Annotated in this window: 59 protein-coding genes, 1 tRNA gene and 1 pseudogene (2 of these 61 only partly in view); 34 read left to right on the top strand and 27 right to left on the bottom strand. The window is 61.3% G+C overall.

The genetic code is table 11. The features are described from left to right. The 3 genes in view from accC to B9Z34_RS14710 are tightly spaced (at most 40 nt apart) and all read left to right on the top strand, a layout consistent with a single transcriptional unit that may run on beyond the window. A protein-coding gene (accC, locus tag B9Z34_RS05480) for an acetyl-CoA carboxylase biotin carboxylase subunit (protein WP_108427090.1) crosses the window boundary here: on the top strand, positions 1-785 show its 3' portion. It extends 565 nt beyond the left edge of the window; the window shows 785 of its 1,350 coding nt (coding positions 566-1,350); its start codon lies off the left edge, out of view; the stop codon is at positions 783-785. 6 nt (positions 786-791) lie between these two features. Beyond that, entirely contained in the window at positions 792-1,688 is an 897-nt protein-coding gene (gene prmA, locus B9Z34_RS05475) for a 50S ribosomal protein L11 methyltransferase (protein WP_108427089.1), read from the top strand. A gap of 40 nt (positions 1,689-1,728) precedes the next feature. Then, on the top strand, positions 1,729-2,565 hold the full coding sequence (locus B9Z34_RS14710; RefSeq protein ID WP_108427088.1) for a DUF3426 domain-containing protein: 837 nt from the start codon (positions 1,729-1,731) through the stop codon (positions 2,563-2,565). 110 nt (positions 2,566-2,675) lie between these two features. Here B9Z34_RS14710 and B9Z34_RS05465 read toward each other — a convergent pair whose 3' ends face one another. From B9Z34_RS05465 to B9Z34_RS05455, 3 genes are all read right to left on the bottom strand, one after another. Further along, positions 2,676-3,188: a histone H1-like repetitive region-containing protein gene (locus tag B9Z34_RS05465; RefSeq protein ID WP_108427170.1), complete on the bottom strand. Its 513-nt coding sequence runs from the start codon at positions 3,186-3,188 to the stop codon at positions 2,676-2,678. 192 nt (positions 3,189-3,380) lie between these two features. Next, positions 3,381-4,508, bottom strand: a complete 1,128-nt coding sequence (locus B9Z34_RS05460; protein WP_108427087.1) for a ribonucleotide-diphosphate reductase subunit beta — start codon at positions 4,506-4,508, stop codon at positions 3,381-3,383. 141 nt (positions 4,509-4,649) lie between these two features. Beyond that, on the bottom strand, positions 4,650-7,529 hold the full coding sequence (locus tag B9Z34_RS05455; RefSeq protein ID WP_233249436.1) for a ribonucleoside-diphosphate reductase subunit alpha: 2,880 nt from the start codon (positions 7,527-7,529) through the stop codon (positions 4,650-4,652). Positions 7,530-7,569: 40 nt separating this feature from the next. Between B9Z34_RS05455 and B9Z34_RS14455 the strand changes: the two genes are divergently transcribed. Further along, positions 7,570-7,875: a hypothetical protein gene (locus B9Z34_RS14455; RefSeq protein ID WP_146179622.1), complete on the top strand. Its 306-nt coding sequence runs from the start codon at positions 7,570-7,572 to the stop codon at positions 7,873-7,875. A 120-nt stretch (positions 7,876-7,995) separates the two neighbouring features. Here the strand turns inward: B9Z34_RS14455 and ampD are convergent, their stop codons facing one another. Genes ampD through B9Z34_RS05440 form a run of 3 tightly spaced genes read right to left on the bottom strand, consistent with a single transcriptional unit; the run spans position 7,996 to position 9,606 of the window. After that, positions 7,996-8,583, bottom strand: coding sequence for a 1,6-anhydro-N-acetylmuramyl-L-alanine amidase AmpD (ampD, locus tag B9Z34_RS05450; RefSeq protein WP_108427168.1), 588 nt, complete (start codon positions 8,581-8,583; stop codon positions 7,996-7,998). Positions 8,584-8,596: 13 nt separating this feature from the next. Beyond that, a complete protein-coding gene (locus B9Z34_RS05445; protein WP_108427086.1) occupies positions 8,597-8,833 on the bottom strand; it encodes a PP0621 family protein in 237 nt (78 codons plus the stop codon). Then, complete coding sequence (locus B9Z34_RS05440; RefSeq protein WP_369907580.1) at positions 8,830-9,606, bottom strand: inner membrane protein YpjD; 777 nt, start codon at positions 9,604-9,606, stop codon at positions 8,830-8,832. Before B9Z34_RS05440 ends, B9Z34_RS05445 begins: the two co-directional genes overlap by 4 nt. A gap of 104 nt (positions 9,607-9,710) precedes the next feature. Between B9Z34_RS05440 and ffh the strand changes: the two genes are divergently transcribed. Together ffh and B9Z34_RS05430 are read left to right on the top strand one after the other, a co-directional pair. After that, positions 9,711-11,096: a signal recognition particle protein gene (gene ffh / locus B9Z34_RS05435; RefSeq protein WP_108427084.1), complete on the top strand. Its 1,386-nt coding sequence runs from the start codon at positions 9,711-9,713 to the stop codon at positions 11,094-11,096. Positions 11,097-11,116: 20 nt separating this feature from the next. Continuing rightward, a complete protein-coding gene (locus B9Z34_RS05430; protein ID WP_108427167.1) occupies positions 11,117-11,521 on the top strand; it encodes a gamma-glutamylcyclotransferase in 405 nt (134 codons plus the stop codon). Between the two features lie 93 nt (positions 11,522-11,614). Here the strand turns inward: B9Z34_RS05430 and miaB are convergent, their stop codons facing one another. Together miaB and B9Z34_RS05420 are read right to left on the bottom strand one after the other, a co-directional pair. Continuing rightward, positions 11,615-12,952, bottom strand: a complete 1,338-nt coding sequence (gene miaB / locus B9Z34_RS05425; RefSeq protein ID WP_108427083.1) for a tRNA (N6-isopentenyl adenosine(37)-C2)-methylthiotransferase MiaB — start codon at positions 12,950-12,952, stop codon at positions 11,615-11,617. Between the two features lie 162 nt (positions 12,953-13,114). Then, positions 13,115-13,651 (bottom strand): DUF2889 domain-containing protein, encoded by a 537-nt coding sequence (locus B9Z34_RS05420; protein WP_108427082.1) that lies wholly within the window; start codon positions 13,649-13,651, stop codon positions 13,115-13,117. Positions 13,652-13,759: 108 nt separating this feature from the next. Between B9Z34_RS05420 and B9Z34_RS05415 the strand changes: the two genes are divergently transcribed. Both B9Z34_RS05415 and B9Z34_RS05410 read left to right on the top strand, forming a co-directional pair. Further along, entirely contained in the window at positions 13,760-15,319 is a 1,560-nt protein-coding gene (locus tag B9Z34_RS05415; RefSeq protein WP_199220069.1) for an acyl-CoA synthetase, read from the top strand. A 35-nt stretch (positions 15,320-15,354) separates the two neighbouring features. Beyond that, positions 15,355-15,885, top strand: a complete 531-nt coding sequence (locus B9Z34_RS05410; protein ID WP_108427081.1) for a GNAT family N-acetyltransferase — start codon at positions 15,355-15,357, stop codon at positions 15,883-15,885. Here the strand turns inward: B9Z34_RS05410 and B9Z34_RS05405 are convergent. Both B9Z34_RS05405 and B9Z34_RS05400 read right to left on the bottom strand, forming a co-directional pair. Beyond that, complete coding sequence (locus B9Z34_RS05405; protein ID WP_233249417.1) at positions 15,837-16,547, bottom strand: hypothetical protein; 711 nt, start codon at positions 16,545-16,547, stop codon at positions 15,837-15,839. The genes B9Z34_RS05410 and B9Z34_RS05405 overlap by 49 nt on opposite strands. Beyond that, the gene (locus B9Z34_RS05400; RefSeq protein ID WP_108427080.1) at positions 16,544-17,386 is read right to left on the bottom strand and encodes a 2-keto-4-pentenoate hydratase; all 843 of its coding nucleotides are present in this window, start codon (positions 17,384-17,386) and stop codon (positions 16,544-16,546) included. Before B9Z34_RS05400 ends, B9Z34_RS05405 begins: the two co-directional genes overlap by 4 nt. A 115-nt stretch (positions 17,387-17,501) precedes the next feature. Between B9Z34_RS05400 and B9Z34_RS05395 the strand changes: the two genes are divergently transcribed. Next, a tRNA-Met gene (locus tag B9Z34_RS05395) sits at positions 17,502-17,578 on the top strand. Between the two features lie 48 nt (positions 17,579-17,626). Here B9Z34_RS05395 and B9Z34_RS05390 read toward each other — a convergent pair. Both B9Z34_RS05390 and B9Z34_RS05385 read right to left on the bottom strand, forming a co-directional pair. Beyond that, entirely contained in the window at positions 17,627-17,854 is a 228-nt protein-coding gene (locus B9Z34_RS05390) for a hypothetical protein (RefSeq protein ID WP_146179621.1), read from the bottom strand. A 152-nt stretch (positions 17,855-18,006) separates the two neighbouring features. Further along, positions 18,007-18,786: an enoyl-CoA hydratase gene (locus B9Z34_RS05385; RefSeq protein ID WP_108427078.1), complete on the bottom strand. Its 780-nt coding sequence runs from the start codon at positions 18,784-18,786 to the stop codon at positions 18,007-18,009. Positions 18,787-18,933: 147 nt separating this feature from the next. Between B9Z34_RS05385 and B9Z34_RS05380 the strand changes: the two genes are divergently transcribed. The 3 genes from B9Z34_RS05380 to paaK all read left to right on the top strand — a co-directional run bounded on the left by B9Z34_RS05380 (position 18,934) and on the right by paaK (position 21,587). After that, positions 18,934-19,734 carry an enoyl-CoA hydratase-related protein gene (locus B9Z34_RS05380; RefSeq protein WP_108427077.1) on the top strand — a complete coding sequence of 267 codons (801 nt, stop codon included), beginning with the start codon at positions 18,934-18,936 and terminating at the stop codon, positions 19,732-19,734. Further along, a complete protein-coding gene (paaI, locus tag B9Z34_RS05375; RefSeq protein WP_369907579.1) occupies positions 19,734-20,171 on the top strand; it encodes a hydroxyphenylacetyl-CoA thioesterase PaaI in 438 nt (145 codons plus the stop codon). The genes B9Z34_RS05380 and paaI overlap by 1 nt, the downstream gene beginning before the upstream one ends. 111 nt (positions 20,172-20,282) lie before the next feature. Then, on the top strand, positions 20,283-21,587 hold the full coding sequence (gene paaK, locus B9Z34_RS05370) for a phenylacetate--CoA ligase PaaK (protein ID WP_108427075.1): 1,305 nt from the start codon (positions 20,283-20,285) through the stop codon (positions 21,585-21,587). On the opposite strand, the gene B9Z34_RS05365 is transcribed toward paaK, so the two are convergent. From B9Z34_RS05365 to B9Z34_RS05350, 4 genes are read right to left on the bottom strand one after another with little or no spacing between them, the layout of a single operon-like run. Beyond that, the gene (locus B9Z34_RS05365; RefSeq protein WP_108427074.1) at positions 21,588-23,345 is read right to left on the bottom strand and encodes a M61 family metallopeptidase; all 1,758 of its coding nucleotides are present in this window, start codon (positions 23,343-23,345) and stop codon (positions 21,588-21,590) included. A 12-nt stretch (positions 23,346-23,357) separates the two neighbouring features. Further along, positions 23,358-23,813: a DUF3429 domain-containing protein gene (locus B9Z34_RS05360; protein ID WP_108427073.1), complete on the bottom strand. Its 456-nt coding sequence runs from the start codon at positions 23,811-23,813 to the stop codon at positions 23,358-23,360. After that, positions 23,810-24,526: a DsbC family protein gene (locus B9Z34_RS05355; protein ID WP_108427072.1), complete on the bottom strand. Its 717-nt coding sequence runs from the start codon at positions 24,524-24,526 to the stop codon at positions 23,810-23,812. Before B9Z34_RS05355 ends, B9Z34_RS05360 begins: the two co-directional genes overlap by 4 nt. Positions 24,527-24,567: 41 nt before the next feature. Next, a complete protein-coding gene (locus tag B9Z34_RS05350; RefSeq protein ID WP_108427071.1) occupies positions 24,568-25,743 on the bottom strand; it encodes an FAD-dependent monooxygenase in 1,176 nt (391 codons plus the stop codon). A 196-nt stretch (positions 25,744-25,939) separates the two neighbouring features. On the opposite strand from B9Z34_RS05350, the gene ychF reads away from it, so the two are divergent. After that, on the top strand, positions 25,940-27,031 hold the full coding sequence (ychF, locus tag B9Z34_RS05345) for a redox-regulated ATPase YchF (protein ID WP_108427070.1): 1,092 nt from the start codon (positions 25,940-25,942) through the stop codon (positions 27,029-27,031). Positions 27,032-27,097: 66 nt separating this feature from the next. Here the strand turns inward: ychF and B9Z34_RS05340 are convergent, their stop codons facing one another. Both B9Z34_RS05340 and B9Z34_RS05335 read right to left on the bottom strand, forming a co-directional pair. Then, on the bottom strand, positions 27,098-28,045 hold the full coding sequence (locus tag B9Z34_RS05340) for an alpha/beta fold hydrolase (protein ID WP_108427164.1): 948 nt from the start codon (positions 28,043-28,045) through the stop codon (positions 27,098-27,100). Positions 28,046-28,047: 2 nt separating this feature from the next. Beyond that, positions 28,048-28,521 (bottom strand): YqaA family protein, encoded by a 474-nt coding sequence (locus B9Z34_RS05335; RefSeq protein ID WP_108427069.1) that lies wholly within the window; start codon positions 28,519-28,521, stop codon positions 28,048-28,050. Between the two features lie 169 nt (positions 28,522-28,690). Here B9Z34_RS05335 and dusB point away from each other — a divergent pair, with 169 nt between their 5' ends. The 4 genes from dusB (at position 28,691) to B9Z34_RS05315 (ending at position 33,018) form a co-directional block, all read left to right on the top strand. Further along, complete coding sequence (gene dusB / locus B9Z34_RS05330; RefSeq protein ID WP_108427068.1) at positions 28,691-29,737, top strand: tRNA dihydrouridine synthase DusB; 1,047 nt, start codon at positions 28,691-28,693, stop codon at positions 29,735-29,737. Then, the gene (locus B9Z34_RS05325; RefSeq protein ID WP_108427067.1) at positions 29,734-29,973 is read left to right on the top strand and encodes a Fis family transcriptional regulator; all 240 of its coding nucleotides are present in this window, start codon (positions 29,734-29,736) and stop codon (positions 29,971-29,973) included. The genes dusB and B9Z34_RS05325 overlap by 4 nt, the downstream gene beginning before the upstream one ends. A gap of 99 nt (positions 29,974-30,072) precedes the next feature. Next, complete coding sequence (gene purH / locus B9Z34_RS05320) at positions 30,073-31,659, top strand: bifunctional phosphoribosylaminoimidazolecarboxamide formyltransferase/IMP cyclohydrolase (RefSeq protein WP_108427066.1); 1,587 nt, start codon at positions 30,073-30,075, stop codon at positions 31,657-31,659. Between the two features lie 105 nt (positions 31,660-31,764). Beyond that, positions 31,765-33,018: a DEAD/DEAH box helicase gene (locus B9Z34_RS05315; RefSeq protein WP_108427065.1), complete on the top strand. Its 1,254-nt coding sequence runs from the start codon at positions 31,765-31,767 to the stop codon at positions 33,016-33,018. Positions 33,019-33,177: 159 nt separating this feature from the next. Here B9Z34_RS05315 and B9Z34_RS05310 read toward each other — a convergent pair whose 3' ends face one another. Further along, positions 33,178-33,513 (bottom strand): DUF6172 family protein, encoded by a 336-nt coding sequence (locus B9Z34_RS05310; protein ID WP_108427064.1) that lies wholly within the window; start codon positions 33,511-33,513, stop codon positions 33,178-33,180. Positions 33,514-33,651: 138 nt separating this feature from the next. On the opposite strand from B9Z34_RS05310, the gene B9Z34_RS05305 reads away from it, so the two are divergent. Further along, positions 33,652-33,936 (top strand): hypothetical protein, encoded by a 285-nt coding sequence (locus tag B9Z34_RS05305; protein WP_108427063.1) that lies wholly within the window; start codon positions 33,652-33,654, stop codon positions 33,934-33,936. Continuing rightward, positions 33,902-34,405 (top strand): TA system VapC family ribonuclease toxin, encoded by a 504-nt coding sequence (locus B9Z34_RS05300; protein ID WP_108427062.1) that lies wholly within the window; start codon positions 33,902-33,904, stop codon positions 34,403-34,405. Before B9Z34_RS05305 ends, B9Z34_RS05300 begins: the two co-directional genes overlap by 35 nt. 6 nt (positions 34,406-34,411) lie before the next feature. Here the strand turns inward: B9Z34_RS05300 and hemL are convergent, their stop codons facing one another. After that, positions 34,412-35,707 (bottom strand): glutamate-1-semialdehyde 2,1-aminomutase, encoded by a 1,296-nt coding sequence (gene hemL / locus B9Z34_RS05295; protein WP_108427061.1) that lies wholly within the window; start codon positions 35,705-35,707, stop codon positions 34,412-34,414. Positions 35,708-35,724: 17 nt separating this feature from the next. Continuing rightward, positions 35,725-36,669 carry a bifunctional hydroxymethylpyrimidine kinase/phosphomethylpyrimidine kinase gene (locus B9Z34_RS05290; RefSeq protein WP_108427060.1) on the bottom strand — a complete coding sequence of 315 codons (945 nt, stop codon included), beginning with the start codon at positions 36,667-36,669 and terminating at the stop codon, positions 35,725-35,727. 102 nt (positions 36,670-36,771) lie between these two features. Between B9Z34_RS05290 and B9Z34_RS05285 the strand changes: the two genes are divergently transcribed. After that, a complete protein-coding gene (locus B9Z34_RS05285; protein ID WP_090045047.1) occupies positions 36,772-36,942 on the top strand; it encodes a rubredoxin in 171 nt (56 codons plus the stop codon). Here B9Z34_RS05285 and B9Z34_RS05280 read toward each other — a convergent pair whose 3' ends face one another. Further along, complete coding sequence (locus B9Z34_RS05280) at positions 36,943-38,418, bottom strand: deoxyribodipyrimidine photo-lyase (RefSeq protein ID WP_108427059.1); 1,476 nt, start codon at positions 38,416-38,418, stop codon at positions 36,943-36,945. 74 nt (positions 38,419-38,492) lie between these two features. Here B9Z34_RS05280 and B9Z34_RS05275 point away from each other — a divergent pair, with 74 nt between their 5' ends. From B9Z34_RS05275 to B9Z34_RS05245, 7 genes are all read left to right on the top strand, one after another. Then, positions 38,493-39,095 carry a YqgE/AlgH family protein gene (locus B9Z34_RS05275; protein WP_108427058.1) on the top strand — a complete coding sequence of 201 codons (603 nt, stop codon included), beginning with the start codon at positions 38,493-38,495 and terminating at the stop codon, positions 39,093-39,095. Next, positions 39,092-39,508 carry a Holliday junction resolvase RuvX gene (gene ruvX / locus B9Z34_RS05270; RefSeq protein WP_108427057.1) on the top strand — a complete coding sequence of 139 codons (417 nt, stop codon included), beginning with the start codon at positions 39,092-39,094 and terminating at the stop codon, positions 39,506-39,508. The genes B9Z34_RS05275 and ruvX overlap by 4 nt, the downstream gene beginning before the upstream one ends. After that, positions 39,505-40,005 carry a bifunctional pyr operon transcriptional regulator/uracil phosphoribosyltransferase PyrR gene (gene pyrR / locus B9Z34_RS05265; RefSeq protein WP_108427056.1) on the top strand — a complete coding sequence of 167 codons (501 nt, stop codon included), beginning with the start codon at positions 39,505-39,507 and terminating at the stop codon, positions 40,003-40,005. The genes ruvX and pyrR overlap by 4 nt, the downstream gene beginning before the upstream one ends. A gap of 16 nt (positions 40,006-40,021) precedes the next feature. Next, entirely contained in the window at positions 40,022-40,987 is a 966-nt protein-coding gene (locus B9Z34_RS05260; RefSeq protein ID WP_108427055.1) for an aspartate carbamoyltransferase catalytic subunit, read from the top strand. Between the two features lie 11 nt (positions 40,988-40,998). After that, a complete protein-coding gene (locus tag B9Z34_RS05255; protein ID WP_108427054.1) occupies positions 40,999-42,291 on the top strand; it encodes a dihydroorotase in 1,293 nt (430 codons plus the stop codon). A 108-nt stretch (positions 42,292-42,399) separates the two neighbouring features. Continuing rightward, entirely contained in the window at positions 42,400-43,143 is a 744-nt protein-coding gene (locus B9Z34_RS05250) for a lysophospholipid acyltransferase family protein (protein WP_108427053.1), read from the top strand. 43 nt (positions 43,144-43,186) lie between these two features. Next, a complete protein-coding gene (locus tag B9Z34_RS05245; RefSeq protein WP_146179620.1) occupies positions 43,187-43,522 on the top strand; it encodes a hypothetical protein in 336 nt (111 codons plus the stop codon). Positions 43,523-43,586: 64 nt separating this feature from the next. On the opposite strand, the gene B9Z34_RS05240 is transcribed toward B9Z34_RS05245, so the two are convergent. After that, positions 43,587-43,988, bottom strand: a complete 402-nt coding sequence (locus tag B9Z34_RS05240; protein ID WP_108427051.1) for a surface-adhesin E family protein — start codon at positions 43,986-43,988, stop codon at positions 43,587-43,589. Between the two features lie 15 nt (positions 43,989-44,003). Then, complete coding sequence (locus B9Z34_RS05235) at positions 44,004-44,987, bottom strand: polyprenyl synthetase family protein (RefSeq protein WP_108427050.1); 984 nt, start codon at positions 44,985-44,987, stop codon at positions 44,004-44,006. A gap of 218 nt (positions 44,988-45,205) precedes the next feature. Here B9Z34_RS05235 and rplU point away from each other — a divergent pair, with 218 nt between their 5' ends. From rplU to proB, 4 genes are all read left to right on the top strand, one after another. After that, positions 45,206-45,517: a 50S ribosomal protein L21 gene (gene rplU, locus B9Z34_RS05230; protein WP_053171757.1), complete on the top strand. Its 312-nt coding sequence runs from the start codon at positions 45,206-45,208 to the stop codon at positions 45,515-45,517. A gap of 12 nt (positions 45,518-45,529) precedes the next feature. Continuing rightward, a complete protein-coding gene (gene rpmA / locus B9Z34_RS05225) occupies positions 45,530-45,790 on the top strand; it encodes a 50S ribosomal protein L27 (RefSeq protein WP_019430604.1) in 261 nt (86 codons plus the stop codon). Positions 45,791-45,893: 103 nt separating this feature from the next. Continuing rightward, positions 45,894-47,018: an Obg family GTPase CgtA gene (gene cgtA / locus B9Z34_RS05220; RefSeq protein WP_108427049.1), complete on the top strand. Its 1,125-nt coding sequence runs from the start codon at positions 45,894-45,896 to the stop codon at positions 47,016-47,018. A gap of 54 nt (positions 47,019-47,072) precedes the next feature. Beyond that, entirely contained in the window at positions 47,073-48,209 is a 1,137-nt protein-coding gene (gene proB, locus B9Z34_RS05215) for a glutamate 5-kinase (RefSeq protein ID WP_108427048.1), read from the top strand. A gap of 36 nt (positions 48,210-48,245) precedes the next feature. On the opposite strand, the gene B9Z34_RS05210 is transcribed toward proB, so the two are convergent. Further along, positions 48,246-48,863 (bottom strand): RNA pyrophosphohydrolase, encoded by a 618-nt coding sequence (locus B9Z34_RS05210; protein WP_108427047.1) that lies wholly within the window; start codon positions 48,861-48,863, stop codon positions 48,246-48,248. Between the two features lie 99 nt (positions 48,864-48,962). Between B9Z34_RS05210 and B9Z34_RS05205 the strand changes: the two genes are divergently transcribed. Together B9Z34_RS05205 and B9Z34_RS05200 are read left to right on the top strand one after the other, a co-directional pair. Then, entirely contained in the window at positions 48,963-50,708 is a 1,746-nt protein-coding gene (locus B9Z34_RS05205; RefSeq protein WP_108427046.1) for a proline--tRNA ligase, read from the top strand. Positions 50,709-50,720: 12 nt separating this feature from the next. Beyond that, a pseudogene (locus B9Z34_RS05200) lies at positions 50,721-51,387 on the top strand (transglycosylase SLT domain-containing protein). Here the strand turns inward: B9Z34_RS05200 and B9Z34_RS05195 are convergent. Continuing rightward, complete coding sequence (locus B9Z34_RS05195; protein WP_199220075.1) at positions 51,388-51,822, bottom strand: DUF1841 family protein; 435 nt, start codon at positions 51,820-51,822, stop codon at positions 51,388-51,390. Between the two features lie 311 nt (positions 51,823-52,133). Between B9Z34_RS05195 and pcaF the strand changes: the two genes are divergently transcribed. Then, positions 52,134-53,336: a 3-oxoadipyl-CoA thiolase gene (gene pcaF, locus B9Z34_RS05190; protein ID WP_108427044.1), complete on the top strand. Its 1,203-nt coding sequence runs from the start codon at positions 52,134-52,136 to the stop codon at positions 53,334-53,336. 15 nt (positions 53,337-53,351) lie between these two features. On the opposite strand, the gene B9Z34_RS05185 is transcribed toward pcaF, so the two are convergent. Continuing rightward, a protein-coding gene (locus B9Z34_RS05185; RefSeq protein WP_108427043.1) for a hypothetical protein crosses the window boundary here: on the bottom strand, positions 53,352-53,583 show its 3' portion. Its footprint extends 170 nt past the window's final position; 232 of the gene's 402 nt are visible here — the last part of the coding sequence; its start codon lies off the right edge, out of view — the gene reads right to left on this strand; it ends in the stop codon at positions 53,352-53,354.

The following is a 53,583-nucleotide window of genomic DNA, read 5'->3' as shown; positions in this document are numbered from 1 at the left end:
CCGGGGCTGCGTTCGGCAATCCGGCGGTCTACATGGAGAAGTTCCTGCAGAACCCGCGCCACATCGAAATCCAGATTCTGGCCGACAAGCACAAGAACGCGGTTTATTTGGGTGAGCGCGACTGCTCCATGCAGCGCCGTCACCAGAAGGTGATCGAAGAAGCGCCAGCGCCAGGCATTCCGCGCAAGCTGATCGAGAAGATCGGCGAGCGTTGTGTGGCGGCCTGCAAGAAGATCAACTACCGCGGTGCGGGCACCTTCGAGTTTCTGTACGAAAACGGCGAGTTCTATTTCATCGAGATGAACACCCGCGTGCAGGTCGAGCACCCGGTGACCGAGTGGATCACGGGTGTGGACATCGTCAAAACCCAAATCATGGTCGCTGCGGGCGAAAAGCTGCCGTTTACCCAACGTCAGATCGAGATTCGGGGCCATGCCATCGAGTGCCGCATCAACGCTGAAGACCCGTTCAAGTTCACGCCCTCGCCGGGTCGCGTGACGTCCTGGCACATGCCTGGTGGGCCGGGCGTGAGGGTGGACTCGCACGTCTACAACAACTACTTTGTGCCCCCGAACTACGACTCGATGATCGGCAAATTGATCGTTCACGGCGACACGCGCGAGCAGGCTTTGGCCCGCATGCAGACCGCCTTGAATGAGACGGTGATCGAAGGCATCAGCACCAACATCCCGTTGCACCGCGAGCTGATGGTGGACGCCAAGTTCATGCAAGGCGGCACCAACATCCATTACCTCGAACACTGGCTGAGCCAGCACAAGCGCTGAAACCGTATGTTTGAACTGAGCCTCTTGTGCCCGGAAGACCGGGTCGATGTCCTGAGCGATGCACTCGATGCGCTCGATGCCTTGAGTGTGTCGGTAGAGGACGCCGATGCCCAGACGCCTGCAGAACAGGCCCTGTTCGGTGAACCCGGCATGCCACCACCCAAAGACGGCTGGCAGCGTTCGCGTATGGTGGCTTTGTTTGCGCAAGAGGCCCAAGCGCAAGAGGCGGTTCATCTGCTGTCTGCGCAAGACTTTTTTGAAGGCTGCCGCATTCTGGGCGTGCAGGCGGTGGCCGATCAGGACTGGGTCCGATTGACCCAATCGCAGTTTGCACCGGTGGAAGTCACCCCCGATTTCTGGATCGTGCCGACGTGGCACGAGCCGCCTGCACAGGCCAGGCAGATTATTCGGCTCGACCCCGGTTTGGCTTTCGGCACAGGCACCCACCCGACCACCCGCATGTGTTTGCGCTGGATCGCGCAGCACGGCGTGCAGGGTCAGCGTGTGCTCGATTACGGCTGCGGCTCCGGTATTTTGGCGATCGGTGCGGCCAAATACGGTGCATCCGAGATCGATGCGGTGGACATTGACGAAGCAGCCGTGACGTCCACGGTCCTGAACGCCGAAGCCAACGGCGTGAGCCTGGCGGCCGGTTTGCCTGACAAGGCCCAGGGCCGGTACCAGACGGTTTTGGCCAATATCCTGGCCACGCCGCTCAAGGTTTTGGCGCCGCTGTTGTGCTCTTATGTGGCGCCATCGGGTGCTTTGGTGCTGGCGGGCATTCTGGAGCGTCAGGCCGACGAGTTGAAGGCCGCTTACGCACCCTGGATTCAGCTGGAGGTGGCCGACAGTGAAGATGGCTGGATCCTCATGACGGCGACATCGCCAGCCATGGCGTCTTGATCTGGGCCGTGCCGATGCGGGCCATGATGACGGGCATAGCATGAGCTGGATCACCCGTTGCCCGGCCTGCAGCACGACCTACAAGGTGGTGCCCGATCAACTCAAAATCGCCCAAGGTTGGCTGCGCTGTGGCCAATGTCAGCAGGCGTTTGACAGCACAGGCTTGGTCGTCAACTGGCCTGATGCCCATCCTGATGCGCTGGATCAGGCTTTGCAACCGGCCGGGCAGCGGTTGCGCATTGACGACTTCCTCAAACAGGAAGACCGATCGCCTTCGGCGCCGGTCGTGACCGCGGTGGCCGCTTTTGAAGAGGCGCTCTCGACCTTCAAGCCGCAAGCGCTCTCGCCTCTGCAAGATAAGGCCCGGCCTGACGCTGAGCAGGCGATTGTTCAGCCCGATGCGCAAGCTGGCAAGCGCCCACCGCGATCCTGGCTGACGGCTGTGGCGGCTTTTCTTTTGTTGCTCGCGCTGGGACTGCAGTGGCTCTGGATTGAGCGGCATGTGCTGGCCAGCATGGACCCCGTGCTTGGACAGGGGCTGACTGCGGTGTGTCGCAGGGTGGGGTGCGAAATTTTGCCCTTGCAAATTCGCGATGGGGTGCTCATCGAGAGTTCCAGCCTGACACCACATGACGGTGGTTTTCAGCTCCGTTGGTCGGTGCGCAACGTCACGGCGCAGGCCTTGCAGATGCCCGCACTCGAGCTGACCTTGCTGGATGCGCAGGACAAAGCCCTGGTGCGACGGGTGTTGCAGGTCACTCAACAGGGGGCGCCCAGTTTTCTGGTGCCTGGCCAAACCTGGGAGGGGCAGTTGCATCTGGTGCCCGAAGCCGACCTCGTGCCAGCGGGGTACAGGTTGTTCAGTTTTTACCCCTGAGTCCGGCAGTCTGAGCGCGTTGGCTTGAATGGCTGCTGCGGATCGGCCGTAAAAAAGCCCAACACTGTTGCCAGTATTGGGCTTTGCGCTACGAGCGTCTAACGTTCGAATCAGGGCTTGGCGGCCGAAGGAAACGGCCATGCAGCTTGAGGATTCAGCGTTGTCTGTGCAGCGGGGGCAGCGGGTGCTTTAGATGCCTTCTTTGCAGCAGGCTTTTTAGCAGCTTTCTTCACAGCAGGCTTTTTGGCCGCTGGCTTTTTGGCAGCAGTTTTCTTGGCGGCTGCTTTTTTAGCTGAAGCGGCTTTTTTGGCTGCTGGCTTTTTGGCGGCTGCTTTCTTAGGAGCGGCTTTTTTAGCTGGAGCGGCTTTTTTGGCTGCTGGCTTTTTGGCGGCTACTTTCTTAGGCGCTGCTTTTTTAGCTGGAGCGGCTTTTTTGGCTGCTGGCTTTTTAGCGGCTACTTTTTTAGCAGCTGGCTTTTTGGCTGCAACAGCTTTTTTTGCTGGAGCGGCTTTTTTAGCTGCTGGCTTTTTAGCGGCTACTTTTTTAGCTGCTGGTTTCTTGGCCGCGACGGCCTTCTTTGCGGGAGCAGCTTTTTTTGCTGCTGCTTTTTTTGCAGTTGCCATGATTTTCTCCTTGATCAAGTTGAGAACTCAACGGAAAGGGAACGCTTGGTGCTTGTTGGATTGCACAAAGCGATCCATGGCGCTGAGGAAACCCCCAACACCATGAACGCGGGAAAGCCACAGCACCCAACACCCGAAGGCGTTGCGAACTGTGGCTTGAAGAGGGGGGACATGGAGGGGGTGTTCAGAAGATCAGTCCCAGGACAAGGCCCCGCCGGATTGGTATTCAATGACCCGGGTTTCAAAGAAGTTGCGTTCTTTTTTCAGGTCGATCATCTCGCTCATCCAGGGGAAGGGGTTCTCTTCGTTGGGGAAGAGGGCCTCCAGACCGATCTGGGTGGCGCGGCGGTTGGCGATGTAACGCAAATAGCCTTTGAACATGGACGCGTTCATGCCCAGCACGCCGCGTGGCATGGTGTCTTCGGCGTAACGGTATTCCAGCTCGACCGCTTTGAGGAAGAGTTCCTTGATCTCGGCCTTGAATTCGGCCGTCCACAGCTGTGGGTTTTCAAGTTTGACGGTGTTGATCAGGTCAATGCCGAAGTTGCAGTGCATCGACTCGTCGCGCAGGATGTACTGGTACTGCTCGGCAGCACCGGTCATCTTGTTTTGACGACCCAAGGCCAGGATTTGCGTGAAGCCCACGTAGAAGAACAGGCCTTCCATCAGGCAGGCGAACACGATCAAGGACTTGAGCAGGGTCTGGTCGGTTTCCAGTGTGCCGGTCTTGAAGTGAGGGTCCATGATCACGTTGATGAACGGGATCAGGAACTCATCCTTGTCGCGGATGGATTTGACTTCGTTGTAGGCGTTGAAGATTTCCGACTCGTCCAGGCCCAATGACTCCACGATGTACTGGTAAGCGTGGGTGTGGATGGCCTCTTCAAAAGCCTGACGCAGCAGGAACTGGCGGCATTCGGGGGCTGTGATGTGGCGGTAAGTGCCCAGCGTGATGTTGTTGGCGGCCAGCGAATCGGCGGTCACGAAGAAGCCGAGGTTGCGCTTGACGATGCGGCGCTCGTCTTCGGTCAGACCGTTGGGGTCCTTCCACAAGGCGATGTCGCGGTTCATGTTCACTTCCTGCGGCATCCAGTGGTTGGCGCAGGTGGCCAGGTATTTTTCCCAAGCCCATTTGTATTTGAAAGGCACCAGCTGGTTGACGTCGGTCTGGCCGTTGATGATGCGTTTGTCGGCCGCAGTCATGCGGCGAAGGCTGGGGGCTGGGGATGCAGCGGCAGACGCTGTGCCTGCATCAGCGCCGGAAAAAGAGGGCATCGCAGTTGGCGATGCAGGTTTGACTTGTTCGTCCCAGGACAACATAAAAAATTCCAGTTCTCAAATTATGAAAGCAAGCGCACGAAATTCAAAGAAGCGATTCACTTTTTCGATGTGCGTCACCGTGAAGTGTTGTTCAATTGCATCGCACTTGGCTTGTCACAGCAAAGTGCAATGCTTTTCAAATCACTGGCAAGCTTCGCAACCGGGATCGTCGATGGCGCAAAATTTGACATCGGTGGCAGGTGATGTGTTCATTTGCACTTGCGCGGCAGCTGCAGCGGCATCCACGACGCTCATCCCCGAGCTGGGCGCACCTGAAGACACGGCGTTGTGCGAACCGGCTTTCACGGTGGATTTCTCGACCTGTGTGGCGCTCGATGTGCGCAGGTAGTAAGTGGTTTTCAGGCCACGCAACCAAGCCAGTTTGTAGGTGTCGTCCAGCTTCTTGCCCGATGCGCCCGCCATGTAGATGTTGAGCGATTGGGCTTGGTCGATCCATTTCTGGCGGCGTGCAGCAGCCTCGACCAGCCAGGTGGTTTCGACTTCAAAGGCGGTGGCGTACAGCGCCTTGATGTCTTGTGGCACGCGGTCGATCGGACGCAGTGAACCGTCGAAGTGCTTCAGGTCCATGACCATCACGTCATCCCACAGGCCCAGGCGCTTGAGGTCACGCACCAGATAGCCGTTGATCACGGTGAATTCGCCCGAGAGGTTGGACTTGACCGACAGATTGCCAAAGCAAGGCTCGATCGAGGCATCCACGCCAATGATGTTGGAGATCGTGGCGGTGGGGGCGATGGCGACGCAGTTGGAGTTGCGCATGCCGTCTTGTGCAATCTTTTGGCGCAGCGAGTCCCAATCCAGTGTGGACGAGCGGTCCACTTCGACATAACCACCACGCTCGCGCTCCAGCAGTTTCAGGGTGTCCAGAGGCAAGATGCCCTGATCCCACAACGAGCCCTTGTAAGTGGCGTACTGGCCACGCTCTTTGGCCAGCTCGGTCGAGGCCCAGTAAGCGTAATAGCAGATGGCCTCCATGGACTGGTCAGCGAACTCGACAGCGGCTTGCGATGCGTAGGGAATGCGCATTTCATACAGCGAGTCCTGGAAACCCATCAGGCCCATGCCGACAGGGCGGTGGCGCATGTTGGAATCACGGGCTTTCTTGACGGCGTAGTAGTTGATGTCGATCACGTTGTCCAGCATGCGCATGGCGATCGTGATGGTTTTCTTCAGTTTCTCGTGGTCAATGACTTTGCCGTTGGCGCTGTCCTTGAGGTGGCGCGACAGATTGACCGAGCCCAGGTTGCACACAGCGGTTTCGGTGTCGCTGGTGTTGAGGGTGATCTCTGTGCACAGGTTGGACGAATGCACCACGCCAACGTGTTGCTGGGGCGAGCGCACGTTGCAGGGGTCCTTGAAAGTGATCCAGGGGTGGCCGGTTTCGAACAGCATGGACAGCATCTTGCGCCACAAGTCGGTCGCGGGGACGGTCTTGCTGGGCTTGATTTCGCCACGAGCGGCTTTTTGTTCGTAGGCCACGTAGGCTTTTTCGAAGGCCAGACCGAAGAGGTCGTGCAGATCAGGCACATCGGAAGGCGAGAACAGGGTCCAGTTGCCTTTTTCCATCACGCGGCGCATGAACAGGTCGGGGATCCAGTTGGCCGTGTTCATGTCGTGCGTGCGGCGGCGGTCGTCGCCGGTGTTCTTGCGCAGTTCCAGGAACTCTTCAATGTCCAGGTGCCAGGTTTCCAGGTAGGTGCAGACCGCGCCCTTGCGCTTGCCGCCTTGGTTCACGGCCACGGCGGTGTCGTTGACCACTTTCAGGAAAGGCACCACGCCTTGCGATTCGCCGTTGGTGCCCTTGATGTGCGAGCCCATGGCCCGCACGCGGGTCCAGTCGTTGCCCAGACCGCCCGCAAACTTGGACAGCAAAGCGTTCTCTTTGATCGATTCGTAAATGCCGTCCAGGTCGTCGGGCACGGTGGTCAGATAGCAGCTCGACAGCTGCGAGCGCAAAGTACCGCTGTTGAACAGGGTGGGCGTGGACGACATGAAGTCGAACGACGACAGGATTTCGTAGAACTCGATGGCGCGTGCTTCGCGGTTGATTTCATTGAGCGACAGGCCCATCGCCACGCGCATGAAGAACGCTTGGGGCATTTCAATGCGGGTCTTGCGCACGTGCAGGAAGTAGCGGTCGTACAGGGTTTGCAAGCCCAGGTAATCGAACTGCAGGTCGCGCTCGGGTTTGAGGGCGGCGGCCAGTTGCTTCAGGTCGAACTGCAGCAGTTTTTCATCCAACAGGTCGTTGTCCACGCCTTTTTTGATGAATTGGGGGAAGTAGTTGATGTACTCCTCGGCCATTTGGTCCTGGGTCACTTCCTTGCCCAGGATTTCCTTGGCGATGGTGTGCATGAGCAAGCGGGCTGTGACGTAGGTGTAGTCAGGGTCTTTCTCAATCAGGGTGCGCGACGCGAGGATGGACGCCTTGTAAACCTCTTCCATGGGCACGCCGTCGTACAGGTTGCGCATGGTTTCGGCCACGATGGGGTCTGGGCTCACGTCCTTGCCCAAACCGGCGCAGGCGTTGACCATCAGGGATTTGAGGTAATCCAGATCCAGGGCGACGCGTTGGCCGCCATCGATCACGTGCAGACGGGGTTCGGCAGGCGTGGGGGCCACTTGCTGGTGCTGTTGTGCACGCTCTTGAGTGCGACGCTCACGGTACAACACGTAAGCGCGTGCCACTTCGTGGTTGCTGCTGCGCATCAGGCCCAACTCCACCTGGTCTTGCACATCTTCAATGTGGAAGGTGCCGCCGCCGGGGCGTGAGCGGACCAAAGCGCGAACCACGTTTTGGGTCAATTCTTCGACCACTTCGCGCACGCTGGCAGACGCTGCGCCCTGGGTGCCGTGAACGGCCAAAAACGCTTTCATCAGCGCCACAGCGATCTTGTTTGGCTCGAAGGGCACCACAGCGCCATTGCGGCGAATGATCTGGTAATGGGCCAGTGCCTGCAAGCTCGGGACGCTGCTTTGCCCAGCTTCGGGCTGGCGCATCAGGGTGGGCGATGGGGAGGCGATGTTCAGGTCTGTTTGCATGGTCATTTCTTTGAATTTTGTGGGTCTTGGGGTACTGGGCAAGGCGTTTGAACAGGCGTCTTGTTTAATTGTGAGAATTTGTAAGGGACACTATATCTGGTGTCTGGCATCTGCACAAGCCACTACAGGTAGTGTACCGGTCTGTTTTGCTGGTCTGCTCGACAGGGGGCAAATAAATCCAGGTTTCAGCCTTGGAATCGTGACCTTTCACTTGCTGAAAAAAGACCCTGGAAGGCTTGGTTTTTGGGGTTTTCGGATGGCCGATTCAGGCCCGATGCGGCCTGCCGAGCATTTTTTGTTTTGAAAGCCTTGATTGGTGAGGCACGCACGATCGCGCTGGCCCTGCGATCTCGAACCATCGGTCACCTTGCTGCGCAAGCAAGGGCTGTGAAAATATTTTTGGCCCCTCAGGGATGGGGCCAGATCAGGGAAAAACCTGAGGCGGAAAATCCAACAGTTGTTTCAACCGTGGCCATTCAAAACCCGGTCCCGGGTCCAGTTTCCGGCCTGGTGCGATGTGTTCATGACCAGCCACATGCGCGATGGGGTAGTGATGCCGGATCTCCCGGCACAGATCGGCCAGTTGCTGATACTGCGCGTCTTCGAAGGTGTCGCCTTCCAGGCCTTCCAACTCAATGCCGATGGAGTCGTCGTTGCAGTTGGGCCGACCCCTGTATTGGGACTGTCCGGCATGCCATGCGCGCTCATCGCAGCTCACAAACTGCCACAGTGAGCCATCACGGCGTATGTAAAAGTGCGATGAGACTTCCAGCCCTCGGATGCTTTGAAAGTAGGGGTGTGCGTCCCAATCGAGTTGGTTGGTGAACAAGCGCTGCACGGCATCGCCACCATATTGTCCGGGGGGCAGGCTGATGGAGTGGAGCACGATCAGGTCAATGCAGGCCCCTGCAGGGCGTGGTCCGAAGTTGGGCGAGACCAGCCGTTGCGCTTGTGGGTGCCAGCCTTGTTGCCAATGGGCAGGCGAGGTGTGGTCTGAAGCAGGCACCCGCATCAACGCCGTGACTTCAGCTGGGGTTGCGGTCTTGCGCTGCAGTCCGGTGCTCGGTGCTGCAGTAAAGCCCTTTTTGGCCGGAGACTGCTTCTTCCTGGGGCAAGTGGATGCCGCAATGGGCGCAGCTGACCATTTCAGAGGGGCTTTTCGCTTCAGACGCAGGGGGTGCTTGGGTTCGGCCTGCCGCCTTGGTGCGCTTGATCGCCCAGATGACCAACAAAACCACCAGCAACAAAAAGAGGTATTTCATCCCATGCGCCCCAGCAGGACTTCCATGACAAACCGTGAGCCTGCATACGACAGGAGCAACAAACCCGCGCCGATGTAAAGCACCCGCACAGCCCGGCGGCCTCGCCAGCCCCATTGGCTGCGGCCTGTCAGCAAGACGGCAAAGGTCAGCCAGGACAGCAAGGCGAAAATGGTTTTGTGGTCCCAGCGCCAGTGGCCTTGTCCTTGGCCATAAAGCGCATCACCAAACAACACGCCAGCGACCAAGGTGGCGGTCAACAAAACGAAGCCGGCCAGCACAAATCGGAAGGTGAGGCGTTCGAGCGTCAGCAGTGGCACACCACTGCTGGCGTCGTGGGCTTGCCGAATGTCGCGTTCGGCGCGGGTCATCATCCAGGCGTGCACTACGGCGGCGCCAAACATGCCGTAAGCAGACAAACCCAAAGCCCAATGCAAGGGCAGCCAGGCCGAAGCTTGCGCTGACAGCGGAGTGCCCGGGAAAAACCAGGCCAGCACGACGGCGATGGTCCCCAGAATGCCCATGGCCCAGCGGGCCTTGAATTTGGGGAAAAACTGGCTCTCTAATATATAAGCGCTCACCACGAGCCAGGCGGTCACCGAAATCGCTGGCGCAAAGCCGAAGTGGACAGGGCCGACCAGCAAGCTCAACAGCGCCACGGCATGCGCGGCCCAGGCGAGCCAAAGCAAGCGACGCGCATGCGTGGGAGACAGGCGCTCACCCGCCAAGGCTGGCAGGCCATAGGCCAGCGCCGCCAGCACGGTGGCAGGCAGCATCCAAAATGGGGGACTCGCTAAAATCATGACACCGAGTTTAGCCTTTCAGGCGCTGCCACTGGGGTGGAGCCAACAGGCTGGACCGGAAATTTCTGGATATCCCCATGGCCTCCGCCCTGACCGACAAACTCTCACGCCTCGTCAAGACCCTCAGCGGGCAGGCCCGCATCACCGAATCGAACGTGGCCGACATGCTGCGCGAGGTGCGCATGGCCCTGCTCGAAGCCGATGTGGCCTTGCCGGTGGTGCGCGACTTCATCGCCCGTGTGAAGGAAAAAGCCCTGGGCCAGGAGGTCATGGGCTCACTCAAGCCTGGCCAGGCCTTGGTGGGTGTGGTCAACCGCGAGCTGGCCGCCACCATGGGCGAGGGCGTGTCGGACATCAACCTGGCGGCGCAGCCCCCAGCGGTGATTTTGATGGCCGGTTTGCAAGGTGCCGGTAAAACCACCACCACCGCCAAGCTGGCCAAACACCTGATTGAAAAGCGCAAAAAGAAAGTGCTGACCGTCTCGGGCGACGTGTACCGGCCTGCGGCCATCGAACAGCTCAAGACCGTGACGGCGCAGGCCGGGGCCGAGTGGTTCCCCAGCACGCCCGACCAAAAGCCGATCGACATCGCCCGCGCCGCCATCGACTACGCCCGCAAGCACTTCTTTGACGTGCTGCTGGTCGACACTGCCGGTCGCCTGGCGATTGACGAAGCCCTGATGGCCGAGATCAAGGCGCTGCACGCTGAACTCAAGCCTGTGGAAACTCTGTTCGTGGTCGACGCCATGCAGGGTCAGGATGCGGCCAACACCGCCAAAGCGTTCAGTGACGCCCTGCCGCTCACGGGCATTGTGCTCACCAAACTGGATGGTGATTCACGCGGCGGTGCTGCTTTGTCGGTGCGCCAGATCACGGGTGTGCCGATCAAGTTTGCCGGTACGAGCGAGAAAATCGATGGCCTGGAAGTGTTTGACGCTGAGCGCCATGCAGGCCGGGTGCTGGGCATGGGCGACATTGTGGCGCTGGTCGAGCAGGTCACTGCCGGTGTGGACATGGAAGCCGCGCAAAAGCTGGCCGCCAAGGTCAAGAGCGGCGGTGGTTTTGACCTGAACGACTTTTTGGCCCAGATCCAGCAGATGAAACAAATGGGTGGTTTGTCGAGCCTGATGGACAAGTTGCCCAGCCAATTGACGGCCAAGGCCGGGTCCATGGACATGGAAAAGGTCGAGAAAGACATTGGCCGCAAGCAGGGCATCATCCACAGCATGACGCCGCTGGAGCGGAAAAAGCCCGAGCTGATCAAGGCGACCCGCAAGCGCCGCATTGCAGCCGGTGCCGGTGTTCAGGTGCAGGACGTCAACCGCATGCTCAAGGAGTTTGAGCAGATGCAGGACATGATGAAAAAAATGTCCGGCGGCGGCATGATGAAGATGATGAAACGCATGGGCGCCATGAAAGGCATGATGGGCGGCGGCGGGGGCTTTCCCGGCATGCCGCGTTGACCCGCGTGAATGGCCAACCGATGCACCGACTTTTCATTTACGGCACGCTCATGCCCGGTCTTCGGCTTGAAGCTGAAATGCACGGGGCCCGTTTTGTGGGCCCTGCCCAAGTGCCTGGCCGCTTGGTCGATGTGGGGCGTTTTCCTGGCTTGCTGCTGGACTTGTCTACGGGTGATGGCCAGGTCACAGGTGAAATCTATGAAGTGGATGACGCGCACCTGGCCCGGCTGGATGTGGTGGAGGGCATGGTCCGCGGTGACCGCAGTGCATCTCAATACTGGCGCGAAACTGTGACCGTGCTCAGCGGCCCGCTGCAAGGCCAGCCTGTGCAGACCTATGTGTACAACCGCCCGGTGGATGCTTGCGCCCCCATCCCGCACGGTGACTACCGACGCTACATCCGCGAGGTCGGCCGCGAGTCTTGAGTCTCAGGGATTTTTGTAGGAGTGAGCCCCTGCTCGCGAATGTCTGCAGAGGCTCAACACACATTCGGCCGCAGGGGCAGCCTCCCACCAACTTCAGTCCTTGATCACCAACTCGCCCCGCAGCGAGTGCGACAGGCCTTGGGTGATGCGCACATCCGCCATCTGACCGATCAGGCGGTCCATGTTCGGGCCGCCGGGGAAGTTGACCACCCGGTTGCACTCGGTGCGGCCGGCCAGCTCGGTGGCGTCCTTGCGTGAAGGGCGCTCCACCAGAATGCGCTGCACCGTGCCCACACGGCTCTCGCCAATGCGCTGCACGTTTTCTTCGATGGTCGCTTGCAGGTGGTGCAGGCGGCGCAGCTTGACGTCGTGCGGCGTGTCGTCGTGCAGGTTGGCCGCAGGCGTGCCAGGGCGGGGGCTGAAGATGAAGCTGAAGCTGGTGTCAAAACCCACATCGGTGATCAGCTTCATCATCTTGTTGAAGTCGTCCTCGGTCTCGCCGGGGAAACCCACGATGAAATCGCTGCTGAGCGACATGTCGGGGCGGATCGCCCGCAGCTTGCGGATCGTGCTCTTGTATTCCATGGCGGTGTAGCCGCGTTTCATCGCCATCAAAATCTTGTCTGATCCGTGCTGCACCGGCAAGTGCAGGTGGCTCACCAGTTTGGGGATCTTCTCGTACGCGTCGATCAGGCGCTGCGTGAACTCATTCGGGTGGCTGGTCACATAGCGGATGCGCTCAATGCCGGGCATGTCGGCCACGTATTCCAGCAACAGCGCAAAGTCGGCAATGTCTGAGGTGCCGCCCATCTTGCCCCGGTAAGCGTTCACGTTTTGGCCCAGCAGGGTGATCTCTTTCACGCCCTGCGCGGCCAGGCCCGCCACCTCCACCAGTACATCGTCAAACGGGCGAGAGACCTCTTCGCCCCGGGTGTAGGGCACCACGCAATAGCTGCAGTATTTGCTGCAGCCTTCCATGATCGACACAAAGGCGGTGGCGCCTTCCACCTTGGCGGGTGGCAGGTGGTCGAACTTTTCAATCTCGGGGAAGCTGATGTCGACTTGCGGGCGCTGCTTGCGCTCGCGCTCGGCCAGCATCTCGGGCAAGCGGTGCAGGGTTTGCGGGCCAAACACCACGTCCACATAAGGCGCACGCTTGATGATCTCAGCGCCTTCCTGGCTGGCAACGCAGCCGCCCACGCCAATCAGTACGCCCTTGGCTTTGAGGTGTTGCACCCGGCCCAGATCGCTGAACACCTTTTCTTGCGCCTTCTCGCGCACCGAGCAGGTGTTGAACAAAATCAGATCGGCCTCGTCCACGTCCTGCGTGGGTTCATAGCCCTGGGCCGCGCCCAGCACATCGGCCATCTTGTCCGAGTCGTACTCGTTCATCTGGCAGCCAAACGTTTTGATGAAGACTTTCTTGCTCATGCGGCCTCCACGGCGTTCAGGGAGGTGATGAAGTCAAGGCAAAGCAAAGCACGCCCGCGAAGGGCCAAAGTGCAGCGGTTCATGGTGTAGATCCAGAGGCTGTGAAAAAGAAAAGCGCAGATGCGCTTTGGAGGTGGCAGATTATCGCAGGCGAGCTCCTGCTCAGTTGCCGTTGTTTTCGACAGCCTTCGGCTTGAAAAACATCGGATAAGCCCTTTGCACCGTCGGGCTGTCATAGGCCCAGCTGTGGCATTGGCCGAGGTGGTAGGGTGGTTGGGTGATTTCGGGGTGGGGCTGGCCAGCTTGTTCGCGGCGGTGCCATTGGCCGGATGGCAGGGTTTGGTAGGCGGCCGTTGCCATGTTGAACAAAAGTTCCCGCAGGTGGGTGCAGCCTTCGGTGCCACCGATGTGCGCGTTGATGACCTTGCGCCAGCCGGGGCCCATGGTCTGGCCGATCAGTTTGTGCATGCCGTGCGGTGCGCCAGCGCATTCGGGGTGGGGGATGTCATCCATCGCCGTGACGATGTCCTGGATGACCATTTTGTTGTTGAGCGTGACGCGAATTTTGAGGCCGTGGATCGGCTCGTTGGCTGGGAAGGGGCGTTCGTTGGGGACCTGAAAGCCGTAAGTCTTGATATCGGTCAGCTCGGCTTCGATGTCCCACAAGCCGTCTTCACGGTCAAAGCCTTGGTACACCACGGTTCGCGTATGTGACAGTTTTCGGGGGGAGGGTGGTGGAAGTGCCAATGGAAATCTCGCGGGTCTGATGTTGAATCACTTAATCATAGCTACGCAGGAGTTCTCAGCATGTCCACCACCATCCACCCCGCCGTTCGCCGTCAGACCATTGCCGATGCTCTGCGTCGCACGGCCATCCGCCTGCCCACCAAAACTGGCATCGTGTGCGGCACTACCACCTGGACCTATGCCGAGTTCGACGCGCTGGTGACGCGACTGGCCGCAGGCTTGGCCAGCATTGGCGTGGCAGAGGGCGACAAGGTGGCGGTGCTGGCGCGCAATTCGCACGGTTTTGCGGCGCTGCGCTTTGCGTTGGCCCGCCGTGGCGCGGTCATGGTGCCGATCAACTTCATGCTCAAGGCCGAAGAGGTGGCTTACATCTTGCGTCACGCAGGTGCCAAGACGCTGGCGACCGACAGTGGCCTGGCCGAGCTCGCGCAGGCCGCTTCCAAGCTCGACACACAGGTGGAGCAGTTCATCTGGCTGCCGTCCGAAGACCCGAGCCAGCCCGTGGCGGGCATGCACAGCTTTGATGCGCTGGCCGCTTGCACCGACCCCTTGCCTGATTTGCGCCTGGGCAGCTACGACGTGGCGCAGATCGTCTATACCAGCGGCACCGAGTCGTCGCCCAAAGGTGCGCAGCTCACGCACGACGCGGTCATGTGGCAATACGTCAGCTGCGTGATCGACGCCGAAATCGCCGAGGTCGACGTGGCCCTGCATGCGCTGCCGCTGTACCACTGCGCCCAGCTCGATGTGTTCTTTGGCCCGGCCATTTACATGGGCAGCACCAACGTCATCACCTCCAAACCCACGCCCGACAACCTGCTGCCGATGCTCGAAAAGTTTGGCATCACCAGCTTCTTTGCGCCGCCCACGGTGTGGATCGCGCTGCTGCGCTCGCCGCTGATGGATGCGGGCAAGCTCGTTAAATTGGCCAAGGGCTACTACGGCGCGTCGATCATGCCGGTCGAGGTGCTGAAAGAGCTGGCCTCGCGCCTGCCCAATGTCCGGCTGTGGAACCTGTACGGCCAGACCGAAATCGCGCCCCTGGCGACCATGCTCGGCCCAGACGACCAGCTGCGCAAACCGGGTTCGTGTGGCAAAGCCGTGCGCAACGTCGAAACGCGTGTAGTCAACGACGACATGCAGGACGTGGCCGTGGGCGAAGTGGGCGAGATCGTGCACCGCTCACCGCATTTGATGCTCGGCTATTTTCACGACGACGAGCGCACCCAAGCTTCGTTCGAGGGCGACTGGTTCCACAGTGGGGATCTGGGCATCATCGACGAGGAGGGTTACATCACGGTGGTGGATCGCAAGAAGGACATGATCAAGTCCGGCGGCGAAAACGTGGCCAGCCGCGAGGTGGAGGAGATGATTTACCGCCTGCCGCAAGTGAGCGAAGTGGCGGTGGTGGGTTTGCCCGACGCCAAGTGGGTCGAGGCCGTGACGGCGGTGATCGTGGTCAAGGATGGGCAGGCGCTGGACGAAGCCGCAGTGATCGCGCACTGTGCCCAGCACATGGCCGGTTTCAAGTGTCCCAAGCGCGTGCTCTTCACGGACGCGCTGCCCAAGAACCCGAGCGGCAAACTGCTCAAGCGCGACTTGCGGGTGCGTTACGCGTGACGCAGCGCCTACAGCATCTTTGCCACGAAACCAATATGAGTGCTCCCATTGTCTTGCGCAATTTACAAGTCGGTGACATTGGCTGGCTGGCGCATCGGCAGGGCATTTTGTATGCGCAGGAATACGGCTGGGATGGCACGTTCGAGGCCTTGGTGGCCGAGATTGGGGCGCAGTTCGTCAAGAACTTTGACTCCGCATGGGAGAACGCCTGGATCGCCGAATGCGAAGGCCGCGTGGTGGGTTCGGTGTTTTTGGTCAAGGTGTCCGAGCGGGAAGCCAAGCTGCGTTTGCTCTACGTGGAGCCGGTGGCACGCGGCGCAGGGCTGGGGCGGCGCTTGACCCATGAGTGCATCGCGTTTGCCAAAGCCAAGGGGTACTCCAAGCTGACCTTGTGGACCAACGATATCCTGCATGCGGCGTGCCGCATATACCAGGAGGCGGGCTTTGTGTTGGTGTCTGAAGAGCGCCACCACTCTTTTGGTGCCGATCTGGTGGGGCAGTACTGGTCTCTTGACCTTCAGGGTGGAGTTGCCGGGCACCAGCCCATTTCAAGCCAATGTGCATAGCCTGGCTTGAATGGCCATGCGGTGTACTGCACCGGTGTGCCTTGCGGTAATACTTGCTCGGTCAGGTGGTCCAGCCAAGGACTGATGGCACCGATTTGCTGTAACCAAGCTTGTCCTTCTGGCGCCTCCATGGCCAAGCCGGCCGTACTCTGGTGTGCCACGGGCAAAGCGATGCCCTGCACAGCTGGCCCGGACATGCGGTCGTGCACGCTGCCCCAAGCCACGGGTTTCAGGGTGTGCCGCAGTTTGCGTAAGCGGCGATCCACGGCATCCAGCGTTTCGTGGGTGAAGCGCAATTGCCCCAGCACGTTGTCAAACCAGAAAAATGCTTCGGGCATGGCGTGAACGGCATCATGCAGCTGAGCCAAGCCATCGCCGGTGTGCAGGTGCAAGGCCGTGCCTTGGCGCTTCAGTTCTCGTTCATGCCGCCAGCGGAACAAAGGTGCGGCCAAAGGATCAATGTCCCAAGCGTATATCGCGTCAAATTGCGCCAACCAGGACGTCGGCAACATCCAGCCTGCACTGGCACCGATCAGCACCAACTGTTTGCGCGGCATGGTTTGCGCCATGAGCCACGCTTCGATTTGTGCTGATGTGGGTGCCCAGCGCTTTTGTGATCGCCATGCGCGCCAATGCCAGTGCCATCCGCCTGTCAGGTTCATGTTGGCACTTCAGTTGGTGCTTCCGAGGCGAATGTCATCTGCACATGGCCGAGCAGGCCGTAATCAGCGCTCACCCTGTCGCCCGGCTCCAAGGCCAGGGGCACCATGCAGGTTCCGGTGGTGACCACCTGGCCCTTTTGCAAGGTGAGGCTCAAAGCCGACAGTTGGTTGACCAGCCAGGTCAAGGCGATCCGAGGATCGCCCAGCACATTGGCCCCGGTGCCTTCACGTGTGTAACGAAGGCGTTCGCCATGGTCAACGCGCGCTTGCACGGTGTGATGGCTCAAATCGAGTTCGCGCCAAGCATCGGGGGCTGCCGGGCCCAATACAAAATGCCGTGCGCAGGCGTTGTCGGCCAACAATTGGGCTTCGCCCGCTTCGGTGAACGGGGCCAATCGGGAGTCGGGTATTTCAATGGCCGGGTGCAGCGAGGCCACGGCGGCCATGACTTGCTTCATGCCGTAGGGGGTGTTTTGCGGTGGCAAGTCTTGCGCCATTGAAAATGCAAATTCAGGTTCCGCCACCCGCATCCGGTTGCCCGCGGAGGGCACCGTGGCACCGTTGTCAAACACTTGGCCTGAGAGCAAGCGCCCGGCCAGCGGACCGCTCACATGGATATGGCTTTGTCCGTTGGCGCTGGTGGCCGCGATCTTCCATCCCACGACGGTGCGGCCGGATACGGAGGGCAATTCTGCCTGCACCGCATAGCCTTGCGCCATGGTCAAGGGCCTGCATTCTTCGGGCAGGGCTTTCAGAACCTGACCCGACTGCCAGTGCGACCAAACTGTTTGCGCGGCTTGGGTGATGGCTGGGGCGTTCAAGTTTTTGGGGATGATCATGTGTCGATTGTTACGCCGACTTGTGCGGGCTGGATGAATTTTTGTGTATAATTTTTGGCTTGGTGGCGTCAGTCATCTGCTTTCAAGCAGTTTGTTTAAAAGCAACCCGTTACCCGGAGATATAGCTCAGTTGGTTAGAGCGCAGCATTCATAATGCTGATGTCGGTGGTTCAAGTCCACCTATCTCCACCAAATTCAAAGCCCACAGTCTTGCGACTGTGGGCTTTTTGGTTTGGGCGTTCAAGCGAAAACGTCCACCGCTTCTCCCAGACCATCCCAGCGCATTGTTTTGCGTTGGCGGCCTACACGGCTGTTTTTGCCGGCTTTCTCGCCGTTGTCTGACGAAGACACCCGGCTGCGTCCAGTCACGGCTTCAGGCGCTGCGCGTTTTTCCACGCGGTCGATCGGGTTGATGACAGGGGCCATGGGGCGCAGGGTCTGACCGATAGAGATAGGGCTGATTCGCATGGGGAACTTTCAGGAATGCTTAAGGGATACATCGGCACGAAAACCTGAAAGTGAAGTGCAAGTTGGCAAGACCCAGAGGCCGCTGGTGTCGTGCCAATGAAAAGGCCCGCCTTGCAAGCATGGCGGGCCAAGTTGTTGAAAGCCAGAGGGTTTCAGCCGTTTACAAAGTGGGGTGCCCGTTTGTTCAAAAAGGCGTCCATGCCTTCTTTTTGGTCAGCGGTGGCAAACAGGCCATGGAACAGGCGGCGCTCGAACATCACGCCGTCGCTCAGACCGCTTTCAAAGGCGCGGTTGACACTTTCCTTGGCGGCCATGGTGGCCAGCTGGCCGTACCCGCAGATCATCAAGGCTGCGCCCAGTGTTTCGTCCATCAATTTGTCCAGCGGCACCACGCGGCTGACCAGGCCACCTCGCTCGGCCTCGGCGGCGTCCATCATGCGGCCTGTGAGCACCAGGTCCATGGCCTTGGATTTGCCCATGGCGCGGGGCAGGCGCTGCGTTCCGCCTGCACCAGGAATGATGCCGATCTTGATTTCGGGCTGACCAAACTTGGCGTTGTCGGCGGCGATGATGAAGTCGCACATCATGGCCAGTTCGCACCCGCCACCGAGTGCAAAACCGGCCACGGCCGCGATCACGGGTTTGCGGATGCTGCGGATGGTTTCCCAGTTGCGCGTGATGAAGTCGTTTTTGTAAACCTCGTGGAAGTTGTATTTGGCCATCGCAGAGATGTCGGCGCCTGCGGCAAAGGCTTTTTCGCTGCCGGTGATGACCATGCAGCCAATGGCTTCATCGGCGTCAAAAGCCTTGAGGGCCGCGCCCAGCTCGTCCATGAGCGGGCCGTTCAGGGCGTTCAGCGCCTTGGGGCGGTTGAGGGTGATGATGCCGACTTTGCCGCCTTCGGTGCGGACTTCGATATTTTCGTAGCTCAAGAACTTCTCCAAAAAATGTGGATTGACCGGTTCACTATACCCAAGGGGGCTGAGCGCTGGCTGTCAACTCTGGCACTGGTATCCGGGAAAACATTAACCAACCGATCGGTCGGTTAATGGTACATTCACGGGTTCAGGAGACATCATATGACCGAATCCACCCCATCGGTGTTGTACGAAGTGCGAGGCGCCGTGGCGCTGGTCACCCTCAACCGCCCGCAAGCCCTCAACAGTTTCACCCGCGAAATGCACCAGGCCCTGTGGGCTGCCCTGGACCAGGCCGAGGCCAATCCGGCCGTGCGTTCCCTGGTGCTAACGGGTGCCGGTCGTGGCTTTTGTGCCGGTCTGGACCTGTCTGAACTCGATTTCACCCCCGGGCCAGGTCTGCTGGAGCGCGCCGATCCGGGTCCGGTCATCCAGGATGCCTTCAACCCCACCACGCGCCGCCTGCAGTCGCTGCGCATGCCGGTCATCTGCGCTGTGAACGGCGTGGCTGCGGGAGCCGGGGCCTCGGTGGCCATGGCCTGCGACATCGCGATTGCGGCACCCTCGGCCAGTTTCGTCCAGGCTTTCAGCAAGATTGGCCTGATCCCGGACGCGGGTGGCAGCTGGCTCTTGGTCGAGCGCCTGGGCCTGCCCCGCGCCATGGCGCTGGCGATGACCGGCGACAAGCTGATGGCCGACAAGGCCAAGGAGTGGGGCCTGATCTGGGACGTGGCCGACGACTGCGTGGCTGCCGCACTGGCGCTGGCCGACAAGCTGGCCGTGATGCCGACCAAGGCTTTGGTGGCCACCCGTCACCTGCTGCGCGATGCGGGTACCCGCTCGCTGGACGCCCACCTGAACGTCGAGCGCGACACGCAATCGGCGCTGGGCAAGACGCACGACTACATGGAAGGCGTGAACGCCTTTTTGCAAAAACGCGCACCGCAATTCAAAGGCGAATGATGAGCACTGCCGATCCCAAAGCCCTCGCCCGTTTGGTGGGCGAGACCATGTTCGCGGTGGACGTGGCGTCCAAAGACACGATGGGCATGGAGCTGCTGGCCTGCGAGCCCGGCCGCGCCGTGATGCGCATGGTGGTGAAACCACTGCACCTGAACGGCCACCAGATCTGCCACGGCGGCTTCATCTTCACCTTGGCCGATTCGACCTTTGCCTTCGCCTGTAACAGCTACAACAAGAACGCGGTCGCCGCGGGTTGCAGCATTGAATTTCTGAAGCCCGGCAAGCTGGGCGACGTGCTGACTTGCGAAGGTATCGAACAGACCCTGAGCGGTCGTCATGGCATCTATGACATGCAAGTCACCAACCAGCATGGCGAAGTGATCGCCATGTTCCGTGGCAAAAGCGCCCAGATTCCGGGCACTGTGGTGCCAGAGTGAGTCCTTGTCACTCCCGCGTGTTGGTTTGTCATTCCCGCGCACGCGGGAATCCATGCCTGCCAGCGCCTCGAACATGCAGACCATCCCTTGTTTTTGAATCCGGAGTCACACATGACTGAAAAAGCCTTCCCCCTGGAGCCGATTGAAAAGGCCAGCATCGACGAGCTGCGCAGCCTGCAGCTCAAGCGCCTGCAGCAGACCCTGCAGCACGCCTATGCCAACTCGCCCGTGTACCGCGCCAAGTTCGATGCCGCAGGTGTGCATCCGGACGACTGCAAGACGCTGGCCGACATCGCCAAGTTCCCCTTCACCACCAAGGCCGACCTGCGCGACAGCTACCCGTTTGGCATGTTCGCCGTGCCCCGTGAAAACTGCGCCCGCATCCACGCATCCAGCGGCACCACCGGCAAACCCACGGTGGTGGGTTACACCCTCAAAGACATCGACACCTGGTCTACCGTGGTGGCCCGCAGCATCCGCGCGGGTGGCGCCAAGCCTGGCGACATGGTGCACGTGAGCTACGGCTACGGTTTGTTCACCGGTGGCATGGGCGCGCATTACGGTGCCGAAAAACTCGGCCTCACGGTCGTGCCCTTTGGCGGCGGCCAGACCGAGCGCCAGGTGCAGCTGATTCAGGATTTCAAGTCCAGCATCATCATGGTCACGCCCAGCTACATGCTGGCGATTGCCGACGAATTCGAGCGCCAAGGCATCGACCCCAAGACCAGCTCGCTGCGCATCGGCATCTTTGGCGCTGAGCCTTGGACCAACGACATGCGTGCCGCGATCGAAAAGCGCATGGCCATCGATGCAGTGGACATTTATGGCTTGTCCGAAGTGATGGGCCCGGGTGTGGCCAGCGAGTGCATCGAGACCAAGGACGGCCCGACCATCTGGGAAGACCATTTCTACCCCGAGATCATCCACCCCGAAACCGGTGAGCCTGTGGCCGACGGCGAGATGGGCGAGCTGGTCTTCACCAGCCTGACCAAGGAAGCGCTGCCCATCATCCGCTACCGCACGCGTGACCTCACGCGTCTGTTGCCCGGTACGGCGCGCCCGAGCATGCGCCGCATGGAAAAAATCACCGGCCGCAGCGACGACATGATGATCATCCGGGGCGTGAACGTGTTCCCGAGTCAGATCGAAGAGCTGATCTTGAAGCGCGCCGAACTGGCCCCGCACTACCAGTGCGTGTTGACCCGTGAAGGTCCGATGGACGATTTGAAGGTCGTCATCGAGACCAAACCCGGCGTGTCACCCGACAGCATCGAAGCCCGCGCTGCCGCCAAAATGCTGCAGCACGAGATCAAGGTGTTCATCGGCTCCAGTGTGGCGATCGAGCTCAAGGCCGAAGGCGGCGTCGAGCGCAGCCAGGGCAAGGCCAAGCGCGTGGTGGATTTGCGCAAAAAGTGATCAGACCGAGGGCCAGCCTGGGGTGCGGTCGGTTGGCACCGACAGTTTCCAGCCGCTGGCTTGTGCTGGCACCTTCAGGGGCAGGCGCAGCAGGCGTTTGTCGCGTGAGACCAGCGCCACCAGTTTCTGTTCGCGCCCCAGCAGGGCGGGCAGGTCGTCGAGTTTGTGCAGGCGCCAGCTGCCGCCTTGCCCTTTGGCCCCCACCTCCAGCCCCAGCCATTCGTCGCCAGCGGCCAGCCCCGCCGTCTCGGCGGCACTGCCGCGCAGCACGCCCTTGATCTGGACGCTGCCACCGGCTTCGCTCACACGCAGACCAAGGCGTTGGGCCATGGTCGATGTTTCGGCATCCAGGACGACGCCTTGTGCGGTCAGCAGCTCGGGCAGGGGCAAGTCGGTGGTGCTGTGCACCCAGGCCTGGATTTCTGCCTGCCAGCTGCGGCCCGTGTGGGCCTGCAGTTCGTCCAGCAGGTCTTGTTCACGCATGGGCCCGGCCTTACAGCGCTTCCAGAGGCCCCGCATCACGGCATCCAGCGTCTGGCCTTCTTTGCGCAGCGCCAGGTCCAGGCACAGCGCCACCAGTGCGCCCTTGGTGTAGTAGCTCACGGTGGCGTTGGGCGTATTCTCGTCCTGGCGGTAGTACTTGACCCAGGCGTCAAAGCTGGCCTGCGCCACCGTCTGCACATGCCGGCCCGGGGTTTGTTGCACCTGGGCGATGGTTTTGCCCAGCAGCTTGAGGTAGGTGGCGTCGTCGATGAGGCCCGCGCGGCGCAGCAGGATGTCGTCGTAATAGCTGGTGAAGCCCTCGAAAAACCAGAGCAACTGGGTGTAGTTTTCCTGGCTGTAGTCGTAGCGGGCCAAAGCATCGGGGCGCAGCTGTTTCACGTTCCAGGTGTGGAAGTACTCGTGGCTGATCAGGCCCAGCAGCGTGGTGTAGCCCTCGTTGGTGCGGGGTGGGGTCTGGCGCGGGAGGTCGCTGCGGTTGCAGATCAGCGCGGTGCTGTTACGGTGCTCCAGCCCGCCATAACCATCGTGTACTGCGTTGAGAATGAACAGGTAGTTTTTGTGCGGCGCTTTTTGGCCTGCGGCCTTGCCCGCACCATGCCAGAACCGGATGGCGGCTTCGCAGATTTTTTGCGTGTCGGCCAGCAGGCGGTCACCGTCAAAGGAGGGCAGGGCACTGGCCACCACAAAGCGGTGGGGGATGCCACAGGCTGTGAAGCTGCCGCTCCAGAACGTGCCCAGCTCCACAGGGCAGTCCACCAGCTCGTCGTAGTGGGCGGCCTGGTAAAGGCCAAAGCCTTTTTTGTCGGTTTTGACAGGCGCCAGGCCCGTAGCGGCCTGCCAGTCGGGCTGGGTTTTGACGGCTTGTAACTGCAACTGGTGCGGCGCATGTTCTTGTCCATGCACCCGCAGGCACAAGCTGGTGCCATTGAAAAAACCGCGCTGGCTGTCCAGCCAGGCGGTGCGCACCGAGTGGTCAAAGGCATAGACCTCGTAGCTCAGCACCAGGGGCTGACCGCTCTTGCAGGTCATGGCCCAGCTGCACTTGTCTTGCTGGGTGATGGGCACGCTGCGGCGGCCTTGTTTGGCGCTCAGGTTTTGCAGGTTTTTGGAAAACTCGCGCACCAGATAGCTGCCCGGAATCCAGACCGGCAGCGACACGGTTTGCTGCGTCGCAGGTTCAGGCACCGTCAAGGTCACCCGAAACAGGTGGGCATGCAGGTCGGCGGCTTCAACGGTGTAGTGGATGGCGGTCATGCGTGTGAATGGTCAGGTTGCGCCCGCCGCCAAAAAGCAGCTCAGGCTGGCCACGGTGGTCAGCTGCAGGCGCATGGGCAGCCAGGGGGCCAGGCCCGCGGCAGGCCAGGTGCGGCGGTCCATCAGGTAGCAGCCGATCAGCACAAAGCCCAGCAGGGGCAAACCGGCAAAGGCGGGCATCATCACGCCCACCCAGGCGAGCAGCGAAGGCACGACCCCCCAGGTGAAGTGGATGCGCGGCGCGTTGGGTGTGATCAGGGCATTGCGAAAGCCCACACCCCAATGGATGCCCCCCAAAAACGACACGATCACCGCGCCATAGCCTTGCATGGACAGCGCCACATACGGGTGCAGATCGGGGCCGACCAGCCACAGGCACAGGGCCAGGAACACAAAGGGGATCAGTCCGGCATAGCCCAGGCGACGGATCAGCCGCCAGGTCGGGTCTTCGGTCAGTGGTGGGGTCATTTGAGGTCAGCCAGCATTTTTTCGACTTGGGCCATGGGCACCGCGCCGGGCACGCGGGTGCCATCGGCGAACAGCAGCATGGGCGTGCCCGTGATCCGGTTCTTTTTGCCAAATTCGACAACGGTGTCCACAGCAGATGCATCGCAGTTGGCTGTGGGAGGCGTGGTGCCGTTGATCATCCAGTCGTTCCAGACTTTGGCCTTGTCTTTGGCGCACCAGATGTTGCGCGACTTGGTCTTCGAGTCTTCGCCCAGGATGGGGTAGAGGAAGTGGTGAATGGTCACGTTGTCCAGTTTTTGCAGGTCTTTTTCAAAGCGCTTGCAGTAGCCGCAGTTGGGGTCGGCAAACACGGCGAGCTTGCGCTTGCCGTTGCCGCGCACCTGGGTGAAGGCACTTTTCATCGGCAATTGGTCAAAGGCAATCGCCGACAGTTTCTCCATGCGTTCTTCGGTCAGGTTGCGCTTTTGCTTGACGTCAATCAGGGCACCCTGGATCAGGAAGCTGCCGTCGGCATCGCTGTACATCACCTCGTTGCCCATGCGGATTTCGAACAGGCCATTCATCGGGGTTTTGCTCACCTCGTCGATCTTGGGCAGATTGGGCAGGCGTTCGCTCAGGTTTTTGCGAATGGCCGCTTCCTGGGCCACCGCGCTGCCCAGCGACAGGACGGTGGTGGCCACGATCAGGGCCCACTTGGAAAAAACAAACTTCATCGCAGAGGCTTTCGGGTTCGGGAAAAGTGAAGGGTTTGGGGTCAACTGGCGAGGTGGGCTTTGTCCGCACTTTGGCCCATGGCGCGTTGCGTCATCCAGTGTTTCAGCGGACCGCTGCGGTCAAAGCCGCGCATGCCCCAGTTGCGCAGGTTTTGCCAGACCGGACCAGGCTGGGCAAACAGGCGCTGCAGGCCATCGGTGACCCAGCCCATGGCCTGCACATCGGCCTGGCGGGCGCGTTCATAGCGGCGCAGCAGTTTCAGGTCGTACAAGGGACGCCAGAATTCCTTGGCACGGATGACCTGCACCAGCTCGGCCACATCGGCCAGGCCCACGTTCAGGCCCTGGCCTGCCAGGGGGTGCATCGCGTGGGCCGCATCGCCGGCCAAGGCGAACGATTGCTTGGCAGCGCCCGGCATCGGGCCGATCCAGCGCTCGGCACGGGCCAGTTGCAGCGGCCACACCGCGCGCTCGGCCGACAGCTGCATGCCGCCCAGTGCGTGGCCGCAGGCTTCGGTCAGCGCGGCGCCAAAGTCTTTGGCGCTCAGGGCCATGAGCTCTTGTGCCCGCAGCGGGTGCACCGACCAGACCAGCGCGACTTCGCGTGCACCTTCACCGCCCAAAGGCAACAAAGCCAGCACTTCGGCCTGCGGCTGTGACAGGCCGGGGGCGTGGCTCCAGCCAAACCATTGCCGGGCGATGCCTTCGTGCGGGCGTTCGCACTGCAGGCGTGTGGCCACGGCATGTTGTTCGTAGTGCGTGGTGTCAAAGCCCACACCCAGCTCGGCGCGTGTCTGGCTCGCGCGGCCTTCGCACACCACGGTGAGGGGGGCGCCCACCGGGGCATTCACCACTTGAATCTGGGGCTGAAACTGCACGGCCTGGGCCAGTCGCTCTTGCAGCACGGGCACATCGACCATCCAGTTGAGCTCAGCCACGCCCTGTTCGTGGGCGCCAAAGTTCAGGTGGCCGCCGTGGTCGCCCCAGACCTGCATCTGGTGCACCGGTGTCACGGCAGGATGCTCGGGCCAGCAGCGCAGGTCTTGCAGCAAGGCCATGGCCGCGCCGTTGAGCGAGTAGGCACGCACGTCGGGCATGGCGGTGGCCATGGGCGACTCGACCAAGGCCACGTTCAGCCGTTCGCGGGCCATCAGCAAGGCCAAAGTGCGGCCCACAATGCCAGCGCCACGGATGCAAATATCGGGAGGGTTTGCCATGGTTTGTATTGTAGGTGGGGGCCCTTGTTTGGGCCTTTGCCTCCTCAGACATAGGCTTTTGCCGCCCCCGACGCGATCGGGGGCATGCCTGCTGCCTTCGGCCACCATGGATACCCGATGGCATCCAGCCAAAGTCAGCAGTGCCGGGGCACTCGTTAAAATCATCCGTTACTTCCCGAATCACCGAAAGCCTTTCATGAGCCTCAAATGCGGCATCGTGGGTTTGCCCAACGTGGGCAAATCCACCCTTTTCAACGCCCTGACCAAAGCCGGCATCGCGGCTGAGAATTACCCTTTTTGCACCATCGAGCCCAACACCGGCGTGGTGGAGGTGCCCGATCCGCGCCTGCAGCAGTTGGCCGACATCATCTCGCCCGAGCGCATCGTGCCGGCCATCGTCGAGTTTGTGGACATCGCGGGCCTGGTGGCCGGGGCCAGCACGGGCGAAGGCTTGGGTAACAAGTTTTTGGCCCACATCCGCGAGACCGACGCCATCGTCAACGTGGTGCGCTGCTTTGAAGACCCCAACGTGATCCACGTCGCCAACAAGGTGGACCCGATCGCCGACATCGAGGTCATCCAGACCGAGCTGTGCCTGGCCGACCTGGCGGCTGTGGAAAAAGCCATCCACCGCGTGAGCAAAATTGCCCGCTCTGGCGACAAAGACGCCGTCAAACAAATGGCGATTCTGGAAAAGTGCCAGGCCGCCCTGAACGACACCCAGCCGGTGCGCACCATCGACTTCAGCAAGGAAGAACGCGCCGAACTCAAGCAGTTCTTTTTCATCACGGCCAAGCCCGCCATGTTCGTGGCCAACGTGTCGGAAGACGGCTTCGAGAACAACCCCTTCCTGGATCGCCTCAAGGCCTTTGCCGCCAAGCAAAACGCGCCCGTGGTCGCCATTTGCGCCAAGATCGAAGCCGAGTTGTCCGAGATGGACGACGCCGACCGCCTGGAATTCCTGAAGGAGCTGGGTCAGGACGAGCCCGGCCTGAACCGCCTGATCCGCTCGGCCTATGACTTGTTGGGCCTGCAAACCTATTTCACCGCTGGCGTGAAGGAAGTGCGTGCCTGGACCATCCACAAAGGCGACACCGGCCCGCAGGCCGCTGGCGTGATCCACACCGACTTTGAAAAAGGCTACATCCGCGCCCAGACCATCGCGTTCGACGACTTCATCACCTTCAAGGGTGAGCAAGGCGCCAAGGACGCGGGCAAGATGCGCGCCGAAGGCAAGGAGTACGTCGTCAAGGATGGCGATGTGATGAACTTCCTGTTCAGCTCCTGACCCTGTCACAGCTGCAACAAAAAAACCGCGCCATGGCGCGGTTTTTTGTTTGGACATGTTGCTGGGTCAGGGCTTGAGCGCCAGAAACTTCAGCACCGGCGCCACGCTGTGCTGCGGGTCTTCTTCCTGGGGCACATGCCCCAGGCCTTCGAACACCACATATTGGCTGCCTGCGATGTCCTGGTGAAAGCGTTGGCCAGATGGCTCAGGGATGAGCCTGTCTTGTGCACCCCACAGAATCAGGGTGGGTTGCCGGATGCCGGGGATCAGCCCGGCAGACAAGGCATCGGTCTCGCGCAGCTTCATGCGCTGGGTCAGGCTCTCACGGTTGCCCGCACGCAGCGTCAATTCGTAATAGCGGTCCACCAGTTCGGGCGTGACCTGGTCCGGGTTGGCATACACATTGCGCACGCTGGCCTCGATCATGCGGCGGGGCAGGAGTTGGCGCATGACCGGTTTGAGCCCCTCAATCTGCGCGAGCCGAAAGCCCAGCGGCACCGAGGTGGATTGCAAGGGGTAGCCCGTGGCATCCACCAGCACCAGGCGGCTGACACGGTCGGGGTGTTGCACGGCGGTGCGCCAAGCAATGCCGCCCCCCAGCGAGTTGCCAGCCAAGACGGCTTTGCGAACGCCCAGTTGGTCCATCAGGGCCACGATGAAGTCTGCATACCGTTCCATCCGGTAGTCGCCATCAGGGGCGGGTCCGGTCAGGCCGAATCCGGGCAGGTCCATGCGGATAACGCGTCGCTGGTTTTTGAGCGCGGCGGTCCAGCCATCCCAGGTGTGCAGACTGGCCGAGGTGCCGTGGATCAGCACGATGGGCTCGGGGTCATCCCGAGGGCCTTCGTCGCGCAGGTGCACCTGCATCCCTTGCAGTTCAATGAACCGTGAGGGCGCAGCGGCCCAACGTGTTTTCAAGGTGTCCACCGACCGATCGGGTGCCCAAGTCAGGCCGATCCCGACCGCCACGGTCATGAGCAACAGCAAGAGGCCCGTCAAAAGGATTTTGGTCATGTTCATGAGGATGGAAACAGCCAGAGCAAAGCGCCTGTCATGAACAGGTAGCGGAAAAACTTGCCAATCGCCATGTAGAGCGTGCAGGGCCACAGTGGCATCTTGAGCCAGCCGGCCACCGCGCACAAAGGATCGCCCACGCCGGGCAACCAGCTGAGCAAGCAGGCCTTGGGCCCCAGTTTTTCCAGCCAGGCCAGGGCGCGGATGTGTGTGCTGGAGTCGCGCCACTTGTTGACCGCGTTGTGTGCTCCCCAGCCCATCCACCAGCTGACCATACCACCCAAGGTGTTGCCCGCGGTGGCCACCACAATCGCCTGCCAAAACAATTCAGGGTTGAGTTTCACCAAGCCAAATACGGCTGGCTCCGAGCCCATGGGCAGCAAAGTGGCAGACATGAAGGCCACCACAAACACCGTGCTCAGGCCATGTTCCGGTAAGGCCAGCCACTGCAGCAATTGATTGAGCCAAAGTTCCATGCGGGCAGTTTAGCGGCAGGTGGGTGGTGAGTTGGCTGCACCTGTCCGTGCCAAGCGCAGAAATGCCCATCCCTTTCGCTAGCACATTTCGATGTCAGCTGCTGAAATATTGAGCAACTACAATCGTGCATCCTATTCAGGTTCCCCCAAATTTCAGTACCCACCAGTCATGCAGATTGGCCCTTACCCATTGCCGAACAACTTGTTCGTGGCCCCCATGGCGGGGGTGACGGACCGGCCGTTTCGCCAGCTGTGCAGGCAGTTCGGCGCGGGTTATGCCGTGAGCGAAATGGTCACCTCGCGGCCTGACTTGTGGGCTTCGCTCAAAACCTCGCGCCGCGCCAACCACGACGGTGAGCCCGGCCCGATCGCAGTGCAGATCGCGGGCACCGAGGCGCAGATGATGGCCGACGCCGCACGCTACAACATCGACCGGGGCGCGCAAATCATCGACATCAACATGGGTTGCCCGGCCAAAAAAGTCTGCAATAAATGGGCCGGCTCCGCCCTGATGCAGGACGAGCCGCTGGCGCTGGAAATCATCAGCGCGGTGGTTGAAGCGGCTTTGCCCCACGGCGTGCCCGTGACCCTGAAGATGCGCACCGGCTGGTGCGATGCCGAGAAAAACGCTTTGAGCCTGGCCCGTGCCGCTGAAAGCGCTGGGGTGCAAATGGTCACCGTGCATGGCCGCACCCGCGAGCAAGGCTACAAGGGCCTGGCCGAATACGACACCGTGGCCGCCGTCAAAGCCGCGCTCAAGATTCCGGTGGTCGCCAACGGCGACATCGATTCGCCCGAAAAAGCCCGCGATGTGCTCCGGTTCACTGGGGCTGACGCCGTGATGATTGGCCGCGCCGCGCAGGGCAGCCCCTGGATTTTTCGCGAGATCGGTCACTTTCTGGCCACGGGCGAACACCAGGCCCCGCCTTTGGTCGCCGAGGTGCGCCGCGCCTTGCTGGAGCACCTGCAAGACCACTATGGTCTTTATGGCGAATACACCGGTGTGCGCTCGGCGCGCAAACACATCGGCTGGTATGTGCGTGCCTTGCCCGGTGGCGAGGCCTTCCGTGAACACATGAACACCCTGGAGACTGCAGCCGGGCAACTGACCGCCGTGGCCGCCTATCTGGACGGCCTGGCCGATCAGATGGAGCGTTTGCCTGCGCGCCAGCCCTCACGCCCTGAGGCCTGCACCGATTTAGAGACCACGCCATGAGCGAACCCCAATCGATTGAAAACTGCATCCGCGACAACCTGGAAACCTATTTCCGCGATCTGGACGGTACCGACCCGACCGGTCTGTACGACATGCTGGTCAAGCTGGTCGAGAAGCCGCTGCTGGACGTGGTGATGACCCAGTCTGGCCAGAACCAGTCGCGCGCGGCCGAGTGGCTGGGCCTGAACCGCAACACCCTGCGCAAGAAATTGCTCGAGCACGATTTGTTGAAATGAGCCTATGGAGGCTTGGCGTTGCCAAGCCCCGCTGAATACCTGCCGGAACCCTTTACCCGGCCTCGCTGTGAACACCTTTGAATTTTGAAGAAAGCCCCCATGAGAGCCCTCATCTCTGTCTCTGACAAAACCGGCATCGTCGATCTGGCGAAAGAACTGCACGCTTTGGGCGTGGGCCTGATCTCCACTGGCGGCACCGCCAAACTCCTGGCCGACAAGGGCCTGCCCGTGACCGAAGTGGCCGAAGTGACCGGCTTCCCCGAAATGCTCGATGGCCGTGTGAAAACCCTGCACCCCAAAGTGCACGGCGGTTTGCTGGCGCGCCGCGACACACCCGAGCACATGGCCGCTTTGCAGGCGCATGGCATCGACACCATCGACCTGCTGATCGTGAACTTGTACCCGTTTGAAGCCACCGTGGCCAAGCCCGGTTGCACGCTGGCCGACGCGATTGAAAACATCGACATCGGCGGCCCCGCCATGGTGCGCTCTGCTGCCAAGAACTGGAAAGACGTGGGCATCGTCACCGACGCCAGCCAATACGCGGATGTGATTGCCGAACTTAAAGCGAACGGCAAACTGAGCGACAAACTGCGTTTTGCCTTGTCGGTGGCCGCGTTCAACCACATCAGCCAATACGACGGTGCGATCAGCAACTATTTGTCCAGCGTGAACTTTGAAGCCGAGAAGCTGAGCGAAACCTACATGCCCGAGCGCGCCCAGTTCTCAGGCCAGTTCAACGAGCAATACGTCAAGGTGCAAGACCTGCGCTACGGCGAAAATAGCCACCAACAAGCCGCCTGGTACCGAGACTTGGCCCCTGCCGCAGGCTCGCTGGCCACAGGTGTGCAGCTGCAAGGCAAAGAGCTGAGCTACAACAACATCGCTGACGCCGATGCGGCGTGGGAATGCGTCAAGAGTTTTGAGACCACCGCGTGTGTGATCGTCAAACACGCCAACCCCTGCGGCGTGGCCGTGGGTGCCAACCCCTTCGAAGCCTACAGCAAGGCCTTCCAGACCGACCCCACCAGCGCGTTTGGCGGGATCATCGCCTTCAACCGTCCCGTGGACAAAGCTGCAGCCGAAGCGGTGAGCAAGCAATTCGTTGAAGTGCTCATGGCCCCCGACTTCAGCGTTGAAGCGCTGGAAGTGTTCAAGAGCAAGGTCAATGTGCGCTTGATGAAAATCGCTTTGCCCGCTGATTACGGCAACGTGCGCAACGCTTTGGAAACCAAGCGCGTGGGCTCGGGCCTCTTGCTGCAAAGCGCCGACAACCACGAGTTGGCTTTGGCTGATCTCAAGATCGTCACCGTCAAGCAACCCACCCCTGAAGAGCTGACCGACTTGTTGTTCGCCTGGAAAGTGGCCAAGTTCGTCAAGTCCAACGCCATCGTGTTCTGCAAAAACGGCATGACCATGGGTGTGGGCGCAGGCCAGATGAGCCGCTTGGACTCAGCCCGCATCGCCAGCATCAAGGCAGAAGCCGCGAAGCTGAGCCTGCAAAACACCGTGGTCGCCAGCGACGCCTTCTTCCCCTTCCGCGACGGCCTCGATGTGGTGGTCGATGCGGGCGCGACCAGTGTGGCCCAGCCTGGTGGCTCGATGCGCGACCAGGAAGTCATTGACGCCGCCAACGAGCGCGGCGTGGCCATGGTGTTCACGGGTGTGCGGCACTTCCGGCATTGATGGCGTGCCCATCGGTGTGCCCTGTGGGCGCGAGCCCCTGCTCGCGAATGTTTGTTGTGCCAGAGTTCATCGGCCGCAGGGGCGGCCTCCTACAGAAAGCCCCTGATGGCCTTTGATTCACTCGGCTTGACTCCTGCGCTTTTGCGCGCTGTGGGTGACATGGGCTTGTATGCCCCCACCCCCATCCAGGCCGAGGCCATTCCGGCAGTGTTGAAGTCGGTCGATGTGTGGGCCACCGCGCCCACCGGCTCGGGTAAAACGCTGGCTTTTGCGCTGCCGCTGCTGCAGCACTTGTTGGCTTCGCCACGCCAGACCAACTTTCGCCGCCCAGTGCGCGTGCTGGTGCTGGTGCCCACGCGCGAGCTGGCGGTGCAAGTGGGCGATGTGCTGGCCAATCTGGCTTACAAGCTGCCGCAGTCGCTCAAGGTGAACACCGTGTTTGGTGGTGTTTCGGTCAACCCGCAAATGATGGCGCTGCGCGGCGGGGCCGACATCGTGGTGGCCACGCCTGGCCGTTTGCTCGACTTGATCGACCAGAACGCTGTACGCCTGGCCGATGTGCAGCACCTGGTGCTGGACGAAGCCGACCGCCTGCTGGACCTGGGCTTTGCCGGCGAGTTGCAACGCGTACTGGCGCTGCTGCCGCCCAAGCGCCAAACTTTGCTGTTTTCAGCCACGTTCGCGCCCGAGGTTGAAGTCTTGGCGGCCAAGCTGCTGCGCGAGCCTGTGCGCATCACGGTGGAAGCGTTTGAAGGCCATCAGCCTGACATCACCCAACGTGCCATCCGCGTGGACGAGAAAAGCCGCACCGCTTTGCTGCGCCACCTGATCACCGAAAATGGCTGGAAACAGGTGCTGGTGTTTGTGGCCACGCGCTACGCCTGCGAGCATGTGGCGAACAAGCTGTACAAAGCGGGCATTTATGCCACGCCATTCCATGGCGAGATGAGCCAAGGCGCACGCCAGGACGTCTTGAGTGAATTCAAGGCGGGCCGCTGGGATGTGGTGGTGACCACCGATCTGGCCTCACGCGGCATCGACATCGCCATGCTGCCGGTGGTGGTGAATTACGACCTGCCGCGCTCGGCCACCGACTACACCCACCGTATTGGCCGCACGGGCCGGGCCGGGGCGCACGGCGACGCGGTAAGCTTTGTCACCGCCGCTGCGCTCGCGCACTGGAAGTTGATCCAGAAACGCGAAAGCCTGGAACTCGCTTTGGAGGAAATTCCAGGCTTTGAGCCCACCGAAACCCCGCCACCGCCGTCATCCGGCAATGGGGGTGTCAAAGGTTCACGCCCCAGCAAGAAGGACAAGTTGCGGGCCGCCGCAGCTGCCGACGCCAACAAGCCCGATTAGAGCGAAAAAACGCCCCCCCCGGTTTTGTCATGCCCGACTTGAACGGAGATCTAGGTTTGCATGCTCATGGATACCCGCATGCGCGGTTATGACAGTTTCTCGTCATGCCCGACTTGATCGGGCATCCATTGCTTCGGGCTTTCTGTAGGTGTCTAAAAATCAGGCGTGGCTCTGATCATTCAACAGGTCTTCACCGCCGCTGTGGTCTTGTGGCTTGAGCACTCGCACGCCGTGCTTGCTCAAAATCTCTACATAGACCGACGTTGCGCCTGACTTGGCAGCAGCGTCCACCGCTTCGATCACGCCGCTCACGCGGACCACTTCGGCGGTGTCGGCGGTCAGGCCCACTTTGCAGTCAAAGTCCCAAAAATCTGCACCCTTGGGCAGGTCGCGGTTGCGCTCACGCTTGAAGTATTTGCGGATGTCGTGCTTGACGGCTTCGAGCACGCGGTCGGGGTGCTTGCCTTCGGCTTGCAGGGGGAAGTTCTTTTTCATCGGGAGTCCAAGGGAAGAGGCAAGCGCCCGGTCCGGACGTGAATGCAGGGGCGGATTATCGCCGGTTTGTCTGGCGCTTTGGCGCCCGGCAGGTGGTTGGTGTTGTGCGCATCGATGCTTTTATGCAAAATTGCAAATATGCGCACTTCAATTGACATTCCCGATCCGCTCTTCAAGCACCTCAAAACCCGGGCCGCCCAAGAGGGCCGAACCCTGCGCGACCTGGTCATTGAGCTGGTCGAACGTGGCTTGTCCGCCCGCGAGGTGGTGGACCCGCAAAAGCGGTTCCAAGCCCGGCCCCCGGTCATTCCAAACCAGGGGCCTCTGCCCCTGGATCTGGGTAAATGGACCAACGCCGATTTGTATGAATTGATCAACGAGGAAGACGATGAGCGAACCATCCGGCCCCTGGGGCGTGGCTGAGGTTTCGGCCAACTGGCGTTTGGCACCGGGCGATTTGCCCGATGTGAATGTGTGGGTGGGGCTGTGCAGCGCAGCGCATCCGTTTCACGCACAGGCCATGCGCTACTGGGAATCGGCCTGCGTGGCCGCAACGCCTTTGTGGTTTTGTCGAACAACAATGATGGGTTTGGTGCGCGTGCTGTCTCAGCCCCGCGCGATGGGCCCCAATGTGTTGAATCTGACGCAGGCCATGGCCATGTACCGCCAATGGGTTGACACACCTGCCGTGGGTTTGCTGGCCGATCCGCCCGGTTTGGATGACGCCATTGCACAGCTGCTGGGGCGTCGGGGCGAGCCTCAACCCATTCGCTTGTGGGCCGATGTGTGTGTGGCGGCCACAGCCCAAAGCGCTGGCCTGCGCATGGTCACGTTTGAGCGCGACTTTGAGCGATTTGGGCTGGAGCGCTGCTTGGTTTTGCCCGGTCAGTGACTCAAATCAGAGTGTCTTGAACACGTCTGCCGCCACCCGCACGGTCTCGGCGATGTCGGCATCGGTGTGGGCCGCGCTCACAAAACCGGCTTCGTACAGTGCAGGCGCGATGTAGACACCGCCATCGAGCAAACCGTGGAACAGTTTGTTGAACTTGGGGCTGTCGCTGGTCATCACTTTGGCATAGTTTTGTGGCAGCTCGGGCAGCAGGAAAAAGCCGAACATGCCACCTTGGCAATCGCCCACAAAGGGCACACCCGCCGCAGCGGCAGCGCCCGTCAGCCCGTCCACGAGGCTTTTGGTGCGGGCGCCCAGGGCATCAAAAAAGCCGGGTTTGGCAATCTCGCGCAGCGTGGCCAGGCCACAGGCGGTGGCCACCGGGTTGCCGCTCAGGGTGCCGGCCTGGTAGACCGGGCCGGTGGGGGCCAGTTTGGACATGATCTCGCGCGGGCCACCAAAGGCCGCCAGTGGCATGCCGCCGCCGATCACTTTGCCCAGCACCGTCATGTCGGGCTTGAAGCCGGGGATGGCTTGGGCGTAGACGCTTTGCGCACTGCCCAGAGCCACGCGAAAACCCGACATCACTTCGTCAAACACCAGCAGTGCGCCGTATTCGCTGCACAGCTCGCGGCATCGTTTCATGAAGGGCACGCTGGCCCGCACAAAGTTCATGTTGCCCGCAATCGGCTCGATCATCACGCAGGCCAATTCTTGGCCGTGCAACTGGAAAGCCTCTTCGAGTTGCGCGATGTTGTTGTATTCCAGCACCAGGGTGTCGCGCACCACTTCGGGCGGAACGCCTGCGCTGGTGGGGTTGCCAAAGGTGGCCAGGCCCGAGCCGGCCTTGACCAGCAGGGCGTCGGCATGGCCGTGATAACAGCCTTCGAACTTGATGAACTTGCTGCGGCCCGTCGCGCCACGCGCCAGGCGCAGCGCGCTCATGCCTGCTTCGGTGCCCGAGCTGACCAGGCGCACCATCTCCATAGACGGCACGTGTTTCAGAATCTCTTCGGCCAGTTCGATTTCGCGCTCGGTGGGGGCGCCAAACGAAAAGCCGTCAAGCGCGGCTTTTTGCACCGCTTCGAGCACGGCCGGGTGGCCGTGGCCCAGGATCATCGGACCCCAGGAGCCGATGTAGTCGATGTATTTCTGGCCGTTGGAGTCCCAGAAATAAGCGCCTTGGGCACGCTGCACAAAGCGGGGGGTGCCCCCCACGGCGCGGAAGGCGCGCACAGGCGAGTTGACGCCACCGGGGATCACTTGGGCGGCGCGGTCAAAAAGGGTTTGGTTACGGTCGGTCATGCGGCTTGTCTCTGGCTTCAGTGTTTGGTTTCGTTGAATGGCACTTCAAAGTAATCGGCGCCGGGATGAACTTCGGGGCCTTCTTCGCCGTCGGTTTCTTCGCCTTCAGGCAGTGCCCAAAAAAGGCGGTCTGGAATGACCTGGCCCATACCGGGCCGAAAGCCCTCGTCCAGACAGCGGTCGAGGTAATGCAGAGCTTCGCTGGTGGCTTCGGGCAGGTCCATGCCGGTGGCCAGCAAAGCGGCGAGGGCCGCGGTCAGGGTGTCACCTGCGCCGGCAAACACCGCCTCGATGCGCTCAAACTTTTCGTGGGCCAAGACGGTTTCGGGCGAGGCCAAGGCGTTGTCAATGTGCTGGTCGGGCAAGGGCAGGCCGGTCACCAGGGTGTAGGGCACGCCCAACTCAGCGGCAGCTTTGGCGATGTCGCGCGGCCCGGGGTTGCGCTCGCCCGACCATTCGGGCAGCAGCCAGCGGCGCAGGGTGCTGTGGTGGCCGACCAGCACGCTGGTTTGCGGCAGCACCAATTCGCGAAAAGCGTCCTGATAAGCGTCGATCTTGTCGTCTTCCCACCAGGACAGGTTGGGCATGTAGGCCACCACCGGAACACCGTCGTAGTCGTCCGAGAGTTCAGCAATCACCGCCAGACTCTCCGGTGTGCCCACAAAGCCGACTTTGATGACCTGCACGGGCACGTCTTCGGCCACGGCGCGGGCCTGGTCGTGAACAGCTTCTTCGTCCAGGGGGTAAAAGTCGGTGATGCTGCTGGTGTCGCGCACATAAGCACCGGTACATACCGGCATGCAATGTGCCCCGACCGAAGCCATGGCGGTCGCGTCACAGCTCAGGCCTCCCGCGCCGCTGGGGTCGTTGGCATTGAAGGACAGGACGCAGGCCAAGCCCGCAGCGTCCTCGGCATCCAGCACGTCGGTCTCGGTTGGGAATTCGGGCTTGTGATCGGTCATGAAAGGCGAATGGCAGTGTGCTTCAGAAGGTCTTCAGCCGGGCACCGGGCTCGCCCGATACAATCAAATCATTCTATTCGACTCTCTGATTGCGACACTGTGATGGAACACAAAACCTGGATGTGCCTGATTTGCGGCTGGATCTATGACGAAGCTGCAGGCGACCCCGAGCACGGCATTGCCCCCGGCACCAAATGGGAGGATGTGCCCATGAACTGGACCTGCCCCGAATGCGCAGCCCGCAAGGAAGATTTCGAGATGGTCGCCATCTGATCAGTCCGCGCTTTTCTTGACCACCGCATACCGCGCCAGCGTTTTTTCCCGCGCTTCGGCGTGGTCGACGATGGGGGCCGGGTAGGTTTTGCCGATCACCACCCCCGCCGCTTGCAATTCCATGGGTTTGGCCAGCCAAGGCGCGTGCAACGCGGCCGTGGGCAAGGCCGCCAGCTCGGGCACATAGCGGCGAATGAATTTGCCTTCAGGGTCGAACTTTTCGCTTTGGCTGATCGGGTTGAAGATGCGAAAGTAAGGCTGCGCGTCGCACCCGCTGGAGCTGGCCCATTGCCAGCCGCCGTTGTTGGCCGACAGGTCAAAGTCGTTCAGGTGCGTGGCGAAGTACTTTTCGCCCCAGCGCCAGTCGATGCCCAGATCCTTCACCAAAAAGCTCGCCACCACCATGCGCAGGCGGTTGTGCATGTAGCCCGTCTGGTTGATCTGGCGCATGGCCGCGTCCACCAAGGGGTAGCCGGTGCGCGCTTCGCACCAGGCGTCAAACAGCTTGTGGGCGTGCGGGCCGTGCTCCCAGCGGATGGCGTCGTAGTCGGGTTTGAAGCTTTGGCCTTGGCCCACATGCGCAAAGTTGTGCAGCACCTGCACATAAAAGTCGCGCCAGATCAGCTCCGACAGCCACACACTCGCCCCCGTGCTGCCCGCCTGCATGCGGGCATGCGCCTCGCGGGCCAGCTGGCGGATCGACACGGTGCCAAAGCGCAAATGCACACTCAAATAACTGGGGCCTTTGACGGCCGGAAAGTTGCGCGTGTCTTCGTAATGGTCGATGCGGATCAAAAAGTCCTGCAGCAAGGCCTGCGCGCCCGACTCGCCTGTGGGGATTTTCAGGGCTTGTAAATTGGTGGGCTCAAAGCCGATGTCTGCCAGGCTGGGCACAGGGTGCGCCAGGTCATCGGGGCGTGGTGCCAGGCGTTGGTCCAGCGCTGCCACTTCAAAAGCCTGCAGGTCTTCGGGCGTGACTTTCTTCAGCCAGGCGTTTTTGTAGGGCGTGAACACGCTGAAAGGCTTGGCCGACTGGGTCAGCATTTCGTTGCGTTCAAAGACCACATGGTCCTTGAAGGTGTGCAGCACGATGCCGTGGTCGGCCAGGTGGCCACGCACCTGGATGTCGCGGGCCAGTGCCTGCGGCTCGTCGTCGTGGTTGGCAAACACGGCCTGCGCCTGCAGGTGCTGGGCCAGTTTGACGATTTTGTCCTTGGCCACGCCGTGACGCACGATCAGGCCAGCTTTGGGGTGGCCCGCCAGTTCGCGCAAGCGGGCATCGACCTCGACCAGCGACTCGCGGATGAATTCGACCCGCCGGTCAGCGCGGGGCAGGGCGTCGAGAATCTCGGTGTCAAAGACGAAGGCCACATGCACCCGTTGGCAGTGCTTCAGGGCCTGGTGCAGGGCGGCATGGTCACTCACGCGCAGGTCGCGCCGCAGCCAGACCAGGCCACAAGAAAAAGGGGTTTCCATCGGGGTATGCCGGGTTGGGTCAAACAATGCACCCTTGACCCCGTCCGCAGAGACAGGGCCGCTAAAATCGGTGCATGACCGCCGATTCTGCCTCGATTGACCTCAAGCATCATTTCCTGATCGCCATGCCCGGGTTGGAGGACGAGACATTTGCCCGCAGTGTCGTTTACATGTGCGAGCACAGCCCCCGTGGGGCCATGGGTCTGATCATCAACAAACCGGCCGACATCAGCATGCGTTTGCTGTTTGACAAGGTCGATTTGCCTCTGCGACGCGAAGACCTGGTGGAAAACCCGGTGGGCCATGGCGGCCCGGTTCAGACCGAGCGCGGTTTTGTGTTGCACGACCCCATGCGCATGGACAAGCCTGAACTGGATGGCGGCTCCATTTACGCCTCCACCCTCACTGTCCCCGGTGGGCTGGAGATGACCACGTCACGCGATGTGCTCGAAGCTCTTTCTTCGGGTGCGGGGCCACGCCGCGTGCTGGTCACTTTGGGTTATGCGGCCTGGGGCGAGGGGCAGCTGGAGTCCGAATTGAGCGAAAACACCTGGCTCACGGTGCCTGCCTCGGCCGATGTGGTGTTTGAGGTGCCCATGGCCGAGCGCTATGACCGCGCCCTGGACCTGTTGGGGCTCAAAAGCTGGATGCTCTCGCCAGACGCGGGGCACGCATGAGCAGCACCCCCGAGAACACCGTTCCCGCCAACCACCAGAGTTTTTTGGCCTTTGACTTTGGCCTCAAGCGCACTGGCGTGGCCGTGGGCAACCGGCTGATGAAGTCGGCCACGCCGCAAGGCACGATTGCCGCCGAGGGGGATGCCCGGTTTGAGCACATCGCCAAACGCATCCAAGAGTGGCAGCCCGACGCGCTGGTGATCGGTGTGCCCACCCACCCCGATGGCGGCGAGCACGAAAACACCCTGCGTGCCCGCAAGTTCGGTCGCCAGTTGCGCGGTCGCTTTGGCCTGGTGGTGTACGAGGTGGATGAGCGCTACACGACCACCGAAGCCCATTCTTATGGCGCCAAAGACGCCGATGCGGCGGCGGCGGCGATCATCCTGGACCAATTTTTAAGGAACATCCCATGAGCGCACTGGCCCTGAACGCCGAGGCCTTGTACCTGGAGCTGCTGCGCGGTGTGCGCAGCCTGTGCAGGGCCCACACCCGCCTGGTGGGCATCACCTCGGGCGGCGCCTGGCTGGCCGAGCGCCTGCAGCGTGAACTGGGCTTGCCCGGTGAGTCAGGTCAGGTGTCCTCGGTCATGCACCGCGACGACTTTGCCCAGCGCGGCCTGTCTGCAGGCGGCCAGACCAGTTTGCCTTTTGAGGTCGATGGGGCCGACATTCTGGTACTCGACGATGTGCTCTACACCGGCCGCACCATTCGCGCGGTGCTCAACGAAATCTTTGACTACGGCCGACCCGCCCGGGTGCAGTTGGCCGTTTTGGTGGACCGGGGTGGTCGCCAGCTGCCCATCCAGGCCGACTTTGCTGCCGCCCGCGTGGCCCTGCCGGAGACGCAATCGCTGGCGCTGGCGCGCGATGCGGCAGGCCGTTTCAGTTTTGAAGTGGAGAACAAAGCCTGATTGAGGTGAAAACAACATGCTCTACAAACGCAACAACCCCCAACTCAACAAAAACGGCGAGCTGATCCACCTGCTCTCCACCGAGGGCCTGTCCAAGGACATCCTGACGCACATCCTCGACACGGCGGCGAGCTTCGTCAGCGTGAGCGACCGCGAGGTGAAAAAGGTGCCCCTTTTGCGCGGCAAGAGCGTGTTCAACCTGTTTTTTGAAAACAGCACCCGCACCCGCACCACCTTCGACATCGCGGCCACCCGCCTGTCGGCCGATGTCTACACGCTCGACATTGCGCGTTCGTCGGCCAGCAAAGGCGAGTCGCTGCTTGACACCATCGCCAACCTGAGCGCCATGGCCGCCGACATCTTTGTGGTGCGCCACAGCGAATCGGGCGCGCCCTACCTGATTGCCCAGCATGTCGCGCCGCATGTGCACGTGGTCAACGCGGGTGACGGTCGCCACGCTCACCCCACCCAGGGCCTGCTGGACATGTACACCATCCGGCATTACAAGAAGGATTTTTCCAACCTGACCGTGGCCATCGTGGGCGACGTGCTGCATTCGCGCGTGGCGCGTTCTGACATCCACGCGCTCACCACCTTGGGCTGCGCCGAAGTGCGTGTGGTGGGCCCTAAAACCCTGGTGCCCGCCGACATGGCGCAAATGGGTGTGCGCGTGTTCAACAACCTCGAAGAAGGCATCAAGGGCTGTGATGTCGTGATCATGTTGCGCCTGCAAAACGAGCGCATGAGCGGTGCGCTGTTGCCTTCCAGCCAGGAATACTTCGAGAGCTTTGGCCTGACGCCCGAAAAACTCCAACTGGCCAAGCCGGATGCCATCGTCATGCACCCGGGGCCGATCAACCGGGGCGTGGAGATTGATTCCGCCGTGGTCGATGGGCAACAAAGCGTGATCCTGCCGCAAGTGACCTTCGGCATCGCCGTGCGCATGGCGGTGATGAGCATCGTGGCCGGCAATGAGGCGTGAGGACTGACACCATGAAACTACTCATCCAAAACGGCCGCTTGATTGACCCGGCCAGCGGCTTTGACCAAACCGCCGATCTGGCGATCGCTGCCGGTCGCATCGTGACCATCGGCCAAGCGCCCGCCGACTTCACACCCAACCGCGTGATCGACGCCGAGGGCAGCATAGTGGCCCCAGGCCTGGTGGACCTGGCGGCGCGCTTGCGCGAACCCGGCCAGGAGCACGCAGGCATGCTGGAGAGCGAAATGGCCGCCGCCGTGGCCGGAGGCGTGACCAGCCTGGTTTGCTCCCCCGACACCGATCCCGTGCTGGACGAACCCGGTCTGGTCGAAATGCTGCGCTACCGCGCCGAAAAACTGCACCAGGCCCGTGTGCTGCCGCTGGGTGCACTCACCCTGGGCCTGAAAGGCGATGTGCTGACCGAAATGGGCCAGCTCACTGCCGCGGGTTGTGTGGGTTTTTCTCAGGCCGAGGTGCCGATCCCCAGCACCCAGGTGCTGCAGCGCGCCTTGCAATACGCCAGCACCTTTGGCTTCACGGTCTGGCTGCGTCCACAAGAGCTGCACCTGGGCAAAGGCGTGGCCGCCAGCGGCGCTTTGGCCACACGCATGGGCCTGTCGGGCGTGTCGGTGGCGGCCGAAACCATTGCCCTGCACACGATTTTTGAGCTGGTGCGCAGCACGCGTGCCCGTGTGCACTTGTGCCGCATCAGCAGCGCCCAGGGTGTTGAGCTGATCCGCCAGGCCAAGGCCGAGGGCTTGCCGGTCACGGCCGACGTGAGCATCAACTCGCTGCACCTGACCGATGCCGACATGGGCTACTTCGACAGCCGCGCGCGCCTGGTGCCCGTGTTGCGCCAGCAGCGCGACCGCGATGCGCTGCGTGCAGGCCTGGCCGACGGCACGCTGGACGTGCTGGTGTCCGACCATACCCCGGTGGATGCCGACGCCAAGGCGCTGCCGTTTGCCGAAGCCGAACCAGGCGCCACAGGCATGGAACTGCTGTGGAGCCTGGCGCTCAAGTGGGGACAAGAGTCCGGGCTGCCTTTGTCGCAAGTGTTGTCGCGCATCACGGCCGACCCGGCCCGTGTGCTCGGGGCGACGCTGGGCAGCCTGCGGGACTCTGTCGGTCATCTGGCGGTGGGTGGTGTGGCCGATGTCTGTGTGCTGTCGATCGAGGGCCATTGGCTGGTGACGGAAGATTCGCTGCGCAGCCAAGGCAAGAGCACGCCGTTTTCCGGCTACGAGCTGCCTGGTCGCGTGTTGGCCACTGTGGTTGGCGGGCATGTGGCGTTCGAGGCTTGAGGGGTGTTGCGCCATGTGGTCACCCGAGCGGGCGCTGTCAGGCCCGAGCGGATCAGGCGTTGAGGATGCCTTGTTCCAAGCTGTGGATGACCAGGGCATGAGTGCGTGATGCGGACCTTGCGTGCGATTTGGAAGTTGCTGCGTGGTCTATGGCACGTGTTGGTCGGCATGTGGACGATTTATGTCCGCTTTCCCCAGTTCAACGCCGAGCAGCGTGAAATGCGTGTGCAGGCGTGGGCACTGCAGTTTCTCGCTTTGTGGGACATTCACCTCAAGGTGCTGGGGCAGCCTGTGTCCAACGGCCCGGCCTTGATCGTGGCCAACCACATTTCCTGGTTGGACATTTCGGTCATCCATGCGGCCCGGCATTGCCGTTTTGTGTCCAAATCCGACATCCGCGACTGGCCTTTGGTGGGCATGCTCGCCACGGGGGCGGGCACGCTCTACATCGAACGCACCAGCCGAAAAGATGCCTTGCGCATGGTCAAGGACATGGCCGATGCCATGAAGAACGGCGATGTGGTGGCGGTTTTCCCGGAAGGCACAACCAGTGATGGGCGTGATGTGTTGCCTTTCCATGCCAACCTGATCCAGTCGGCCATTCAGGCCGAAGCCCCGGTTCAACCCATGTCCCTTCAGTTTCTGGATGCGCGCAGTGGCGAGCCGAGTTTTGCGCCTTGTTATATTGGCGATGACACCTTGCTGGGGTCGATCTGGCGTACCCTGACAGCACCAAGGATCACGGCGGTGGTTCGTTTCGGTGACTTGCAATGGGCCCAAGGTCGCGACCGCCGTGCATGGTCCCATGATTTGCGTGAAGAGATAATCCGGCTGAGGGATGCGCGGCATTGAAGGCCCTGTGAAGGACGGGTTTAGGCCATCGAGGAGGACAACCATGAAAGCCAGAATTTGCGCGATGAATCCGGGTCTGACGGTTTTGCTGTGGGCGTGCGCTGCGCAGCTGATGGCGGCTGAGGTTTACCCCACCGTGCGGGTGCGGGATATCCCGGAAGGCCTGAAGATGGTTTGGCGACAAACCAAGCCGGAGATGACGGCCAACAGCCGCTGTGCGGCTGCTTTTGACAACCACAGTGACATTGAAAAAATGAGCTTGCAGTGTTCTGTGCACATCAAAATGGCGGCGGAGGGTGCTCGCCGGGCCATGCGCTACTGCGAAGAAAAGCGGCAAGAGCTCAAAATCAAGGAGCCTTGCCGTCTGGTTGTCGAGTGAGCTCATCAGCTGACTTGAGACCACCTGTCTGCGCTGCACAGGTGCCTACTTGTCCGCTGAACACTCAACAAACGCGTCGGGCGATTTTCTGAATGGGTGAGGTGGGATCAATGTCCAGCCATTCGTGCAACATGCCCTGGCGGCTGACCACTTGGCCTGTGAGCATCGGACCGGTGTAATACGTCAAATGCAGCACCCGCGCCATCTTCAATTTGCAATTGAGCTGAATTTGTGAGTGGATCGACAAGTAAGGCTTGCCATCGCCTGTGCTTTGCGGTTTTTTGTAATCCAGGGCGCTCCACACTTTTTTCCGGCCGTCTTCTTCGGTGATGGACTTCGGGTCGATGTAGAACAAGCCTTGGTCGTTGAGCATGACCGCTTCCCATTTGGGGCTGGCTTGCGTGCCAAGGCACATGCAGCAGGCCAAGGTGGCGAGGGCACGAACAAAGTGGCTGGGCAGTTTCATGGCCGATCCGCCCGGTCAGGTTCTGCGGTTCAGCAACTGTGATGCCAACACCACCATGGCTTGGCGATGGGCATTGTCAGGCAGCTGCATGGCCGCATCGATGGCGCGCTGTGCCTCGGAGGCCGCTGCGTTGCGTGTGGCTTCCAGTGCGCCGGTTTCGCGCACGATGGCCACGATGTCGGCCAAGCGCTCTACGCTGCCCGTCTCGATCGCTTCGCGCACGGTTTGTCTTTGGCTGTCGCTACCCAGTTGCATGGCCAAAATCAAAGGCAATGTCGCCTTGCCTTCGCGCAGGTCATCTCCCAGGTTTTTGCCCATTTCGGCGGTGTTGCCGTCGTAATCCAGCACATCGTCGATCACTTGGAATGCCGTGCCCAAAGCCTGGCCGTACTGGGCGCAAGCGGCCTCGGTGGCGGCGGGGCTGCCCGCCAGGATGGCCCCAAGGCGTGCGCTGGCTTCAAACAGTTTCGCCGTTTTGGACCGGATCACGCGCAAATAGCCTTCTTCGTCGAGCGAGGCGTCGTGCATGTTCATCAATTGCAGCACTTCGCCTTCGGCGATCACATTGGTGGCGTCGGCCAGGGTTTGCATCACCCGCATGCTGTCCGCGTCCACCATCATCTGGAAGGCGCGGGAATACAAAAAATCGCCCACCAGCACACTGGCTGGGTTGCCGAAGTTTTCGTTGGCCGTGGGCCTGCCCCGGCGCAGGGTCGATTCGTCCACCACGTCATCGTGCAGCAGGGTGGCGGTGTGGATGAATTCGACGACAGCGGCCAGATTGTGGCGCTGGCTACCGGAGTAATCCAAGGCACCGCAAGTCAAGAGCAAGAGCACCGGACGCAGGCGTTTGCCACCAGCCGAAATGATGTAGCGCGCCACCTCACCCACCAAAGGCACGCCTGAGTCGAGTCGTTGGGCGATCACCCGATCGACTTCGGCCATGTCGGGGGCCACCAGTTCAAGGACGGCGGCTGTGCTGTGTTCTGAGGCAGACAAATGGAGTTTCCGGCTGGGTGTCCCGGCATGACCGGGGCGGCGAGGGCGGTGAACGGTGAGGTTTTATGACTATACGCATTATAGGGACCGCACTGCGCGGTTCCGCTCCTCCGAGGCCTGTGGCTGCCAGAACATTTGCCTGGCAAGGCGGTCTCGTGCTAAAATCGGCGGTTCCTTGGGGATTAGCCCTTGGAAACTTCCATTCAAAGAGGTCAAATATGTACGCGGTCATAAAAACCGGTGGCAAACAGTATCGTGTTGTCGCTGGCGAAAAAATTAAAGTAGAACAGATTGCTGCGGACGTTGGCCAGGAAATCGTGATCGATCAAGTTCTCGCAGTCGGCAACGGCGCAGACCTGAAAATCGGCACGCCCCTGGTGTCCGGCGCCACAGTCAAAGCCACTGTGGTGGCTCATGGCAAGCACGACAAAGTGCACATCTTCAAGATGCGCCGTCGCAAGCACTATCAGAAACGTCAGGGTCACCGTCAGCAGTTCACCGAACTGCAAATCGGTGCAATCGCTGCCTGAGGAGAATAGGTCATGGCACAGAAAAAAGGCGGCGGCTCTACGCGCAACGGTCGTGATTCCAAGCCAAAAATGCTCGGCGTCAAGGCTTTCGGTGGTGAACTGATCAGCGCTGGCTCGATCATCGTTCGTCAACGTGGCACCAAATTCCATGCTGGCAACAATGTCGGCATCGGCAAAGACCACACTTTGTTTGCCCTGGTCGACGGCCACGTGTCGTTCTCCACCAAAGGTGAGCTCAGCAAGCACATGGTCAACGTGACACCGGCTGTTTAAGCCTGTCTCGCCCATGGCAAAGAGGAGCCCCGCAAGCCGGGGCTTTTCGCATTCTGGACCGCTGATCTTTTGACAGTGATCCCCAAGCTACACTGGAAATCTCATGAAGTTCGTTGACGAAGCCTATATTGACATCGCCGCAGGTGACGGCGGGAACGGCTGCGTCTCGTTCCGCCATGAAAAGTACAAAGAATTCGGTGGCCCCAATGGGGGCGATGGCGGTCGGGGCGGCCATGTGTACGCCTATGCCGACATCAACCTGAACACCCTGGTCGACTACCGCTATTCACGCCGCCACGAGGCCAAACGCGGTCAGCATGGCATGGGTTCTGACATGTTTGGTGCAGCGGGTGACGACGTCATCCTCAAAATGCCCGTGGGCACCATCATCAGCGACGCCGAAACCGGCGAAGTGCTCTACGAATTGCTGGTGCCCGGTGAAACCATCATGATCGCCAAGGGTGGTGACGGTGGTTTTGGCAACATGCGCTTCAAAAGCGCGATCAACCGCGCCCCGCGCCAAAAAACACCCGGCTGGCTCGGTGAAAAGAAAGAGCTCAAGCTGGAGCTGAAGGTGCTGGCCGACGTGGGGCTGCTGGGCATGCCCAATGCAGGCAAATCCACCTTCATTGCGGCCGTGTCGAACGCCCGCCCCAAAATTGCCGATTACCCCTTCACCACCTTGCACCCCAACCTGGGTGTGGTGCGCGTGGGCCCGGAGCAAAGCTTTGTGGTGGCCGATGTGCCGGGCTTGATCGAGGGCGCCTCTGAGGGCGCAGGTCTGGGGCACTTGTTCCTGCGCCATTTGCAGCGCACGCGCTTGCTGCTGCATGTGGTCGACTTTGCCCCGTTCGACGAGAACGTCGACCCGGTGCAACAAGCCAAAGCCATCGTGGCCGAGCTCAAAAAATACGATGCCAAGCTCTATGACAAGCCGCGCTGGCTGGTGCTCAACAAGCTGGACATGGTGCCTGCTGATGAGCGCGAAGCCCGCGTCAAGGACTTCATCAAGCGCATGCGCTACAAAGGCCCGGTTTTCCAGATCTCGGCCCTGACCCGCGAAGGCTGCGAACCGCTGATCAAAGAGATTTACAAGCACATCCGGGCTCAGCAAATCATCGAGCAGGGCGTGGTGGACATCGACCCCCGCTTCAAGGAGCAGGACAAGCCGCAAGAGCCCGATGCCGATGACCCGCGTTTCAAGCCACTGCCCTCTGATCTCGATTGATTGGCGGCCTGCGCCCAAGATCCTTTGCCTCTCACGTCCAGCACCCCCCGAAGCATGACCTCTGCCGCCGTTTCCACCCTCTTGCGCGATGCGCGCCGCATTGTCGTCAAAGTGGGCTCCAGCCTGGTGACCAACGAGGGACGCGGTCTGGACGAAGGTGCGATTGGCGAATGGTGCCGCCAAATGGCGTTGCTCAGTGCCCAGGGCAAGGAAGTGGTCATGGTCTCCAGCGGCGCGATCGCCGAAGGCATGAAGCGCCTGGGCTGGACCACCCGCCCGAGCGAAGTGCCGGCCCTGCAGGCAGCCGCTGCCGTGGGCCAGATGGGCTTGGCGCAGATGTACGAAACCAAACTGCGAGAAAACGGCATGGGCAGCGCCCAGGTGCTGCTCACCCACGCCGACCTGGCCGACCGCGAGCGTTACCTCAACGCCCGCTCGACCTTGCTCACCCTTTTGCAGCACCGCGTGCTCCCGGTCATCAACGAAAACGACACGGTGGTCAACGACGAGATCAAGTTTGGCGACAACGACACCTTGGGCGCTTTGGTGGCCAACCTGATCGAAGCCGACTTGCTGGTCATCCTGACCGATCAAAAAGGGCTGTACACCGCCGATCCGCGCAAAGACCCCTCGGCCACTTTTGTCCATGAAGCCCGTGCCGGTGATCCGGCGCTGGAAGCCATGGCGGGTGGTGCGGGCTCCAGCATCGGCAAGGGCGGCATGATCACCAAAATCCTGGCTGCCAAGCGGGCTGCGGGTTCGGGCGCGTCCACCGTGATCGCCTGGGGGCGCGAGCCCGACGCCCTGCTGCGCCTGGCGCAGGGCGACAACATGGGCACTTTGCTGGTGGCGCAAACGGCCAAGCAGCAGGCCCGCAAACAGTGGATGGCCGACCACCTGCAGCTGCGCGGCTCAGTCACAGTGGATGCGGGTGCAGCCCACAAAGTGCTGACCGAAGGCAAAAGCCTGTTGCCCATTGGCATGACGGGCGTGGCCGGTGATTTTTCACGCGGCGATGTGATCGCGATCCGGGATGAACAAGGTGCCGAAATCGCCCGGGGCCTGGCCAACTACGCCAGTGCCGAGGCCCGTTTGCTGTGCCGAAAGCCTTCACACGAGTACGAGACTTTGCTGGGCTACACCGCCGAGCCCGAGATGGTGCACCGCGACAACCTGATCCTGAGCCGCTGACAACGCAGGTGCTGCCGGGTGCGGCCGCCTGAGGTGTCAGCCTTGCGGATTGGGGTCGAAGCTGGCCCCAGGCGGTAACTCCATGTGCATGGGGGGCTGCATGTCGGGTCGCTGACCTTCTGGTTCGCTGCCTTCTCGAGGCGAGCGGTGGCCACTGCGCAAATAGCGGTTTTGGCGGTCCTGGCGCGGCAGAAAGCGCGCCAACTCGGTCAGCGCCATCTCGTAGACACCGCGCTTGAACTCCACCACCACATCCAGCGGGACCCAGTAATCGTTCCAACGCCAGGCGTCGAACTCAGGGTGGTCGGTGGCGCGCAGGTTCAGATGGTGGTCGTGGGTGACCAACTGCAGCAGGTACCAGATTTGTTTCTGGCCCTTGTAAAAACCGCGTGCATCCCTGCGGATGAAGCGGTCTGGCACCTCATAGCGCAACCAGTCACGGGTCCGGGCCACGATGCGCACATGCTCCGGGTGGAGCCCCACTTCTTCATGGAGTTCGCGGAACATGGCCTGTTCAGGGCTTTCGCCCCGGTCAATGCCACCCTGCGGAAACTGCCAGCTGTGGGTGCGGATGCGCTTGCCCCAGAAAACCTGGTTTTTCTGGTTGAGCAGAATGATGCCGACGTTCGGCCTAAAGCCTTCACGGTCAAGCATAATCAACCTCAAATTTTTAAATTGTGTCCATTATGCACGGCGCACTGCCGCTTGCTCTTGGATGTTTCCCTGATGCCCTTGTCAAGTTAGTCCGTTGCGATGAAAGCCTCCCAGTTCCTCATTTCCACCCTCAAAGAAGCCCCCGCCGATGCCGAGGTGGTCAGCCACAAACTGATGACCCGGGCGGGCCTGATCAAGAAACTGGGCGCGGGTATTTACAACTACATGCCCATGGGCCTGCGGGTCATCCGCAAGGTGGAAGCCATCGTGCGCGAAGAGATGAACCGCGCAGGGGCCATCGAGATGACCATGCCCGTGGTCCAGCCGGCCGAACTGTGGCAGGAAACGGGTCGTTTTGACAAGATGGGCCCAGAGCTCTTGCGCATCAAGGACCGCCACGGCCGCGACTTTGTCATCCAGCCCACCAGCGAAGAGGTGGTGACCGATGTGGTGCGCCAGGAAGTGCGCAGCTACAAACAGCTGCCCAAAAACTTTTACCAGATCCAGACCAAATTCCGCGACGAGCGCCGCCCCCGCTTTGGCCTGATGCGCGGGCGTGAATTCACCATGAAAGACGCCTACAGCTTTGACCGCGACATGGCCAGCGCCAAGGCCAGCTACCAGGTCATGGCCGGGGCCTACCGCAAGATTTTCGACCGTTTTGGTTTGACCTACCGCGCTGTCGCCGCCGACAGCGGCGCCATCGGGGGGGACTTGAGTGAAGAATTCCAGGTGATCGCCGCCACGGGTGAAGACGCCATCGTCTATTGCCCCACCAGCAACTACGCCGCCAACATGGAAAAGGCCGAGGCCCTGGCCCCGAGCCAGCCCCGCGCTGCAGCCACACAGGCCCTGACCAAAACCCCCACGCCCGGCAAGAGCACCTGCGAAGACGTTGCCGCCTTGCTGAACGTGCCCCTGTCCACCACCGTCAAGTCACTGGTGCTGGCCACCGACGCCCTGAACGAGCAGGGTGAGATCGTCAAATCGCAAGTCTGGCTTTTGCTGCTGCGCGGCGACCACGACATGAACGAAGTCAAGGTCTGTAAGTTGCCCGGCATGGAAGGCGGCTTCCGCTTTGCCACCTTGGCCGAAATCGAAGACCACTTCGGTTGCAAGCCGGGTTACCTTGGCCCGCTGAACCTGAAGAAGCCTGTGCACCTGGTGGCCGACCGCGAGGTCGCGGTGATGGCCGACTGGATTTGCGGCGCCAATGAGCCAGACTTCCACATCACCGGCGTCAACTGGGGCCGCGACCTGCCCGAGCCCGCTTTGGTGGCCGACATCCGCAACGTGGTGGCGGGCGACCAATCGCCCGACGGCCAAGGCGAGCTGGCCATTGAGCGCGGCATCGAAGTGGGCCATGTGTTCTATTTGGGCACCAAATATTCCAAGGCCATGAACGCCACGTTTCTGGACGAAACCGGCAAACCACAATTTCTGGAAATGGGCTGCTATGGCATTGGCATCACACGCTTGCCCGCCGCCGCCATCGAGCAAAACCACGACGAGCGCGGCATCATCTGGCCCGACGCGATTGCACCGTTCACCGTGGTGGTCTGCCCCATCGGCATGGACCGCAGCGAAGCCGTCAAGCTTGAAGCCGAGCGGATTTACGCCGCCTTGCTGGCCGAGGGTGTGGACGTGATCCTGGACGACCGTGGCGAGCGCCCGGGTGCCATGTTTGCCGACTGGGAATTGATCGGTGTGCCGCACCGCGTCACCATCGGCGACAAAGGCCTCAAGGATGGCCTGGTCGAATACCAGCACCGCCGCGATGCCGAAGCCAGCAAGGTGGCGGTATCGGACATCCTGGCGCATATCCGCTCTCGCATGACAGTCTGATGCGTTCGGGCCATGCCGTCCGCCATCCCCCTGCCGTTTGAATGGCGTTCTCGGCGTCAAGCTCTGAGGCGCTTGGCGAAGGTGGCGGTCGTGGGCAGTGGTCTTGGCCTTTTGACCGCGCAGCCAGCGCTTGCGGGGGCACAGGTGGAGGAGCGTTTGTCGCATGCCGTGCGCACGGCCCTGAGCGCTGCCGTGGCCCATGCCGCGCCGCCCGATCCAGTGCTGGCCACTGCGGCTGACCAACAAGCTTACGCCGACTGGCTGGCCGCCACGAGCCGTCTCCTCGCTCGTTTCAAAAAGCCACCCCACAGAGCGGCAAGAGTTTTTGCAAACGCTGTGGTACGAAGCCCGCCGAGCCGGTTTGTCACTGTCATTGGTGCTGGGCCTGATCCAGGTGGAGAGCGCTTTTCGCAAGCACGCGGTTTCCCCTGCGGGTGCTCGGGGTTACATGCAGGTCATGCCTTTTTGGACCCGCTCGATCGGCGATGGCGATGCGAGCCGCTTGTTCCACATGCAAACTAACTTGAGATTTGGCTGCGTGATCTTGCGGCATTACCTCGACCGCGAGGGGGGTGATCTGTTCATGGGTTTAGGGCGTTACAACGGCTCCCGAGGGCAAGCGGCCTATCCCGATGCGGTGCAGACGGCCCAGCGGCGCTGGTTGCAGGCGGTGGACTGATCAGTCTTGCGTGGCGTGGCGTTGCACGCAGGCGATGTAGGACTCGCCATCGGGCATGCGGCCTGAGCGCTGGCTTTCATGAACCATGCGACCCAGGCATTCCATGGCCTGGTGGTGGGCATCGTGCAGGGAGTTGAGTCTGTGGGTCAGCAACTCCACCGCCTGGCGGATGCCACGGGGTTGGTCAATGCTGCATTGCTCGCTGATCGACAGGTGCATCGACAAGTGCAAAAAAGGGTTTTCCCGGTTCGGGTCGGCTGTGTGCATGTTGGCCAGTGCCGCGTCCACATCGGCCAGTTCGGCGTGGTATTCGGGGTGTTCCTCAATCCATTGGCTCACCAGCGTTTCCATGGGCTCGAGGGGAGCTGAGGTTTTGGCCTTGGCGTAAACACCGCAAAAAAAGCGCCGTACATCGGCTTGTGAAGGTTGGATCAGCATGGCAGCAATTGTCCTTCATGTCTGCATGGGGTTGCCTGCAATGGGGCCATGGGGCTCGGGCTCAGAGGCGCTTCGCTTTGCCACATCGCCCCATCCCCATGGCCCCATCGCAGGCATGATGGCACGGGTCAGCGGGCACCGAGTCTGTAGAGGGCATGGCCCTGTCCGCACGATGTGGCAAAGCGAAGCGCTTCTGAGCCCGGGCAGCGCCGCTCGTGCCCATGGCGGATTCAACACCTAGAATCAATTCAGCAATGCACTGAAACATGCAATAAAATGCATAAAACTTTCATCTGGAACCCTAAAACATGAACCAAGCCTACATTTGCGACGCGATCCGTACCCCTTTTGGCCGTTACGGCGGTGCTTTGAGCAGCGTACGCACCGACGACTTGGGTGCGGTGCCCCTGCGTGCCCTGATGGCCCGCAACCCCAAAGTGGACTGGGCGGCAGTGACCGACGTGCTGTACGGCTGCGCCAACCAGGCCGGTGAAGACAACCGTAACGTGGCCCACATGAGCAGCTTGCTGGCTGGTCTGCCGATCGACGTGCCCGGCGCCACCATCAACCGCCTGTGCGGCTCGGGTCTGGACGCCATTGGCACCGCCGCCCGCGCCATCAAGGCGGGCGAAGCCGGCTTGATGATTGCCGGTGGTGTGGAAAGCATGAGCCGCGCCCCGTTTGTGATACCCAAAGCCGAGAGCGCCTTCAGCCGCGCCAACGCGGTGTACGACACCACCATCGGCTGGCGCTTTGTCAACAAGCTGATGAAAGCCCAATACGGCGTGGACTCCATGCCCGAGACCGCCGAAAACGTGGCCACCGACTTCAAGATCGAGCGCGAAGCGCAAGACCTGATGGCCTACAACAGCCAGCTGCGTGCGGTCGCTGCCATCAAGGCCGGGCACCTGGCCCGCGAAATTGTGGGCGTGAGCATCCCCCAGAAAAAGGGCGATGCGATCATCGTTGACACCGACGAGCACCCACGTGAAACCAGCCTCGAAGCGTTGGCCAAGCTCAAAGGCGTGGTGCGCCCGGACGGCACCGTGACCGCAGGCAATGCCTCGGGCGTGAACGACGGCGCTTGCGCTTTGCTCTTGGCCGACGAAGCCACTGCCGCCAAAAACGGTTTGACCCCCAAGGCCCGCATCGTGGGCATGGCGACTGCGGGCGTGGCACCGCGCATCATGGGCATTGGCCCCGCACCCGCCACGCTCAAGGTGCTGGCCCAAACCGGCTTGACCCTCGACCACATGGACGTGATCGAGTTGAACGAAGCCTTTGCCGCGCAAGGCCTGGCCGTGCTGCGCATGTTGGGTTTGAAAGACGACGACGCCCGGGTGAACGCCTGGGGTGGCGCGATTGCCCTGGGCCACCCCCTGGGTGCATCCGGTGCCCGCTTGGCCACCACGGCCATCAACCGTCTGCAGCAAACCGCTGGTCGTTACGCGCTGTGCACCATGTGCATCGGCGTGGGCCAGGGCATTGCGCTGATCATCGAGCGCGTGTGAGGCATGGACCCCGGATCAAGTCCGGGGTGACATCTCCGGCCACCAGCCCCTTCGGGGGCTTTTTTGCGCCTGCTCGAGTTCTTCGGTGCTGACTTCGATGTCCAGCCGCAACAGCGCAGCGCCCATGGCTTTGCCCAGGTTGTCGAGGCGCAGGTTGTGTGCGCCGCCGCCTTGCAGGGCGCCGTGCAGCACGAACTTCAGGGCCAAAATGTTCGGCAAAGGCCAGGCGTCCAGTTGGCCTGGCAGC

Origin of the sequence: Limnohabitans sp. Hippo3 (genome assembly GCF_003063665.1) — a bacterium.
Classification (GTDB): Bacteria; Pseudomonadota; Gammaproteobacteria; order Burkholderiales; family Burkholderiaceae_C; genus Limnohabitans_A.
This window is presented reverse-complemented; position numbering and strand designations above follow the sequence as displayed.

Excerpts from the sequence above, each read along its gene's own strand:
- B9Z34_RS14710 (WP_108427088.1), top strand. The coding sequence starts at position 1,729 with ATGAGCTGGATCACCCGTTGCCCGGCCTGCAGCACGACCTACAAGGTG.
- B9Z34_RS05380 (WP_108427077.1), top strand. The coding sequence starts at position 18,934 with ATGACCGAATCCACCCCATCGGTGTTGTACGAAGTGCGAGGCGCCGTG.
- B9Z34_RS05430 (WP_108427167.1), top strand. The coding sequence starts at position 11,117 with ATGCACCGACTTTTCATTTACGGCACGCTCATGCCCGGTCTTCGGCTT.
- B9Z34_RS05260 (WP_108427055.1), top strand. The coding sequence starts at position 40,022 with ATGCTCTACAAACGCAACAACCCCCAACTCAACAAAAACGGCGAGCTG.
- B9Z34_RS05315 (WP_108427065.1), top strand. The coding sequence starts at position 31,765 with ATGGCCTTTGATTCACTCGGCTTGACTCCTGCGCTTTTGCGCGCTGTG.
- hemL (WP_108427061.1), bottom strand. The coding sequence starts at position 35,707 with ATGACCGACCGTAACCAAACCCTTTTTGACCGCGCCGCCCAAGTGATC.
- B9Z34_RS05355 (WP_108427072.1), bottom strand. The coding sequence starts at position 24,526 with ATGAAGTTTGTTTTTTCCAAGTGGGCCCTGATCGTGGCCACCACCGTC.
- B9Z34_RS05365 (WP_108427074.1), bottom strand. The coding sequence starts at position 23,345 with ATGACCGCCATCCACTACACCGTTGAAGCCGCCGACCTGCATGCCCAC.
- B9Z34_RS05240 (WP_108427051.1), bottom strand. The coding sequence starts at position 43,988 with ATGAAACTGCCCAGCCACTTTGTTCGTGCCCTCGCCACCTTGGCCTGC.
- pyrR (WP_108427056.1), top strand. The coding sequence starts at position 39,505 with ATGAGCGCACTGGCCCTGAACGCCGAGGCCTTGTACCTGGAGCTGCTG.
- B9Z34_RS05400 (WP_108427080.1), bottom strand. The coding sequence starts at position 17,386 with ATGATCATCCCCAAAAACTTGAACGCCCCAGCCATCACCCAAGCCGCG.
- B9Z34_RS05440 (WP_369907580.1), bottom strand. The coding sequence starts at position 9,606 with ATGCTGCCTGCCACCGTGCTGGCGGCGCTGGCCTATGGCCTGCCAGCC.
- B9Z34_RS05300 (WP_108427062.1), top strand. The coding sequence starts at position 33,902 with ATGAGCGAACCATCCGGCCCCTGGGGCGTGGCTGAGGTTTCGGCCAAC.
- B9Z34_RS05415 (WP_199220069.1), top strand. The coding sequence starts at position 13,760 with ATGTCCACCACCATCCACCCCGCCGTTCGCCGTCAGACCATTGCCGAT.
- B9Z34_RS05250 (WP_108427053.1), top strand. The coding sequence starts at position 42,400 with ATGCGGACCTTGCGTGCGATTTGGAAGTTGCTGCGTGGTCTATGGCAC.
- B9Z34_RS05325 (WP_108427067.1), top strand. The coding sequence starts at position 29,734 with ATGAGCGAACCCCAATCGATTGAAAACTGCATCCGCGACAACCTGGAA.
- B9Z34_RS05280 (WP_108427059.1), bottom strand. The coding sequence starts at position 38,418 with ATGGAAACCCCTTTTTCTTGTGGCCTGGTCTGGCTGCGGCGCGACCTG.
- miaB (WP_108427083.1), bottom strand. The coding sequence starts at position 12,952 with ATGAGCAAGAAAGTCTTCATCAAAACGTTTGGCTGCCAGATGAACGAG.
- paaK (WP_108427075.1), top strand. The coding sequence starts at position 20,283 with ATGACTGAAAAAGCCTTCCCCCTGGAGCCGATTGAAAAGGCCAGCATC.
- B9Z34_RS05455 (WP_233249436.1), bottom strand. The coding sequence starts at position 7,529 with ATGCGCCAGCCCGAAGCTGGGCAAAGCAGCGTCCCGAGCTTGCAGGCA.
- rpmA (WP_019430604.1), top strand. The coding sequence starts at position 45,530 with ATGGCACAGAAAAAAGGCGGCGGCTCTACGCGCAACGGTCGTGATTCC.
- rplU (WP_053171757.1), top strand. The coding sequence starts at position 45,206 with ATGTACGCGGTCATAAAAACCGGTGGCAAACAGTATCGTGTTGTCGCT.
- B9Z34_RS05445 (WP_108427086.1), bottom strand. The coding sequence starts at position 8,833 with ATGAAATACCTCTTTTTGTTGCTGGTGGTTTTGTTGGTCATCTGGGCG.
- B9Z34_RS05465 (WP_108427170.1), bottom strand. The coding sequence starts at position 3,188 with ATGGCAACTGCAAAAAAAGCAGCAGCAAAAAAAGCTGCTCCCGCAAAG.
- ampD (WP_108427168.1), bottom strand. The coding sequence starts at position 8,583 with ATGCGGGTGCCTGCTTCAGACCACACCTCGCCTGCCCATTGGCAACAA.
- B9Z34_RS05285 (WP_090045047.1), top strand. The coding sequence starts at position 36,772 with ATGGAACACAAAACCTGGATGTGCCTGATTTGCGGCTGGATCTATGAC.
- pcaF (WP_108427044.1), top strand. The coding sequence starts at position 52,134 with ATGAACCAAGCCTACATTTGCGACGCGATCCGTACCCCTTTTGGCCGT.
- B9Z34_RS14455 (WP_146179622.1), top strand. The coding sequence starts at position 7,570 with ATGGTCATTTCTTTGAATTTTGTGGGTCTTGGGGTACTGGGCAAGGCG.
- B9Z34_RS05305 (WP_108427063.1), top strand. The coding sequence starts at position 33,652 with ATGCGCACTTCAATTGACATTCCCGATCCGCTCTTCAAGCACCTCAAA.
- B9Z34_RS05350 (WP_108427071.1), bottom strand. The coding sequence starts at position 25,743 with ATGGCAAACCCTCCCGATATTTGCATCCGTGGCGCTGGCATTGTGGGC.
- B9Z34_RS05460 (WP_108427087.1), bottom strand. The coding sequence starts at position 4,508 with ATGTTGTCCTGGGACGAACAAGTCAAACCTGCATCGCCAACTGCGATG.
- B9Z34_RS05390 (WP_146179621.1), bottom strand. The coding sequence starts at position 17,854 with ATGCGAATCAGCCCTATCTCTATCGGTCAGACCCTGCGCCCCATGGCC.
- B9Z34_RS05405 (WP_233249417.1), bottom strand. The coding sequence starts at position 16,547 with ATGAACCTGACAGGCGGATGGCACTGGCATTGGCGCGCATGGCGATCA.
- B9Z34_RS05205 (WP_108427046.1), top strand. The coding sequence starts at position 48,963 with ATGAAAGCCTCCCAGTTCCTCATTTCCACCCTCAAAGAAGCCCCCGCC.
- B9Z34_RS05245 (WP_146179620.1), top strand. The coding sequence starts at position 43,187 with ATGAAAGCCAGAATTTGCGCGATGAATCCGGGTCTGACGGTTTTGCTG.
- B9Z34_RS05340 (WP_108427164.1), bottom strand. The coding sequence starts at position 28,045 with ATGACCAAAATCCTTTTGACGGGCCTCTTGCTGTTGCTCATGACCGTG.
- B9Z34_RS05310 (WP_108427064.1), bottom strand. The coding sequence starts at position 33,513 with ATGAAAAAGAACTTCCCCCTGCAAGCCGAAGGCAAGCACCCCGACCGC.
- B9Z34_RS05335 (WP_108427069.1), bottom strand. The coding sequence starts at position 28,521 with ATGGAACTTTGGCTCAATCAATTGCTGCAGTGGCTGGCCTTACCGGAA.
- B9Z34_RS05410 (WP_108427081.1), top strand. The coding sequence starts at position 15,355 with ATGAGTGCTCCCATTGTCTTGCGCAATTTACAAGTCGGTGACATTGGC.
- prmA (WP_108427089.1), top strand. The coding sequence starts at position 792 with ATGTTTGAACTGAGCCTCTTGTGCCCGGAAGACCGGGTCGATGTCCTG.
- B9Z34_RS05290 (WP_108427060.1), bottom strand. The coding sequence starts at position 36,669 with ATGACCGATCACAAGCCCGAATTCCCAACCGAGACCGACGTGCTGGAT.
- B9Z34_RS05275 (WP_108427058.1), top strand. The coding sequence starts at position 38,493 with ATGACCGCCGATTCTGCCTCGATTGACCTCAAGCATCATTTCCTGATC.
- ychF (WP_108427070.1), top strand. The coding sequence starts at position 25,940 with ATGAGCCTCAAATGCGGCATCGTGGGTTTGCCCAACGTGGGCAAATCC.
- B9Z34_RS05210 (WP_108427047.1), bottom strand. The coding sequence starts at position 48,863 with ATGCTTGACCGTGAAGGCTTTAGGCCGAACGTCGGCATCATTCTGCTC.
- cgtA (WP_108427049.1), top strand. The coding sequence starts at position 45,894 with ATGAAGTTCGTTGACGAAGCCTATATTGACATCGCCGCAGGTGACGGC.
- paaI (WP_369907579.1), top strand. The coding sequence starts at position 19,734 with ATGAGCACTGCCGATCCCAAAGCCCTCGCCCGTTTGGTGGGCGAGACC.
- B9Z34_RS05255 (WP_108427054.1), top strand. The coding sequence starts at position 40,999 with ATGAAACTACTCATCCAAAACGGCCGCTTGATTGACCCGGCCAGCGGC.
- B9Z34_RS05360 (WP_108427073.1), bottom strand. The coding sequence starts at position 23,813 with ATGACCCCACCACTGACCGAAGACCCGACCTGGCGGCTGATCCGTCGC.
- dusB (WP_108427068.1), top strand. The coding sequence starts at position 28,691 with ATGCAGATTGGCCCTTACCCATTGCCGAACAACTTGTTCGTGGCCCCC.
- proB (WP_108427048.1), top strand. The coding sequence starts at position 47,073 with ATGACCTCTGCCGCCGTTTCCACCCTCTTGCGCGATGCGCGCCGCATT.
- purH (WP_108427066.1), top strand. The coding sequence starts at position 30,073 with ATGAGAGCCCTCATCTCTGTCTCTGACAAAACCGGCATCGTCGATCTG.
- ruvX (WP_108427057.1), top strand. The coding sequence starts at position 39,092 with ATGAGCAGCACCCCCGAGAACACCGTTCCCGCCAACCACCAGAGTTTT.
- ffh (WP_108427084.1), top strand. The coding sequence starts at position 9,711 with ATGGCCTCCGCCCTGACCGACAAACTCTCACGCCTCGTCAAGACCCTC.